Origin of the sequence: Tellurirhabdus rosea, from assembly GCF_026278345.1 — a bacterium.
In the GTDB taxonomy this organism is placed as follows: domain Bacteria; phylum Bacteroidota; class Bacteroidia; order Cytophagales; family Spirosomataceae; genus Tellurirhabdus; species Tellurirhabdus rosea.
In genome coordinates this window covers 2,098,795-2,156,069 of record NZ_CP111085.1, presented here as the reverse complement: position 1 = coordinate 2,156,069, position 57,275 = coordinate 2,098,795, and the positions used below count along the sequence as shown (strand labels likewise).

49 protein-coding genes (2 of these 49 only partly in view) are annotated in these 57,275 nt (G+C 58.3%); 29 read left to right on the top strand and 20 right to left on the bottom strand.

The window, feature by feature from the left end; all coding sequences use genetic code 11:
- The 5 genes from ORG26_RS08995 to ORG26_RS08975 all read left to right on the top strand — a co-directional run.
- On the top strand, window positions 1-317 hold the final stretch of the coding sequence (locus ORG26_RS08995) for an APC family permease (RefSeq protein ID WP_266368574.1). The gene continues 1,183 nt to the left of window position 1, outside the view; only the last 317 of its 1,500 coding nucleotides appear in the window; its start codon lies off the left edge, out of view; its stop codon occupies window positions 315-317.
- A gap of 77 nt (window positions 318-394) precedes the next feature.
- Window positions 395-997, top strand: a complete 603-nt coding sequence (locus ORG26_RS08990; RefSeq protein ID WP_266368573.1) for a Crp/Fnr family transcriptional regulator — start codon at window positions 395-397, stop codon at window positions 995-997.
- Between the two features lie 99 nt (window positions 998-1,096).
- Entirely contained in the window at window positions 1,097-1,312 is a 216-nt protein-coding gene (locus ORG26_RS08985) for a YgaP family membrane protein (protein WP_266368571.1), read from the top strand.
- A gap of 40 nt (window positions 1,313-1,352) precedes the next feature.
- Complete coding sequence (locus tag ORG26_RS08980; protein ID WP_266368569.1) at window positions 1,353-2,150, top strand: sulfite exporter TauE/SafE family protein; 798 nt, start codon at window positions 1,353-1,355, stop codon at window positions 2,148-2,150.
- Window positions 2,147-3,553 (top strand): MBL fold metallo-hydrolase, encoded by a 1,407-nt coding sequence (locus tag ORG26_RS08975; protein ID WP_266368567.1) that lies wholly within the window; start codon window positions 2,147-2,149, stop codon window positions 3,551-3,553. The genes ORG26_RS08980 and ORG26_RS08975 overlap by 4 nt, the downstream gene beginning before the upstream one ends.
- A gap of 40 nt (window positions 3,554-3,593) precedes the next feature.
- On the opposite strand, the gene ORG26_RS08970 is transcribed toward ORG26_RS08975, so the two are convergent.
- A complete protein-coding gene (locus ORG26_RS08970; protein ID WP_266368566.1) occupies window positions 3,594-3,929 on the bottom strand; it encodes a hypothetical protein in 336 nt (111 codons plus the stop codon).
- A gap of 229 nt (window positions 3,930-4,158) precedes the next feature.
- Entirely contained in the window at window positions 4,159-5,208 is a 1,050-nt protein-coding gene (locus ORG26_RS08965; RefSeq protein WP_323134395.1) for a pyruvate dehydrogenase complex E1 component subunit beta, read from the bottom strand.
- Window positions 5,209-5,347: 139 nt separating this feature from the next.
- Between ORG26_RS08965 and ORG26_RS08960 the strand changes: the two genes are divergently transcribed.
- The 3 genes from ORG26_RS08960 (at window position 5,348) to ORG26_RS08950 (ending at window position 8,458) form a co-directional block, all read left to right on the top strand.
- Entirely contained in the window at window positions 5,348-5,869 is a 522-nt protein-coding gene (locus ORG26_RS08960; protein WP_266368563.1) for a hypothetical protein, read from the top strand.
- Window positions 5,870-5,916: 47 nt separating this feature from the next.
- Window positions 5,917-7,002: a glycoside hydrolase family 18 protein gene (locus ORG26_RS08955; RefSeq protein ID WP_266368561.1), complete on the top strand. Its 1,086-nt coding sequence runs from the start codon at window positions 5,917-5,919 to the stop codon at window positions 7,000-7,002.
- A gap of 157 nt (window positions 7,003-7,159) precedes the next feature.
- Window positions 7,160-8,458, top strand: coding sequence for a hypothetical protein (locus ORG26_RS08950; RefSeq protein WP_266368560.1), 1,299 nt, complete (start codon window positions 7,160-7,162; stop codon window positions 8,456-8,458).
- A gap of 188 nt (window positions 8,459-8,646) precedes the next feature.
- Here ORG26_RS08950 and ORG26_RS08945 read toward each other — a convergent pair whose 3' ends face one another.
- Window positions 8,647-10,017: a cytochrome P450 gene (locus tag ORG26_RS08945; RefSeq protein WP_266368559.1), complete on the bottom strand. Its 1,371-nt coding sequence runs from the start codon at window positions 10,015-10,017 to the stop codon at window positions 8,647-8,649.
- A gap of 100 nt (window positions 10,018-10,117) precedes the next feature.
- Between ORG26_RS08945 and purH the strand changes: the two genes are divergently transcribed.
- From purH to ORG26_RS08920, 5 genes are all read left to right on the top strand, one after another.
- Entirely contained in the window at window positions 10,118-11,641 is a 1,524-nt protein-coding gene (gene purH / locus ORG26_RS08940; protein ID WP_266368557.1) for a bifunctional phosphoribosylaminoimidazolecarboxamide formyltransferase/IMP cyclohydrolase, read from the top strand.
- A gap of 70 nt (window positions 11,642-11,711) precedes the next feature.
- Complete coding sequence (locus tag ORG26_RS08935) at window positions 11,712-12,509, top strand: lysophospholipid acyltransferase family protein (protein ID WP_266368556.1); 798 nt, start codon at window positions 11,712-11,714, stop codon at window positions 12,507-12,509.
- Between the two features lie 114 nt (window positions 12,510-12,623).
- Window positions 12,624-12,911, top strand: a complete 288-nt coding sequence (gatC, locus tag ORG26_RS08930; protein WP_266368555.1) for an Asp-tRNA(Asn)/Glu-tRNA(Gln) amidotransferase subunit GatC — start codon at window positions 12,624-12,626, stop codon at window positions 12,909-12,911.
- 124 nt (window positions 12,912-13,035) lie between these two features.
- On the top strand, window positions 13,036-16,008 hold the full coding sequence (locus tag ORG26_RS08925) for a TonB-dependent receptor (RefSeq protein ID WP_266368554.1): 2,973 nt from the start codon (window positions 13,036-13,038) through the stop codon (window positions 16,006-16,008).
- Between the two features lie 106 nt (window positions 16,009-16,114).
- Window positions 16,115-16,672 carry an SRPBCC family protein gene (locus ORG26_RS08920; RefSeq protein ID WP_266368553.1) on the top strand — a complete coding sequence of 186 codons (558 nt, stop codon included), beginning with the start codon at window positions 16,115-16,117 and terminating at the stop codon, window positions 16,670-16,672.
- 2 nt (window positions 16,673-16,674) lie between these two features.
- Here ORG26_RS08920 and folK read toward each other — a convergent pair whose 3' ends face one another.
- The 4 genes from folK to ORG26_RS08900 all read right to left on the bottom strand — a co-directional run bounded on the left by folK (window position 16,675) and on the right by ORG26_RS08900 (window position 21,476).
- A complete protein-coding gene (gene folK / locus ORG26_RS08915; protein ID WP_266368552.1) occupies window positions 16,675-17,169 on the bottom strand; it encodes a 2-amino-4-hydroxy-6-hydroxymethyldihydropteridine diphosphokinase in 495 nt (164 codons plus the stop codon).
- Between the two features lie 93 nt (window positions 17,170-17,262).
- Window positions 17,263-18,309: an AAA family ATPase gene (locus ORG26_RS08910; RefSeq protein WP_266368551.1), complete on the bottom strand. Its 1,047-nt coding sequence runs from the start codon at window positions 18,307-18,309 to the stop codon at window positions 17,263-17,265.
- Between the two features lie 97 nt (window positions 18,310-18,406).
- On the bottom strand, window positions 18,407-19,234 hold the full coding sequence (locus tag ORG26_RS08905) for a tryptophan-rich sensory protein (RefSeq protein WP_266368549.1): 828 nt from the start codon (window positions 19,232-19,234) through the stop codon (window positions 18,407-18,409).
- A 250-nt stretch (window positions 19,235-19,484) separates the two neighbouring features.
- Window positions 19,485-21,476, bottom strand: coding sequence for a CHU_0125 family OmpA-like outer membrane integrity protein (locus ORG26_RS08900; RefSeq protein WP_266368547.1), 1,992 nt, complete (start codon window positions 21,474-21,476; stop codon window positions 19,485-19,487).
- Between the two features lie 546 nt (window positions 21,477-22,022).
- Here ORG26_RS08900 and ORG26_RS08895 point away from each other — a divergent pair.
- The 3 genes from ORG26_RS08895 to ORG26_RS08885 all read left to right on the top strand — a co-directional run bounded on the left by ORG26_RS08895 (window position 22,023) and on the right by ORG26_RS08885 (window position 25,497).
- Entirely contained in the window at window positions 22,023-22,244 is a 222-nt protein-coding gene (locus ORG26_RS08895; protein ID WP_266368546.1) for a hypothetical protein, read from the top strand.
- A gap of 595 nt (window positions 22,245-22,839) precedes the next feature.
- On the top strand, window positions 22,840-24,273 hold the full coding sequence (locus ORG26_RS08890) for a DUF1800 domain-containing protein (RefSeq protein WP_266368545.1): 1,434 nt from the start codon (window positions 22,840-22,842) through the stop codon (window positions 24,271-24,273).
- Between the two features lie 18 nt (window positions 24,274-24,291).
- Entirely contained in the window at window positions 24,292-25,497 is a 1,206-nt protein-coding gene (locus ORG26_RS08885; protein ID WP_266368544.1) for a DUF1501 domain-containing protein, read from the top strand.
- A 90-nt stretch (window positions 25,498-25,587) separates the two neighbouring features.
- On the opposite strand, the gene ORG26_RS08880 is transcribed toward ORG26_RS08885, so the two are convergent.
- Window positions 25,588-27,129, bottom strand: a complete 1,542-nt coding sequence (locus tag ORG26_RS08880; RefSeq protein WP_266368543.1) for an aldehyde dehydrogenase (NADP(+)) — start codon at window positions 27,127-27,129, stop codon at window positions 25,588-25,590.
- 40 nt (window positions 27,130-27,169) lie between these two features.
- On the bottom strand, window positions 27,170-28,009 hold the full coding sequence (locus ORG26_RS08875) for a fumarylacetoacetate hydrolase family protein (RefSeq protein ID WP_266368542.1): 840 nt from the start codon (window positions 28,007-28,009) through the stop codon (window positions 27,170-27,172).
- 149 nt (window positions 28,010-28,158) lie between these two features.
- On the opposite strand from ORG26_RS08875, the gene recO reads away from it, so the two are divergent.
- Window positions 28,159-28,851 (top strand): DNA repair protein RecO, encoded by a 693-nt coding sequence (recO, locus tag ORG26_RS08870; protein ID WP_266368540.1) that lies wholly within the window; start codon window positions 28,159-28,161, stop codon window positions 28,849-28,851.
- A 25-nt stretch (window positions 28,852-28,876) separates the two neighbouring features.
- Here recO and lptB read toward each other — a convergent pair whose 3' ends face one another.
- The 5 genes from lptB to mazG form a co-directional block, all read right to left on the bottom strand.
- A complete protein-coding gene (gene lptB / locus ORG26_RS08865; RefSeq protein ID WP_266368539.1) occupies window positions 28,877-29,608 on the bottom strand; it encodes an LPS export ABC transporter ATP-binding protein in 732 nt (243 codons plus the stop codon).
- Between the two features lie 34 nt (window positions 29,609-29,642).
- Window positions 29,643-29,981, bottom strand: coding sequence for an RpnC/YadD family protein (locus tag ORG26_RS08860; protein WP_266368538.1), 339 nt, complete (start codon window positions 29,979-29,981; stop codon window positions 29,643-29,645).
- Window positions 29,982-30,241: 260 nt separating this feature from the next.
- The gene (recJ, locus tag ORG26_RS08855) at window positions 30,242-32,017 is read right to left on the bottom strand and encodes a single-stranded-DNA-specific exonuclease RecJ (RefSeq protein ID WP_266368537.1); all 1,776 of its coding nucleotides are present in this window, start codon (window positions 32,015-32,017) and stop codon (window positions 30,242-30,244) included.
- A gap of 26 nt (window positions 32,018-32,043) precedes the next feature.
- Window positions 32,044-33,201, bottom strand: coding sequence for a fibronectin type III domain-containing protein (locus tag ORG26_RS08850; protein WP_266368536.1), 1,158 nt, complete (start codon window positions 33,199-33,201; stop codon window positions 32,044-32,046).
- Between the two features lie 120 nt (window positions 33,202-33,321).
- Complete coding sequence (gene mazG / locus ORG26_RS08845; protein ID WP_266368535.1) at window positions 33,322-34,134, bottom strand: nucleoside triphosphate pyrophosphohydrolase; 813 nt, start codon at window positions 34,132-34,134, stop codon at window positions 33,322-33,324.
- 271 nt (window positions 34,135-34,405) lie between these two features.
- On the opposite strand from mazG, the gene ORG26_RS08840 reads away from it, so the two are divergent.
- From ORG26_RS08840 to ORG26_RS08805, 8 genes are all read left to right on the top strand, one after another.
- Complete coding sequence (locus ORG26_RS08840) at window positions 34,406-35,644, top strand: MFS transporter (RefSeq protein WP_266368533.1); 1,239 nt, start codon at window positions 34,406-34,408, stop codon at window positions 35,642-35,644.
- A gap of 110 nt (window positions 35,645-35,754) precedes the next feature.
- Window positions 35,755-36,432, top strand: a complete 678-nt coding sequence (locus tag ORG26_RS08835) for a DUF1361 domain-containing protein (protein WP_266368531.1) — start codon at window positions 35,755-35,757, stop codon at window positions 36,430-36,432.
- Entirely contained in the window at window positions 36,416-36,844 is a 429-nt protein-coding gene (locus tag ORG26_RS08830) for a diacylglycerol kinase family protein (protein ID WP_266368530.1), read from the top strand. Before ORG26_RS08835 ends, ORG26_RS08830 begins: the two co-directional genes overlap by 17 nt.
- Window positions 36,834-37,487: a hypothetical protein gene (locus tag ORG26_RS08825; protein WP_266368528.1), complete on the top strand. Its 654-nt coding sequence runs from the start codon at window positions 36,834-36,836 to the stop codon at window positions 37,485-37,487. Before ORG26_RS08830 ends, ORG26_RS08825 begins: the two co-directional genes overlap by 11 nt.
- A 27-nt stretch (window positions 37,488-37,514) precedes the next feature.
- Window positions 37,515-37,811: a winged helix-turn-helix domain-containing protein gene (locus ORG26_RS08820; protein WP_266368527.1), complete on the top strand. Its 297-nt coding sequence runs from the start codon at window positions 37,515-37,517 to the stop codon at window positions 37,809-37,811.
- Window positions 37,812-37,994: 183 nt separating this feature from the next.
- Entirely contained in the window at window positions 37,995-40,526 is a 2,532-nt protein-coding gene (locus ORG26_RS08815; RefSeq protein ID WP_266368526.1) for an XrtN system VIT domain-containing protein, read from the top strand.
- Complete coding sequence (gene xrtN / locus ORG26_RS08810; RefSeq protein ID WP_266368524.1) at window positions 40,513-41,592, top strand: exosortase N; 1,080 nt, start codon at window positions 40,513-40,515, stop codon at window positions 41,590-41,592. Before ORG26_RS08815 ends, xrtN begins: the two co-directional genes overlap by 14 nt.
- Window positions 41,593-41,724: 132 nt before the next feature.
- Window positions 41,725-42,243 (top strand): hypothetical protein, encoded by a 519-nt coding sequence (locus ORG26_RS08805; RefSeq protein WP_266368522.1) that lies wholly within the window; start codon window positions 41,725-41,727, stop codon window positions 42,241-42,243.
- 2 nt (window positions 42,244-42,245) lie between these two features.
- Here ORG26_RS08805 and ORG26_RS08800 read toward each other — a convergent pair whose 3' ends face one another.
- The 4 genes from ORG26_RS08800 to ORG26_RS08785 all read right to left on the bottom strand — a co-directional run bounded on the left by ORG26_RS08800 (window position 42,246) and on the right by ORG26_RS08785 (window position 48,838).
- A complete protein-coding gene (locus tag ORG26_RS08800; RefSeq protein WP_266368520.1) occupies window positions 42,246-44,288 on the bottom strand; it encodes a hypothetical protein in 2,043 nt (680 codons plus the stop codon).
- A complete protein-coding gene (locus ORG26_RS08795) occupies window positions 44,285-45,502 on the bottom strand; it encodes a patatin-like phospholipase family protein (protein WP_266368519.1) in 1,218 nt (405 codons plus the stop codon). Before ORG26_RS08795 ends, ORG26_RS08800 begins: the two co-directional genes overlap by 4 nt.
- Window positions 45,503-45,667: 165 nt before the next feature.
- Window positions 45,668-47,017, bottom strand: coding sequence for a DEAD/DEAH box helicase (locus tag ORG26_RS08790; protein ID WP_266368518.1), 1,350 nt, complete (start codon window positions 47,015-47,017; stop codon window positions 45,668-45,670).
- A 246-nt stretch (window positions 47,018-47,263) separates the two neighbouring features.
- The gene (locus ORG26_RS08785; protein ID WP_266368516.1) at window positions 47,264-48,838 is read right to left on the bottom strand and encodes a sensor histidine kinase; all 1,575 of its coding nucleotides are present in this window, start codon (window positions 48,836-48,838) and stop codon (window positions 47,264-47,266) included.
- A gap of 219 nt (window positions 48,839-49,057) precedes the next feature.
- On the opposite strand from ORG26_RS08785, the gene ORG26_RS08780 reads away from it, so the two are divergent.
- Window positions 49,058-51,007 (top strand): T9SS type A sorting domain-containing protein, encoded by a 1,950-nt coding sequence (locus tag ORG26_RS08780; protein ID WP_266368515.1) that lies wholly within the window; start codon window positions 49,058-49,060, stop codon window positions 51,005-51,007.
- Between the two features lie 6 nt (window positions 51,008-51,013).
- Here ORG26_RS08780 and recG read toward each other — a convergent pair whose 3' ends face one another.
- On the bottom strand, window positions 51,014-53,122 hold the full coding sequence (recG, locus tag ORG26_RS08775; RefSeq protein WP_266368514.1) for an ATP-dependent DNA helicase RecG: 2,109 nt from the start codon (window positions 53,120-53,122) through the stop codon (window positions 51,014-51,016).
- 193 nt (window positions 53,123-53,315) lie between these two features.
- Between recG and ORG26_RS08770 the strand changes: the two genes are divergently transcribed.
- The 3 genes from ORG26_RS08770 (at window position 53,316) to ORG26_RS08760 (ending at window position 56,787) form a co-directional block, all read left to right on the top strand.
- Window positions 53,316-55,223, top strand: coding sequence for a T9SS type B sorting domain-containing protein (locus ORG26_RS08770; protein WP_266368513.1), 1,908 nt, complete (start codon window positions 53,316-53,318; stop codon window positions 55,221-55,223).
- A gap of 34 nt (window positions 55,224-55,257) precedes the next feature.
- The gene (locus tag ORG26_RS08765; protein WP_266368511.1) at window positions 55,258-56,217 is read left to right on the top strand and encodes a N(4)-(beta-N-acetylglucosaminyl)-L-asparaginase; all 960 of its coding nucleotides are present in this window, start codon (window positions 55,258-55,260) and stop codon (window positions 56,215-56,217) included.
- Between the two features lie 105 nt (window positions 56,218-56,322).
- The gene (locus ORG26_RS08760) at window positions 56,323-56,787 is read left to right on the top strand and encodes a response regulator (RefSeq protein ID WP_266368509.1); all 465 of its coding nucleotides are present in this window, start codon (window positions 56,323-56,325) and stop codon (window positions 56,785-56,787) included.
- Window positions 56,788-56,802: 15 nt separating this feature from the next.
- Here the strand turns inward: ORG26_RS08760 and ORG26_RS08755 are convergent, their stop codons facing one another.
- On the bottom strand, window positions 56,803-57,275 hold the 3' portion of the coding sequence (locus ORG26_RS08755) for an OmpA family protein (protein WP_266368507.1). Its footprint extends 895 nt past the window's final position; the window shows 473 of its 1,368 coding nt (coding positions 896-1,368); its start codon lies off the right edge, out of view; its stop codon occupies window positions 56,803-56,805.

Genomic DNA, 57,275 nt, shown 5'->3' with positions numbered 1-57,275 from the left:
GAATCATCGTTGCGATTGTCGCGGCGCTGACGCCGATTGACAAGGTTTCCGAACTTTGCAGCTCAGGGACCCTGCTGGCTTTTGCCATGATCTGCGGTGCCGTGTGGCTATTGCGCGTCCGCGAGCCGAACCTCGAACGGCCGTACAAAACGCCCGCCCTGCCGGTAATCGCCACGCTGGGTATCTGCGCAAACCTGTACCTGATGTACAACCTGCGGACCGACACGAAAATCTCGTTCGTGATCTGGTGTGGACTGGGATTGATCGTGTACTTCCTCTATAGCCGGAGACACAGTAACCTGAACAAGCCGGAGTAAGCAATTTAACGCTGGAGTTTATGTTTAGGGTTTATGGTTCGGCCTCGTCTGACTGTAAACCCTAAATTTTTTTACCCATGACCACCGCCCTGCCCCAAGACCTCAGTACCCTGCTGAAACAACACGGACAGCTTCGCACCTTTGCGGAAGGCGAAACGCTCGTGCGCCTCGGCGACCCAATGCCGTTTGTTCCGGTAGTCCTGAAAGGCTCAATCCGTATCCTGACCGAAGACTCCGAAGGCCGCGAAATGCTGCTGTATTACCTCCGCCCCGGCGAATCGTGCGTGGCCACACTGCTCAGCGGCGAACCCCTCAGCACCGTAAAAGCCGTGGCCGAGGAAAATACAGACGTCGTATTCATCAACCGCGAACTGGCCAGAAACTGGGTTCTGCACAACCCGACGTGGAATGCGTTTGTGCTGTCGCTCTACCAGAAACGGATGGACGAACTGTTGCAGACGGTCAACGAGATCGCCTTTCGGAAGGTGGACGAACGGCTGGTCGAAGCCCTTCGGAAACACGCCGCCCATTCGGGTTCGGCCATTCTTTACCTGACCCACCAGCAACTCGCCGACGAACTGGGCACCGCCCGGGAGGTGGTTTCCCGCCTGCTGAAAAAGCTGGAAATCGACGGCAGAATCGAACTCCAGCGGGGTAAAATCAAGCTTACCGGCCTGTAGTGGCGGCCTCGTTCTTCTCTTCGCCAGTGTGACCCCGGTCACAGACAGCCGCCCCGGGAACCGATACTTTTGTAACAGTTTCAGAACCAAACTATCGCCATGAACCTGTTGCGCAAAAACGTCGGCCTGACCGACCGCCTTCTCCGGCTGATGCTGGCCCTGCTGATCGGGGCCGCTGGCATGTATTACCAGAACTGGCTGGGCATCCTGGCCCTCGTTCCGTTGCTGACGGCGCTGGTCGGCTTCTGCCCGCTGTACACGCTCTTTGGTATCAACACCTGCCCGTTCAGGCCTAAAGCCGGTTCAAATCGGTAAAAGGCTGGTGGCTTCAGCAGGTTTTCTTTAATTTGTCGGCATGACAGCTTCTGAATGGCTTGGCTACGGAGCGGCCGTGCTGGCGGGAATGGTCATTGGGCTGGCGGGCGGCGGCGGCTCCATCATGACGGTGCCCATTTTCGTTTATCTGTTCGGGATTGCGCCGCTGCTGGCAACCACCTATTCTCTTTTTGTCGTAAGCGTGACCTCAATGGTCGGCTCCGTGAGTCACCTGCTGCACCGGCGGGTCGATCTGCGCGTAACGGCGGCGTTTGCCCTGCCTTCCTTCGTGTCCGTCTACCTGGCACGGCGGTTTCTGGTGCCGGCGCTGCCCGATCCGATCGTCAGTTACGACTCGTATTCGCTGCCGAAGGAAAAAGCGATTCTGTACTTTTTTTCAATTGTGATGCTGCTGGCCGCCCGGGCCATGATCCGGCACCAGCAGCCCGAACAGGGAGAAGCCGCCGACGGACGCCCTCGGTACGCAACCCTCTCGCTCGACGGGCTGGCCGTGGGGCTGCTGACGGGCACCATCGGGGCGGGCGGCGGCTTCCTGATCGTGCCGATGCTGGTGCTGCTGGCCGGAATGCCCATGCAGCGGGCGGTGGCTACTTCGGTGGTGATTATTGCCGTCAACTCACTGATTGGGTTTCTGGGCGATCTGCATCATACCGAAATGGCCTGGAATTTCCTGCTGCCCTTCACCGGATTGTCCATTGCCGGAATCTTTGTTGGACTGGCCATCAATCGGTTTATCCCGCCTGCGAAACTAAAAAAGGCGTTTGGCTGGTTTGTGGGAATAGTGGCGATTTACATGCTGGTTAAAGAAATATTATGAAAATCGAACAAATCTACACCGGCTGCCTGGCGCAGGGAGCCTACTATATCGAAAGCCGTGGCGAAGCGGCGGTGATCGACCCGCTGCGCGAAACCGGCCCCTACGTTCGCAAGGCCGAACAGGATGGGGCCCAAATCAAGTACGTCTTCGAAACCCACTTCCACGCCGACTTTGTGTCGGGACATATCGACCTGGCTCAGAAAACCGGCGCTACCATCGTCTACGGCCCCAACGCCCGGACCAATTTTGAAGCCCACGTCGCGGCCGACGGCGAAGAATTCACCATCGGCGACGTGCGCCTGAAGGTGCTGCATACGCCCGGCCACACGCTCGAATCGACCACGTACCTGCTCATCGACGGAACCGGACGGGACCGGGCCATCTTCACGGGAGACACGCTTTTCATCGGCGACGTCGGCCGTCCGGACCTCGCCATCAAGGCCGACCTGACCGAGCACGATCTGGCCGGGATGCTGTACGACAGCCTGCACCGCAAAATCATGCCGCTTGCCAACGACGTGATTGTCTATCCCGGTCACGGTGCGGGTTCGGCCTGCGGCAAAAACATGAGCAAGGAAACCACCGATACGCTGGGCAACCAGAAACTTTTCAACTATGCCCTTCAGGCGAAAACTAAGGAAGAGTTCATCGAGAAAGTCCTCGACGGGCTTAGCCAGCCACCGGCGTATTTTGCCAAGAATGCGATGATGAACAAGTCGGGCTATGACTCGATCGATACCGTTATGGAGCGGGGCACGCAGGCGCTGTCGCCCGAGGCGTTTGAGGCGGCTGTCAACGAAGTGGAAGCGCTCGTGCTGGACGTCCGCGAGGCCCAGGAATTTGCCGGGGGCTTAGTTCCCAATTCCATCAACATCGGGCTGAACGGGCAGTTTGCGCCCTGGGTGGGGGCTTTGATTCCGGATCTGAAGCAGCCGATAGCGCTGATAACGCCCGTTGGAAAAGAAGAAGAAACGGTGCTTCGGCTCGCCCGCGTGGGCTACGACCACTGCATCGGCTATCTGGAAGGCGGTTTTGAAAGCTGGAAAGCGGCCGGGAAAGAAGTGGATACGGTAGAATCCGTCCCGGCGGAGGAACTGGCCCGCCGCCTGGCCGAAGACCCCGCTCTGACGGTCGTCGATGTCCGCCGCCCGGCGGAGTACGAGGCCGAGCATGTCGCCTGCGCCGAAAACGTTCCGCTGGATTACCTCAACGACCACATGGCCGAAATTCCCCGTGATAAGCCGGTCTATCTCCACTGCGCCGGGGGCTACCGGTCGATGGTGGCGGCTTCTATTCTGAAAGCCCGCGGCTTTGACAACGTCATCGACGTAGCGGGCGGCTTCGGAGCCATTAAAGGTCTGGTGCCGACGACGGACTTCGTCTGTCAGTCGAAACAGAAATAACCTTCACAAAGCCAGCCTGACTGCCGTAAGGTGGTCGGGTTTATTTTTTGCGCGTCGGCTCCGAAGGCCGCTCGTCGATGCCCATCGTCGTCAGGACGGGGTTGAGGGTTCGGGGCGTAATCCGGATGCGGAAGACGCGCGCACCCGCCACGTCGAAATCGCAATGATAACTGCCCCGCTGCTTCAGCGACCGGTAAACCGCGGTATAATTGACCTTAGGCGGCCAGCCGTTCAGGGCGAGGTGATTGGTAATGTTTTCCACGGCTTTGGTAAGGTTCGAGAAATACACCACAAACGGCTCCCGCTGCCGCAGCGTATTGAGCGAACCAATGTACTGGACCGTTACTTCATAAATGGTTTGTGCCTGACTCCGCATACTTTGTAAAACCCAGAACTTTGTAATAAACGATTCTGAAAAACTATGCACTAATTTTTCAAAGTGCAAACTAAAATTAGTCTGGTGCCGTTTATATAGTGTGTTTCGCAACAAAGTAAAAGCACCGGCAAGTCAGAGGCCGGTGCTTCTTTTTTTGATAAGTGCCTGAAAAGCAAAAAAGCCGGATTTGCGTCCGGCTTTTTTGCATAATTGAAAATTCGCTCAAAAATTATTTCCGGTACATCACCGTTTCTACGGCCTGTAGCGTCCGTTTTACGTTCGGCAGGATGGCTTCGATGAGCGTCGGCGCGTACGGCAGCGGCAGGTCGAGGCTGTTCACGCGGATTACCGGTGAATCCAGGTAGTCGAACGCATTGCGCTGGATGTTGTAGGTCAGTTCTGACGAAATCGCCGCCAGGGGCCACGCTTCTTCCACGATCACGCAGCGGTTGGTTTTCTTCACCGAATTGATGACCGTCGCGTAGTCGATCGGACGAACCGAACGCAGGTCGATGACCTCGGCCGAAACGCCGTTTTTCGCCAGTTCGTCGGCGGCCTGGTGGGCCACTTTCATCATTTTACCGAACGAGATCAGGGTCACGTCGTTGCCCTCGCGGGTGATGTTGGCTTTGCCGATGGGAATTAGGTATTCTTCTTCCGGCACCTGCCCTTTGTCGCCGTACATCAGCTCCGACTCCATGAAGATAACGGGGTCGTTGTCGCGGATGGACGATTTCAGCAGCCCTTTGGCATCGTAGGGATTCGACGGAACCACCACTTTCAAACCCGGCGTGTTGGCAAACCAGTTCTCGAAGTTCTGCGAGTGCTGCGACGACAGCATCCCGGCGTTGCCCGTCGGTCCGCGGAACACGATGGGGCAGGAGTACTGTCCGCCCGACATCGACATGATTTTCGCTGCCGAGTTGATGACCTGGTCGATCGCCACCAGCGAGAAGTTGAACGTCATAAACTCAATGATCGGCCGCAGTCCGTTCATGGCCGACCCAACGCCGATCCCGGCGAAACCCAGCTCGGCAATCGGCGTATCGATGACCCGGTCCGCACCGAATTCGTCGAGCATTCCCTGACTGACCTTATAAGCCCCGTTGTACTCAGCGACTTCCTCACCCATCAGGTAAACCAGCGGGTCGCGGCGCATTTCTTCCGACATGGCCTCACGCAGCGCCTCCCGGAATTGTATTTCTCTCATCGTATGTGAGTTAGAAGTGGTCTGGTCTAAAAAACGGTCAAAATTAGGGAAAAAGCGTTTACGGTACAATTTGGAAGTCCTTTAAAGAAAGGGTCAGTGAAGGATGAGCGGGCGCAAAAGAGCCGGTTTGGGAATTTTGACAAAAAACGGAGCCGTTCGCCAAAGCCGTTTACTTGCGTTCTGCTGCTTAAGCACTAACTTTAAGGGTATGAAGTACAGCAAACTTTTTTTTCTTATGACGTTTGCCGTGGCGACCCTGTTCACACGGTCAGTCTTTGCCCAGTATTATCCCGGCGGCATGGGAGGCATGCGCCAGCCGGGCATGAACAGCCTGCCGCAGGCGGGTTCGTCGCGCCCGATGATTCCCAACATCGCCGGAGAACTGGCGACTAAGGAAACCAAGTGGCTCAAAGACAACCTCGCCCTCGACAAGGAGCAGGCGAAGGCGGTCAAGAAGCTGAACGGAGATTATGCCGACCAGCAGCAGGCCGCCATCAAAGACATCATCGGACCCAGCGGCCAGCCCGGCCCCGACGCCCGCAAGCAGATTCAGGACATGATGATGATGCTCAACGAGGAAAAGGAAGACAAGCTGAAAGGCATCCTGACGGCCGAGCAGTGGAAGCTTTACCAGACCAAGAAACCCGAAATGCAGCGCGAAGTGGGTGGCTTCCGGCCCCCCGCTCCGAAGGAATTCCAGGCCAAACCGGACTCGGCCGCCCGGCAGTAACCCGCCGTTTCCGTTCGGTCACGTCAAGCCGTAACTTGTCTAATCCCATGCACCTGCTTCTCTGTCTGTTTGCTTTTCTGCTGGCTCCCGCGGCCGTTCGCGCCGCCGACCCGTTTGTCGTGATTGCTTATTATTCCGCCGGACCCGACCGCGTGGCCGAAATCGACGCCCGTAAGCTGACCCACATCATCTATAGCTTTGGCCATCTAAAAGGCAACCGCTTCGCCATCGACAACCGGAAGGATTCGCTGACTTTGCAAAAACTGGTCGAACTGAAAAAACAGAATCCGGCCCTGAAAGTGATGGTGTCGCTCGGCGGCTGGGGCGGCTGTGCGCCCTGCTCGGAAGTGTTTTCGTCGGAAGAAAACCGGCGGGTGTTTTCCCGGTCGGTTCGGGAAAACCTGACGTACTTTGGGGCCGACGGCATTGATCTGGACTGGGAATACCCGGCCATTCCGGGCCATCCGGGCCACCGGTACGCGCCGGAGGATAAGCCGAATTTCACCGACCTCGTCCGGAAGCTGCGGCAGGAACTGGGCCGACGGGCCGAAATCAGCTTTGCGGCGGGCGGTTTTCCGCGATTCATCGACGAAGCCGTGGACTGGACCGCTGTGATGCCGCTGGTGGACCGCGTCAACATCATGACCTATGACCTCGTGCACGGCTTCTCGACCGCTACGGGGCACCACACGCCGCTGTACAGCACGCCCGAACAGCGCGAATCGACCGACGCGGCGGTGCAGGCGCTGCTTGCCAAAGGCGTTCCGGCCCGCAAGCTGGTCATTGGGGCGGCCTTCTACACGCGGATGTGGGAAGGCGTGGCCCCGACCAACAACGGCCGTTACCAGCCCGGTACGTTCAAAAGCAGCACGGCCTTCCGCGATTTTGATAAAGAATACGGCCCCGGCAGTGGCTTTACGGCTTACTGGGACGATACGGCCAGGGCTCCCTACCTGTACAATGCCGCCAAACAGCAGTACGTTACCTACGACGATCCGCGCTCGATTGCGCTCAAGACGCGGTACGCCCGCGAAAAAGGCCTGAACGGCATCATGTTCTGGGAACTGTCGCTCGACAAGCCCGGCGGCCTGCTGGACACCATCGACCGGACGAAACGGGAAGGTGCCCGCTAGCACCCGGCGGCGGTTTTGAGGATGGCCTCACGCAGTTAAGGCCGGAAAATCAGCAGTTCTGTTTCCACTTCCGGCAACTCATCTCGAAGCGAATTGGGTGGGAGAGGCCCCGTGTTCAAATTTGAACCGGATTGAACGCCTGTAAACAACGCCACTCATGAACCGCTTCTTTCTTTTTGTCCTGCTCGCCCTGATCGGGCTTTCGGGCTGTAAGCCGGGCCATTCTCCGGAACCCGAGCCCGTCGAGCCGGTTTCCTTTCCGGTGGGAAACCCGACCGCCGCCCAGACCACCTTTACCGTGACGCCCGCCGGTGGCACGTTTTCCTCGCCCGACCAGACACTGAAAATTACGATTCCGGCCGGGGCCGTTTCGACGAATACCCAAATCAGCATCCAGCCCATTGAAAATACCTGTCCGGCCGGGGCGGGGCAGGGCTTCCGGCTGCTGCCCCACGGTATTCAGTTTGCCAAACCCGTGACGCTGACGTTTTCGTACCAGCCGTTCGAGCAGCAGGTCAGCATGGCGGAGGCGCTGGGCGTGGCCTACCAGGATGACAAAGGACTGTGGCGACTGGTAGCCAGACCCGTTGTGAATGAGGCCGCTAAAACGGTCAGCGTCACGACGACGCACTTCAGCGACTGGATCGCGGCGCTGTGGTACCAGCTGATTCCTCAGTCCACGATGGTGGCGGCGGGGAATTTTGTCGAACTCCGGGTGATTACCTTCCTGCCCGACCTGCTGGGGCCGCTGGCACCGCCTACCACCGAAGATAGGGCCATGAGCAACGCCCGGGATCTGGAAGCGGAATACATCAAAAACAACGGCAAAGGCGACGCCTGGCGACTGGGCGGCGTGGGCCGACTGAGTCCGGCGGGAGCCTCGGCGATTTACACCGCACCGGCTTCCATCGACAAGCCTACGACGGTGAATGTGACGGTTGAACTGAACACGCGAGGGACAAATGTAAAAGACAAATACCTGCTGGTGTCGAGTATCACCGTGTTGCCGCAGAAAAAGGCCGGAATCACCTTCCGGATCGATGGGGGGCCGTGGCAGTTTCTCCCCTGCGTAACGGACTACATTGGCGGCCGGATTGTCAATTCGACCCATTACGGCATCGGGGCCCAGAAAGAAGGCGTCGGGGCGATTGATATATACTGGATGGGCGGGGTCGGAGAGCACCCCTGGGATACGCAGCAAAATCCGCCGCCTGAGCATCTGACGACGTTTCTGGGCGCTACTCCCGATCATCCTTTTTTCGAGAGTTCGTATAAGCCAGGTCCGAATGCGGATCTTGTGACAAGCGGCGGAACGATAACCATCGAAAAGCTGGGGAATGTGGGCGAAGAAATAAGCGGGAAGTTCTCCGTAAAGAAGGCGGGCGTTTTTGCGGCAGGCCAACAAATTCGGACAGTCAACATTGAAGGCTTTTTTTACGGACTTCGGGCCAACTAATAACAACGGTGCCTCACTCTGCTGGGTTGACTGGCGTGGAGTAAGGCATCGCTGTTTCGGTAAGGGGCCTTAGCGGGCAGGGTCTGACGACGATCCTTGCGGTCAGGCGGGGGCGCCTGGGCGCGATCATTCCACGTGGCCGAAGCGGGGCTAAATCTTGGGCGCGGAATATCTTTCGGCGCGGAATATCATTCCGCGTTACGGAGGCGGAGCCGCAACCCGCCCCGGGGCCGCAGCGTGATGCCCGGTTCGGGCGGAATCACGTCGCGACGCGTGGTCCGGAAGTCGAAAGCCCGCACCAGATGGACCAGCGCCACCTGCATTTCCATCAGGGCAAAATTATTGCCGATGCACAGCCGCGGCCCCGCTCCGAACGGCAGATAGGCGTAGGTCGGGCGGGCTTTCACTTTTTCGGGCAGGAAATTGTCGGGGTTAAACTCGTCGGGAGCTTCCCAGAACTTTGGGTCGCGGTGGAGGAGATAGGGCGACACCAGCACCCCGTTCCCCGCCGGTAGGGCGTAACCACCCGGCAGCACATCGTCCGTCAGCGGTTTGCGGCTGAAAACCCAGGCGGGTGGATACAGCCGCATCGTTTCGTGGATTACCTGCATCGTATAGGTCAACTCGCGCAGGTTTTCGGCCGTGGGCTGTCCGTCCGGCCCCAGCACCCGGTCGAACTCGTGGCGGAGCTTCTGCACCACGTCCGGATGTTTGGCCAGCAGGTACAGCGCCCACGACAGGGCGTTGGCCGTCGTTTCGTGCCCGGCCATGAAAATGGTCGTCACCTCGTCGCGGAGCTGTTGGTCGGTCATGCGTTCGCCGGTCTCTTCGTCCTGCACTTCCATCAGCATTTCGAGCAGGTCGTCGTGGCGGACGCTGCCCTGCTCGGCCCGGCGCTGGTTGATCATTTCGTAGATGACCGCCTCGATTTTATCCACCGCCCGCAGGTAGCGCCGGTTGCGGGGCGTGGGGTATTTCAACGGAATGCGCACGAAGTCGTACAGCGCCTCGTAGGCAAACTCGATGATCTGGTTGATCGGCCCCGAAAGGGTGTCGATATGCTGCTTGACGTTCGAGCTGAAGAGGGACCGCGTGACAATCGCCAGCGCCAGTTTCATCATTTCCCCGGAAATATCGACCGGCAAGTGCGGGTCGTGGGTTTGCCAGCGCCCGACCAGTTCGCGGGTTTCCTCGTTCATGGTATCGACCAGAAGCGCCAGCCGCTGCCGGTGAAAAGCCGGTTGGGCCAGCCGCCGCTGCCGCCGCCAGAACTCGCCTTCGCTGGTCAGCAGGCCGTTGCCGAGAAACAGTTGCAGGACCCGGTAAGCCTCGCTTTTGTGGTAATTTTTGTTGTTTTCCTGAAGAATGTACTTCGCGTCGTCGGGGGTGAGCGTCACCGTCAGGTTGCGGTTGGCAATGCGGAGACCCACCACGCGGCTGTATTGCTGCTGTAACTGCCGGAGAAAGCCCAGGGGATCGCGCACGAACTGGAAGGTGTTGCCCACCAGAGGCCAGCCTTTGACGCGCGGAGTCGGTTGGGTCTGAACGGTCGTTTCCATGGAAATTCAGCAAAGGGTTCCGTTAAAGTTACGCACGAAAACCGAACAATCTGTCCCGTTCCCGTCCTTTCGGTTATCTTTGCGAAATTTTGTGCTGCTCATGTCAAAGTCAATTCAATCCGCTCTTATCTCCGTTTACTACAAAGACGGCCTTGAGCCCCTCGTCCGGTTACTTCACCAGCACGGCGTGACGCTGTACTCGACCGGCGGAACCCAGACGTTCATCGAAAGCCTCGGCATCCCGGTTACGGCCGTGGAAGACCTGACGGGCTACCCGTCTATCTTCGGGGGACGCGTCAAAACGCTGCACCCGGCCGTGTTTGGCGGGATTCTGTACCGGCGTAACCTGCCCGAAGACGTGGCCCAGGCCGAGCGCCACCAGATTCCGGCCATCGATCTGGTCGTGGTCGATCTTTATCCTTTCGAAGAAACCGTGGCTTCGGGTGCCGACGAAGCGGAGGTGATTGAAAAGATTGACATCGGCGGCATTTCGCTCATCCGGGCGGCCGCCAAAAACTTTGCCGATACGCTCATCGTGTCTTCCCGCGAGCAGTACGCCGATGTGGTTGCCCTGCTGACCCAGAAAGAAGGCAAGACCGACCTCGAAGACCGTCGCCGCTACGCGAAGGAAGCGTTCGGCATGTCGTCGCACTACGACACGGCCATTCAGGCGTACTTCGCCGGTGAAACGCCCAGCATCAACCAGTTTACGCAACTGCCGTCGCAGACGCTCCGGTACGGCGAAAACCCGCACCAGCAGGCGACGTTCTACGGCGATCTGGACGCCATGTTCGACAAACTGCACGGCAAGGAACTATCGTACAACAACCTGGTGGACGTAGACGCCTGCGTGAGCCTTATCGACGAATTCAGCAGCGACGGCCCTACGTTTGCCATCATCAAGCACACCAACGCCTGCGGCGTGGCTACGGCCCCGACGGCAAAGGAGGCCTACCTGAATGCCCTCGCCTGCGACCCGGTTTCGGCCTTCGGCGGGGTTATCATCACCAACACGACGGTCGATCTGGCGACGGCGGAGGAACTGAACAAGCTGTTCATGGAAATCCTCATCGCCCCGGCTTACGAAGAGGCGGCGCTGGAGTTGCTTAAATCGAAGAAAAACCGCATTTTACTGGTGCGCAAGCCCGTTGAACTGCCCGGCAAGATGTTCAAGACCATTTTGAACGGCGTGCTGGAGCAGGACAAGGACAACCAGACCGAAACGGCCGGGCAATTCAAAACGGTGACCGAAAAAGCGCCGACGGAAGCCGAAGTGCGGGCACTGGAGTTTGCGCTGAAAGTCTGCAAGCACACCAAGTCAAATACCATCGTGCTGGCGAAGGAAAACCAGCTGCTTGCCAGCGGCGTGGGCCAGACCAGCCGGGTAGACGCCCTGCGGCAGGCCATCGAAAAGGCCGGTTCGTTTGGTTTCGATCTGAACGGTGCGGTGATGGCCTCGGACGCCTTTTTCCCCTTCCCCGACTGCGTGGAGATTGCGGGTAAAGCGGGCATCACGGCCGTGGTACAGCCCGGCGGCTCCATCCGCGACCAGGACAGCATCGACTACTGCAACCAGCACGGTCTGGCGATGGTGACGACCGGCGTGCGCCATTTTAAACACTAATCTGAACCCTGATTTTTGGGATTTATTTGATTTACTGTGATTTATTAACTGAGGGTAAAGACCGTTACTTATGCAAACCGTCTCTAATCATACATATCAAATAAATCCCAAAAATCCAGCGGGGCCGTCCGGCGGTTCAAGACTATACACCCTCTGGTGCGCCTTCTGGTTTATCCTGATTTTTCTGCTCCTGTTTCCCTTTACGTTTCTGTTTCTGCAACGGGAAAGCTGGAAGCCGTACGCACACAAAATCAACGCAATCTGGGGGCACATCTTTTTTTTCCTGGCTGGAATCAAAATAGAGGTCGACTACCAGTACCAGCCCGACCCGAAGCGGACGTACGTGTTCTGCGCCAACCATTTTTCGTACATCGACATTGCCTCGATGGGCGTGATTATCCCGAATTATTACGCTTTTGTCGGGAAGCATGGCGTAAAGAAAGTGCCCCTGTTCGGCTATATGTTCTCGAAGCTGCACATTCAGGTGAACCGCGAGAAAGCCAACAGCCGGGCGTATTCCCTGACCAAATCCATCAAAACGCTGCGGTCGGGGCGGAGCGTAGTCATTTACCCGGAAGGCGGCATCAAGTCGACAAATCCGCCGCAGATGCACCGTCCGTTCAAAGACGGCGCGTTTAAAATGGCGATTCAGGAAGGGGTGCCCATCGTGCCCGTCACGCTGCTGACCAACCACCGGATTCTGCCCGACGTGCTGCCCCTGCGCCTGCACCGCCACCCGATCAAAGCCATCGTTCACCCGCCCATCGAAACCCGGGGGCTGACGCAGAACGATCTGGAATGGCTGAAAGAAAAGACATTTACCATTATTGATGAAGCATTAAATAGTCATAAAGTCGGAAAGTCATAAGCGGTCCGCCGCTGCGGTCGTAAGCGCTCCGCCAGACCAGGAAACGGCGAAGCTACTTACGACCGCAGCGGCGGACCGCTTATGACTTTCCGACTTCCGACTTTCCGACTTTTTATGAAAATCACTCACGAAACGCTCCACAAAATCGCCCATCTGGCCCGCCTGGAAGTCCGGGCGGAGGAGGAAGGGCCGCTGGTCGAAAGCCTGAACGGCGTGCTGACCTGGATGGAACAACTGAACGAAGTCGACACAACGGGCGTAGAGCCGCTGACGCACATCTCCGCCGAAATCAACGTGCTGCGGGAAGACGAACCGAGCCCGCAACTCCCCCTCGAACGGGCGCTGCGCAATGCCCCGGCCAAAGACGAGTCCTATTTCCGGGTGCCGAAGGTGATCGAGTAACCGTTTTCATTAGAGCAGGTACAAAATATTTTTGCGGCTATGTAACCAATCGTATGACATACAGGTCTTATGATTGATTTTTGTTACTAACTTGACCGTTAAAGTAAATCCCCTGTACCTGCCTATGAAACGATCATACTTACTCTTTTTCTGTATTCTTTCCTTTTTGCAAAGCCGCGCGCAGGACAGCCCCGTCCATGCCGTACGCGGAATCATCCGGGATGCCGTGAGCCGAAAACCGCTGGCCGGGGCCAGTGTCAGTCTGGAAGGTTCTTACCGGCGGGTGATGACTGACCGGCTTGGGCGCTACGAGCTTCCGGAGGTTGATTTTTCGGTGAACGACCCGGTCACCTTTACCATTTCGGCCGATGGCTTCACGACCCTGAGTGTCGCCGTTTTTTCGACGCAGACTCAGGTGGACATCCTTCTTCGGGAAACGCCCAACCTGATGAACGAAGCCATTGAATCGGCTTCGCGGGTGGCCGAACGGGTGATGGAAACGCCCGTAACGGTGGAAAAAGTCAGCCAGGGCCAGTTGCGCACCGCGCCCGGTCTTGAATTGTACTCCTCGCTGGCCCGGTTTAAAGGCATCGACGTGGCCCGTTCGGGTCTGCTGTTCAGCAGCCTCAGCACGCGGGGCTTCAATTCCACCAAATCCGAGCGTCTGATTCAGCTGGTGGATTACTGCGACCTCATGTCGCCCTCCCTGTCGATCTACGCCGGAAACAGCCTCGGGCCTGCCGAACTGGACCTGGAAAGTGTGGACGTTGTTTATGGCGCCAACTCCGCCCTGTATGGGGCCAATGCGTTCAACGGCGTGGTGCTGCTCAATACCAAAGACCCCTTCCAGTACACCGGATTTTCGGCCTCCCTACGGGGTGGCAGCCGGGCGCTGCTCGACGGGCAGTTCCGCTACGCCCACCGGATCGGCAGCCGGGTAGCCGTCAAGCTCACGGGTGGGTACCAGGAGGCCGACGAGTTTATCGCCCGGAACGGAAACGCCGTGCGCCCCGTGACCGAAAGCGGTCTGCCGGGCGCGGACCCGTTCAACAATCCGCTGGGCTCTCCGCTGGGGTACAATGCCGTGAACCGCTACGGCGACATTGGCACCACGCTGACGACCCCTTCGCTGGTGGCCCTCAACGGCGGCACGGCTCTCCGCGTCTACATGCCCGGTTTTGCCGAAGAAGACATGCTGCTGACGGGCAAAGACGTCAGGAATTTCAACCTGCCGGGACGAAACGCCTACCGCACGGGCGTCTGGAAGTTCAACCCTTCCGTCCACGTCCTGCTGACGAACCGACTGAAGTTCTGGTACGAATTCCGGCAGTCGGCGAGCAACACGCTCTACCAGAGTTCCAACCGCTACGCCTTCCGGAATCTGCGCTCGTGGGTGCACCATCTGGAACTGAAAAGCGACCGCTGGTTTCTGCGGGCCTACCGCAATACCGACGTCAGCAGCGACAGCTACGACCTTGGTTTTCTCGGAAACGCCATGCAGCAGTTGCCGCTGGCATCCGGCGAAGTGGCTCCGGGCGTGCGTTTTCCGTCTTACGCCCAGAACTATTTCACCGCCTGGGGCAACCTGTTCGGTCTGGCCCGAACGACCGGCGCTCCGGCGGGAACGCCCGTACCGGGGGTCTTCGTCCCCAATCCCGATGGCGGCGCCCCAACGCCCTTCCGGCTGCCAGCGGCCATTGCGGGCGGGCAAAGTCCCGAGCAGGCGCAGGCACTTGCTTCGCAGCTGGCGGCTACCTTACAACTTCCGGTCGGCTCGCCCGAATACCAGCGTTTGCTGGGGCTGATTGCCGGAAGTACGGGTAATCTGGATATCAACGGTGCCCTGACGCCCCTGCGGACCTTCCCCGGTTCGGGAGCCGCTTCGCCGCTGCTGATCAAGGGCGCGGGCTTTGGTACCCAGGCGTATTTCTGGGATTACAGCGGCCAGTACAACTGGAAACTGCCGGACTGGGACATTGTGACGGGCGGCTCTTACCGGCTTTACACGCTGACTTCGGGCGGTACGCTCTTTCAGGACGGCGATTCGTCCCCGCTGCGGCCCGGCACCGTCGCCAACGAGCTGAACCGGCGGGAGGAAATCAATAACTACGAACTGGGCGTGTACGGACAGGCCCAGAAAAAACTGTTCCGCGACCGGCTGAAAGTAGCCGTGGCCGGCCGCCTCGATAACTTCAAAAATTTCGGGACCCGTTTCTCGCCCCGTCTGTCGGCCGTATGGACGCCCGATGAGCCGCGGCGGCACAATTTCCGGGTGAATGTGTCGCAGGCGTTCCGGCAACCGGCGCAGATCGACCAGTTTATTTACCTGGATATTGGTCAGATTTTGCTGCTCGGCAACGTCGGCAACGGGTTCAACGGGCTGGTTCCGGGGTCTGTCACGACCCAGAATCCCGCCGGAACGCCCGTGCGGGTGAATGCCCTGAAACCGGAGCGGATGAACTCCGGGGAGATCGGTTACAAAGGCGAACTGGCGGACAATCTGTTTCTGGACGCCAGCGTGTACCACAGCCGGTACCGCGACTTTATCGGAACCACGCGCTTTATCGGGCGGGAAGACGGACAGACGCCGGTCGCCGCCGATTTTGCCAAATCGCTGACCGACCGCACGCGCGCCCGCCTGATTCAGGTCTGGACCAATTCGGAGAAAGCCGTGACGACCACCGGACTGCTGACCGGCCTTGAATGGTACGCTTCCAAAGCGGTCAATCTGGTCGCCAACTACACCTACACCACCATTTCGGACACCAAAGACCTCATCCTCGGCTTCAATACGCCGCCGTATAAGGTGAACCTAGGCCTGAACGGCGAACTGACCTCCCGGCTGAGCTACAGCGCCAACTACCGGTACCAGTCGGCCTACACCTTCCAGATGCCGTTCGACGAAGGGAAAATCGACGCCTTCGGAACGCTGGATGCGCAGGTAGCTTACCGGCTGAAGGGCCTGGGGACCTCCGTCCGGCTGGGCGGGACAAACCTGACGAACGCCAACGCGGTCTACGCCTACGGCTCTGCGGCGATTGGCCGGATGGTTTATGCTGGTCTGGTGTTCGATAGTGCTGATTTACAGCGAAAATAAGCGGGAGCGGTGCTGGCAGAGCGTCCGGAAAATTATTTTCGGCCGCTTTGCTCCGTACAACGGGAGCTTCGTATATTACTATCGTTTCACCTAAATCCTCACTATTATGAAAGTTCTGAAAGGCATCGGTTTGTTTATTGCCGCATTAGTAGTAGTGATTTTGCTGGTCGGTCTGGTCATGCCGACCGAGTACAGCGTCTCCCGTTCCATCCTGCTGACCAAATCCCGGGCCGAAGTCTTTCCGCTGGTCAGTTCCCTGCAAAGTCAGGAAAAGTGGTCGCCCTGGGTGGATTACGATCCGAACATGAAAGTGGTTTTTACCGGGACTTCCGGTACGGTTGGCGAACAATCGGCCTGGGAGGGAAACAGCGATGTGGGCAAGGGAACGCAGGTGATCAAAGAAATCAAGGCCAACGAAATGGTGCATAACCAGCTTACCTTCGAGGAGCCGTTTACGAGCGTCAGCGACGCGTACATCCTGTTGACGGACGAGGCCGACGGCACGCGGGTGACCTGGAAAATGGAAGGCGCGCAGCCTTATCCGACCAACGTCATGGCGCTGTTTGTGGACCTGAACGACCTGATCGGCAAAGATTTTGACAAGGGGCTGAACAAGCTGAAAAAACTGAGCGAAGCGGCCCCGACGCCCATGGCCTCCCGCTGAGGTCAGACCAGTTTGACCACTTCCAGTTCATCCCGGCACTCCTCCAGCAGTTGCCGGGATGTTTTTTTGAGAACCGGGTGAAGGTAAGAAGGCGCAATTTCGGCCAGCGGCACGAGCGTAAACCGTCGTTCGTGCAGAAACGGGTGCGGAATCGTCAGGTGCTCCGACTGGAAGGTTTCCGAGTCAAAATACAGGATGTCGATGTCGATGACCCGGCTGCCCCATTTCTCCCGACGCACCCGGCCGAGGTGCTGTTCGATGCGCTGCGTCATTTTCAGCACCTCGTCGGCCCCAAACGGCGTGAGCACTTTCAGCACCTGGTTGAGAAAACTGGGCTGATGGGTCACGCCCCAGGCGGCCGTTTCGTAAAGGGCCGAATACAGCAGAATTGGCCCGACCTCATCGCTGATCGCTTCCCGGGCATGGCGGAGCGTGGAGATCCGGTCGCCGAGGTTGGAGCCGAGAAGCAGATAGACGGTATGAATGGGTTCGGACATGGGGGAGGAGTGAAGGCAGCGTGCTGCGTTTTGAAGGATGAATGTGGCCCGTTGAACGAAGGAATCCATTCAGTCTGCAACAATCAGCCTTATTTAAAAACCAATGGTTCGTTCTCTGGGTTTGGCAAACTGGACTTCTTCTTCGAGGTGATAAATGTCGGATAGCGTCATGGGCTGGTCGGTGCGGCGGTCGAGGCCCCGTTCGGCAAGCAGTACGTTGGATTTGTCGGTAGCCAGTTCCTGAAACTCGTAACGGGCGATAAGCCGTCCCTTCCGCAGCAGCGCCGGGTCGAGGCGGCCGATATCCGTGTTGAACGTGCAGACGACCTGAATAGCCAGACAGTCAGCCAGCAGTCCGTCCGTCAGGTTGAGCAGATTGGAAACGGCGGAGTTCCGGACATCGTTTTCCCGGGAAATCAGGACCTGTTCGGCTTCTTCGATGACCAGCACCGAGTTGCGCTGTTCGAGCAGGAAAGGAATGAAACCGGGCTGCGTCATGACTTCCACCAACTGCGGCGGCAGGACCAGCACCTGCTTGGTAAGCTGCGTCGTGAGGTGGCGGATCAGGTTCGTTTTGCCGGTTCCCGGTTTGCCGTGCAGAATCACCAAGCCTTTTTCGTTGACGGTATTGAGGCGGCCGATCAGCTTTTCGTATACCGGCCGCAGGTCGTCGTTATAGTGTTTGTCGAGGTCGAGCGGCAGCAGTTTGAGCTGGGTTTCTTCCACGATCAGCTCGTTGTATTGCTGGGTGATCAGCCCGACTTTGCCCAGCGAATTGTCCGCTTCCGGCACCCGGTGGTCGTTGAGCCCGTCAAGCGCCGTCAGCAGGGCCTCCTGATTCAGGTAATTGCCCTGAATAGTGAACGCTTTCATCGAAGCGAGGTAATGCAGCCGCAGCAGAACGCCGTCCGGATGCACCCAGAACGTAAAATCAGCCTGTCCGGTGGTCAGTTCCGTTCGTTCGTAGATTTTTTCAAACTGTTTTTCGACCAGAAAATCCGTCAGCGAAGTCTGAAATTCGCCCCGGCAGTGCAAATGGTTTGGAAAAACGCCGAACCGGCTCACGAAATAGTAAATATGCGGAAAATCGTCGTCGTCCGCGGAAAAATTAAACTGGGTGGCAGGTATCTTCCAGGCCATAATCGAACAACTGAAACCGGGACATTTAAGGTCCGTCTTACAAATGTGCAAAAAAAGTAACCCGGAACGGTGCCCGGGTTTAAGAATAAGAAGATTTTCAGCGAAGTTCGGGGACATCCCGTCGGGAGACGCCGGGGGCGGTGGCCCGCGGTCGCCAGATCAGCGCCATAATCAGAACGATCAGCGCGCCCACGACGGCCGCCCCTGCTACCATCGGGACCGAGTCGTTGCCCTGTTGTTCGGCGGCGATGGCGGCAAACGCCCACACAAACACCAGCAGATACGCGTAGCTCCGAATTCGGATGAAGGTGAACACCCCGATCAGCAGCCCGGCAACGATCATGACTTCGGCCCAGGTCTGGGCACTCAGGCCCCAGCCGCTCCAGCCGTCGGCCAGCAGCCATACCGACACGTTGGCGATGGTGGCGACGGTGAGCCAGCCGAAATAAATCGCAAACGGCACCCGGGCAATCCACGTTTCCGCGGCCGAAACCGGCTTCACCAGGGCCTCGTCCTGCGGCGTTTCCCGCGCCCCGAGCCGAAGCCCCAGATTGATTCCCAAGGCCGTAAAGGTCATGCCGAGAATGATGAGCACCGAAGTGATAAAAAACTCATTCTGAAAGGCGACCAGCCAGAGGCAGTTCAGCAGGGCGTTCAGCACGACCAGTAGCCCAACGCTCCGGAAGCGGGGATTCTCCCGCTGGGAAGGCAGAGCCTGGTAAACCGCAAAGGCCGCCAGCCCCAGATAGATCACTCCCCAGATGGAAAAGGCATAGCCCGCCGGGGTAAAGTCCGTATGGTATTTGTCCGACACCTGCCCGTTGGTCTGGCCGCCGAACGGCACAGCCTGCGAGAGGTAGTTCATCACAATCATGGAAACGATGGCAAAGACAACCAGAAATTGTCGAATTCGATCTGATTTCATAGCACAAGAATGCTGGTTTGTAGCTTTCTAACCGCCTGCCGGGAGGAATGTTTGAGCGCTGACGCTTTGCGTTCAAAAGGCTTCTGGCTTCCCCGACCCAAAAAGCCAGCGGCCGGCGCCCCACCCGGACCGACTTTGTCGCGATTCAACCGCTACGGCATAGGGCCGGGGCGGCAGACCGGAGAAAAACAAAACCCCTACAAACGGGCCGGGGCCGGTTCGTAGGGGTTCGTCGGTAAGCAGTAACGGATCAGTAGCCCAGAATCTTGAATTCCGTGCGGCGGTTCCGCTGGTGCTGTTCTTCGGTAATGGCGTTTTTGACGATCAGCTGTCGCTCTCCGTATCCTTTGGCAACCAGTCGTTCGGCCTCCACTCCTTTGGAAATGATGTAATCGACGGCCGCCTTCGCCCGGTTCTGCGAAAGCCGGTCGTTATAGGCATCCGAGGCGCGGGTGTCCGTATGGGAGCTAAGTTCGATCCGCAGCGTCGGGTTGTCTTTCAGCACGGTGACCAGTTTGTCAAGTTCCTCGGCCGCGTCGGGGCGGATGTTGAACTTATCGAGGTCATAATAAATGTTTTCGAGCACGAACGTTTTGTTCAGCGCAATCCGGTCGAGCAGAACCGAAACGTTGAAGGTCGTATCCGTCTCCGCCTTAGTCAGGAAGATGGGCGGAATGCTGCGTCCCTGCATGGTGAACGGCTCCCGACGCGTCAGATAACCCGGCCGTTCCACATAAATAACGTATTCCTTACCTTCCTGCAGGGCATATTTCCCGAACGTACCGGGTTTGCCCGTCACCGCTTCGCCGATGGGCTGCTCGGTGGCTACGTCCAGAATCCGGACCTTCGCCGAATCGAGCGGCGTGCGGTCCGGGGCGTTTTCTCCGACCGTACCGGCCAGGTAGTAGCGCACCGTCCGGCGGGTGTCCTGGCCCGGAGGCGTCTGGGCGATCGGCGTGTCGGTCGGCGAAGGCGTAGTGCCGTCGAAGAAATAAATATCGTCGTCGCCCTTGCCGCCTTCGCGATTGGAGGCAAAATAGCCTTTGCCTTCTTCAATCATCGTCATGCCGAAGTCGTCCATCGGCGAGTTGTACGGAAGACCGATGTTTTCGACCGTAATGATGCCCTGCGAACGGGTAGCCACGAAAATGTCGAGCTTGCCGAGGCCGGGATGCCCGTCGGAAGCAAAATAGAGCTTGTTGTCGGGACCGACGTACGGAAACATGTCATCGCCGGGCGTATTGATATCCCGACCCATGTTGACCGGGCGGCTGAAGCGGCCCGAGGCGTCCATGTTGGTGCGGTAAAGGTCGATGCCGCCGGCTCCCCCGTTGCGGTTGGAGGCGAAATAGAGCGTTTTTCCGTCGTTGGAGAAGGCCGGAGTGCCGTCCCAGGCGGTCGAGTCGCTGAGGGCAAGCCGGGCGGGTTCGGTCCAGCCGTCGTTGCCGAGGCGGCTGATGTACAGGTCAACGTCGAGGCCCCCTTTGCGTTTGCCGTTGTTGCCCCGGGCAAAGATCATGATCTTGCCGTCTTTGGAGAAGGCCGGTGTGCCTTCGTTGGCGTCTTCCGAAAAAATCCGCTGGCTGAAAAGCTGGGCTCCGTTGCCGGTTTCATCGGGCGTCTGACCGATTTTCACCTTGTACAGACCCGTCATCGGCAGGCCGTTGTTCTTGTAGATCTTCTCTTTGCGGGAACCCGTAAAGACCAGTTCCTCCCCGCGGACAACCGGCGCGTACTCCGAGCCCGGCGAATTGAGGGCCGAAATGTTTTTCAGCTGAATCGTATTCTGTTTTTTGGACAGGGCGCTGATGGCCCGCAGTGTGTTCACTTCCCGCTGGGCCTTTTCCAGATTCACCTTGCTGGTCGGATTGGTCTGGATGTATTGGGTTAGCTGGTCCAGCGCTTCGGCATAGCGACCGGCCGACTTGAGCGCATAGGCGTAATGAAAGCGTAGATCGGCTTCCGGACTAGCTGCTTCCACGGCTTTCTGGTAAAACGGAATGGCCTGGGGAAAGCGGTTGGACTGGCGGTACGATTCGGCCGTCAGGTAATTGATTCGGGCCGCTTCGCTGGCGTTTTTGCCTTCGGCGGCTTTGCCGAGGCTTTTGATGGCCAGGTCGTACTCGCCCTGGTCGTAATAGCGAACTCCCTGTTTGAACGCCTGCATGGATGAGTTACATCCCACCAGGCCCATAGCCAGAAGGGACATCGTCAACAGCAGAGATGAAGTACTGATTCTCATATAGGTTGGAGAAGGAAATGCAAACACCCCGCCCCAAGATACTAAAATCCGGAAACGGTCTATATTTTAACGATAATAAGTTGATTTTATTGGCGATTGTTCAGATGCATTTAGGCCACTTTTCAAAAGAGAGAATCTGCGTTATTTCGGCATTTTATGGGACGTATAGGGCTTGGCATATGCTTTGCAACTATAGTAATCAGTTAAGTACAAGTTACGGTGGGTACGAAAATGGCTGGCATGTTGACCAGCTTTTTTTCTGTCCATACTTTTTGGTTTTTATTATAAGTGTCTGATTAATAAATAATTGCAAAAGGTGCATTATGTTACCACCCCGAAGGTAACCCACAGGTAAGCGGAAGTAGGAGGAAACGGGGTGTGGAATCCTTTCCACAGTGTGGAATCCCACTGTGGAATTATACACACAATAGCGTGGAATTAAGTCTGTCGGTTGACTATATAGAAAAGTATCTTAATTTTTTTGTGACGGCATAAAGCCGGGTGGGTCTAAAGCTAACAGAGAAAGCCATGCAAAAAGTCAGGTTTATGAAAAAGGCCATCAACGCCCTGGTAATTACCGTATTTGCCATCACTACGTTTGTGGTGTTGAACTGGCTTCTGGACCGAAGCTGGGATTTCAAGCTGATCGGCTACTGGATGGTGAACATTTTCTCGGTGGTGGCGGCTCTGGCAATCGGAGCCTGTACCGGCCACGCGCTGCTTTCTCTGCTGCGCCGCCAGTCGCAATACGACGGCACCATCGAATAAAGCCAGTCCGCTTCCTGCTGGTTTGATTGCGCAAGTGAGAATCGGTTAACTCAGGATAAAGTATGTTAACTTATAGTTTACCGTAATTCGCTTTCCGGTTACATATATATGACTGATGGGACAAATCCAAGAAGCCTCCGCTCTGCCCCATCGATAGAAATTAGAACATATTTCGCCGTTTCGAACTATTGAAAAGTCAGTGTTGCTACGTGCAATACCCCTCTCAGCCAATCCAATCCCACAAATTAACGGGAGTTCATCTGTAAAATTTCGGCATGTTTTTGTATTTTATTTATAATTGCGACCGCTAGATAAAAATCAAAAACAGGTTTAAAAAAAATATGAAAAAAGGATGGACTGACGTTGGGAAATATATGACGGATATGCTTACATTTGTGAAAGTTTTTCATAACGTTGAGTAAATCAGACAGCCCTGGCCCATGGTCGGGGTTTTGTTTTTGTACCTATCCCAATAGGTATATTTTTCTGCCGCCCGCCTCTATGGCCATATTGGCCCCTCTTCAGTAGTATAATTTTTTGGTTCAGGGGTTTAAACGTTTTTACCCGCAAAGTGTCCAAACGGAAACATCCTGCCATGAACGAAAAAAATACGAAAAGACAGCAGGTACAGCACCTTTTCTGGCGTGCTGGGTTCGGCGCCTCGCCGCAGCAGGTACAGGAAGCGCTCCGCCGACCACTCCGCCGCCTGGTCCGGGACCTGTTCGACGACAGCCGGACGTTCACGCCCCTCACGCCTGTTACCTCCCCCGGCGAACCCGCCAGAAAGGAACTGAAGGAAGCCTTCCGAAACGGCCAGCTCGACCGGGACAAACTGAAAGAGCGCCTGCGGATGAACCGCGAGTCCATCCGTGACCTCAATCTGAACTGGGCAGACCGCATGGCCTCCGGCAAAGGAGCCCTGCGCGAAAAACTGGCCCTCTTCTGGCACGGCCACTTCGCCTGCCGCGTTCAGAACGCCCGCGCCATGGAGCAGTATGCCGGTGTCATCCGCGAAAAAGCCTTGGCTCCCTTCGGCGAACTGCTGACGGCCGTTTCCAAATCGCCCGCCATGCTGCAATTCCTCAACAACCAGCAGAACCGGAAAAATGCGCCCAACGAGAACTTCGCCCGCGAAGTAATGGAGTTGTTTACGCTCGGGCGGGGCAATTACACCGAGAAAGACATCAAAGAAGCCGCCCGCGCCTTCACGGGCTGGGGGTATAACCTGGAAGGCGATTTTGTTTTTCGCCGGGCCGTGCACGACGAAGGCGAAAAAACGGTACTTGGTCAGACGGGCCGTTTTGAAGGAGAAGACATTCTTAAAATTTTACTGGAGAAAGAAGCGACCGCTACCTTTATTGTCCGCAAACTGTACCGGTATTTCGTAAACGAAGAAGCGGACGAGTCGCTGGTCCGGGAGCTGGCCACCCGCTATTTCCGGACGGGTTACGATACGGCCGCTCTGCTGGAGACGATTTTTACCAGCGACTGGTTTTACGAACCCCGCAACATCGGGTGCCGGATCAAATCACCGGTGGAACTGATGGCCGGTATGCAGCACAGTCTCGCTATGTCGGTGGAGCCGCGCCAGCCGGTTCTGTTCGTTCAGAAAACGCTTGGTCAGGTGCTTTTTTACCCGCCCAATGTGGCAGGCTGGCCCGGTGGCCGAACCTGGATCGACAGTTCAAGTCTGTTGTTCCGGATGAAATTGCCCGATTACCTGCTGCGGTCGGCGGAAGTGAATATCCGGCCGAAAGACGACGGAGATGCCGCGACGGAGAACCTTTTCAAGCGAAAAAATCGGCTGTTTGAGACGACCATCGACTGGGCCGGGTTCGAGCGGGCCTTCGCGGAGGTGAAGGATACCGACCTGCCGGACGAACTGGCGGCTTACCTGTTGCAGCAGCCGCTGGGCGCCAAGCAGCGCGAACTGGTTCTGAAACAGGTGAAAAAAGAGGGTTCCAGACCGGAAAAAATCCAGTCGCTTACCGCAGCCATCATGGCCTTGCCTGAATACCAACTTTGTTAAACCAAGCCGTCAGCTACGATGAAACGTCGGGATTTCTTTAAACAATCAGCGCTGGCTACGGCCGGAACCATGCTGATTCCGAACTTCTTAAAAGCATACGAAGCCCAGGCACTGGGCCGAAAGGCGTTCAATGGCCGGGTGCTGGTAATCGTCCAGTTATCGGGCGGTAACGACGGCCTCAACACCGTGGTCCCCTTTCGGAATGACATCTATTACCGGGAACGCCCGGCCATTGCGGTAGCACCGGGGAACGTCCTGAAACTGAACGACGAAATCGGCTTCAATCCTGCCCTGCAGGCGCTTCGGGAACTGTACGACGATGGCGTGGTCACGGTGCTTAACAACGTTGGTTACCCCAACCCGGACCGGTCGCATTTTCGTTCTATGGACATCTGGCAGACGGCAAGCGATTCGGACCAGTACCTGACGACGGGCTGGCTGGGTCGTTATCTGGATGCGGCCTGCGCCGGTACGGCCGTCCGGACCCCGCACCGCCTCATCGAAGTCGACGATACGCTCAGTCTGGCCCTGAAGGGCGAACACCTGAACGGACTGGCGATGCTGGACCCGAAAAAACTGCATAACCAGACCAACAGCCGTTTTGTGAGGGAACTGGCGGCCATCAAGGCCGCGGATGACGAGCATAACGTAAGTTATCTTTACAAAACGCTGGCCGAAACGGCCTCTTCGGCTGATTATGTGTACAGCAAGGCCAACGTCTCCGCCACGCACACCAGCTACCCGGCCAGCGAAATGGGCCGAAGCCTGAAGACCGTTGCAGAACTCATTACCTCCGGCGTAGAAACGAGCGTTTATTACCTCTCCATTTCGGGCTTCGATACACACATCAACCAGCCCGGCCAGCAGGAGCGCCTGCTGCGGCAGTACGCCGAGGCGGTGCAGGCGTTTACAAAAGACATGAAAGCCAACAACCGGCTGAACGATGTGATGCTGATGACCTTTTCGGAATTCGGGCGGCGGCTGAAACAAAACGCCAGCAACGGCACCGACCACGGCACGGCCAACAACCTGTTCCTCATCGGCGGCGGTCTTACGCCCGGAAAAGTTTTCAACGAGGCCCCTAATCTGACGGACCTGGATGAAGGCGACCTGAAGTACAGCATCGACTTCCGGCGCATTTACGCTACCCTGTTGCGCGACTGGCTCAAAGCCGACGACGTGGCGATTCTGGGTAAGAAGTTTGATACCCTGAATTTTGTGTAAAAGAACTGGAATCGTGCCGTAAAGCGGAAGGCCGCCGAGTTTAGCAGCGTTATCTGCCAAACTCGGCGGCCTTCCGCTTTACGGCTACGTTTATTTTGTAAACGCTCCGTTTACCAGTCGCCAGATGGTCAGCGGATTCGCCTCTTTCAGTTCGTCAGGCAGCAGCGCATCGGGGAAGTTCTGGTAGCACACGGGCCGGGCAAAGCGCCGGATGGCGTTCGTCCCGACCGAGGTAGTCCGGACGTCGGTGGTGGCCGGATACGGGCCGCCATGAGTCATGGCGTGGCTCACTTCCACGCCGGTCGGGAAGCCGTTCAGCAGCAGGCGTCCGACCTTTTGTTCCAGAATTTCGAGCAAATCCCGGTACTCCTCCAGCTCTTCCGGCGTCCCGTGAACGGTGGCCGTCAGGTGGCCTTCCAGATTGCGGGCAATCTCCAGCAACTGGTCTTTTGTATCCGCTTCGATCAGTACACTGCCGGGGCCAAACACTTCTTCGGCCAGCTCGGGATGGGTCAGCAGCGTATCGGCTTTGGCCGAAAGCAGCGTCGGCGTGCCGGGCGCCGGAGCGCCAGCGGACGGACCGTTGGCGGCGGCTGTTGCCTGCCCGGCGAGAGTCACCTCCGGCAAACCCGTTAATTTGGCAATCCCCGCCACAAACGCTTCGCGGATGGCCGGAGTCAGCATGTGGGCCGGGCTGGCGGCCGAGATGGCCGTTCGGGCGGCCTCGGCGAACGCCTGGGCCTCCGGACTTCCGGGCAGAATGGCCAGTCCCGGATTGGTACAGAATTGTCCAACGCCCAGCGTCACCGAATCCACGTACGCCTGGGCCAGTGCCGCGCCTTTCTGCTGGATGATGCCCGGCAGGAAGAAGACCGGATTGGTGCTGCCCATTTCCGCATAAACCGGAATCGGCTCGGGGCGGCGGGCGGCGGCATCAAACAGCGCCTTGCCGCCGCGGAAAGAACCGGTGAAACCAATGGCTTTGATGGCCGGATGCTGCACCAGCGCTATGCCGGATTCGTTGCCGCGCCCGCCAATCAGCTGGAACACCCCATCCGGCAGGTTGTAGGCTTCGGCGGCCCGCTGGATAGCCTGCCCGACCATCTCCGACGTGCCCGGATGCGCCGGATGGGCTTTCACCACCACCGGACAACCCGCCGCCAGGGCAGAGGCCGTATCGCCACCCGCCACCGAAAAGGCCAGAGGGAAGTTGCTGGCGCCAAAAATTCCCACCGGACCGAGCGGAATCAGCATCTGCCGCAAATCGGGGCGGGGAAGCGGCTGTCGGTCGGGGAGGGCGGTATCGATGCGGGCATCCACCCAGGAGCCTTCACGCAGGTATTCGGCAAAGAGCCGGAGCTGGCCTGCGGTACGGCCCCGCTCGCCGGTCAGGCGGGGGAGGGGAAGCGCTGTTTCCTGATGGGCCCGTTCGAGCAGCGCGTCGCCCAGGGCCATGATTTCGTCGGCAATGCGGTCCAGAAAAGCCGCCTTGTCCTGACCGGAAAGTTTGCGGTACGATTGAAAGGCTTCGGCGGCCCGCTCGCAGGCGGCCGCCACATCCTGCGGCGACGATTCGCGGAAATCACCGGGCAGCGTTTCGCCGGTGGCAGGGTTGATGGCTTGGAATGTCATAGGATGCTAACCGCGCCGGCGGCCCGGCCTGCGGAAAAGTTTATTGTTCTACAGTATTGCGCAGCGTTCCGATTCCGTCGATCGTGATCGCTACTTCATCACCGATTCGCAGCGTGAAGTCATCGGGCGGGACAATGCCCGTGCCCGTCATCAGGTAACAGCCAAACGGAAAGGAACATTCGCGAAACAGAAACGAGACGAGTTCCGTATGCTGCCGCTTCATGCGGTTGATGGCGATGTTCTGGTCAAAAACCGGTTTGCCGTCCCGCCGGATCTCCAGCCGGATTTCTGTTTCGGGCGAAATGGGTTTTTCGGGAACCAGGAGACAGGGACCGATGGCGGCCGAACCGTCGTAGGTTTTGGCCTGGGGCAGATAGAGCGGGTTTTCGCCTTCAATGTCGCGCGAGCTCATGTCGTTGCCGCAGGTATAACCCGCAATTTTTCCCCCAGAAGTAATAAACAGCGTCAGTTCCGGCTCGGGAACGTTCCAGGCTGAATCTTTCCGGATGCGGACCGCAGCCCCCGGCCCAACGGCCCGGTTTGCCGTGGATTTGAAGAAGAGTTCGGGGCGCTCGGCGTCGTAGACACGGGCGTAGAAATCGCCGCCACCGGCGTCTTTGGCTTCTTCCATGCGGGCTTCCCGGCTGCGGAGGTAGGTCACGCCCGAAGCCCAGATTTCCTGCCGGCTGATCGGGGCGAGCAGGTCGGTCTCTACCCACGAGCGGTATTCGTCCGAAGCCGCCGTCGACGGAACTTCCTGCTGCAAAAAAGCGTAGAGGTCATCCTGATTGACGAGGTAATCCCAGTCATCGGAAGGCGCACGGTGGAATTGGCCATCGTGTTCGGCAACAATGCCGTGGCGGGTACGGTAGAGTTTCATGGTGAATAGTCAGCTATACGCATAAGAGACACAAGCAGGCGGATTCTACACACTGTTGGCGTAATTTTCGTCAAAATCTTCTTTCGTGCGGCAAGGGATTGGCGGGTTCGCTTTGTTACTTTGTTACTTTCTTACCTTGTCACTGCCCAATGTTGCAAAAAACCAGAGGCATTGTCCTGAGCTATATCCGTTATCGCGAAACGTCCATCATCGTGCGCGTTTACACCGAGGAATATGGTTTACAGAGTTATATTGTCAACAGCGTCCGCTCGTCGAAGAGCAAGGGCAGCCGGATTGCGCTGTACCAGCCGCTGACGATGCTCGAAATGGTGGTCTATTACAAACCGGACCGCGACCTGCACCGGCTCTCGGAGGCGAAAACGACTTATCCGCTTCAGCACATTCCGTTTGAGGTCGCCAAGTCGAGCATGGCGCTGTTTATGAGCGAAATGCTGAGTAAAACGCTGAAGGAGGAAGCCGGCAACCCGGAATTGTACCGGTTTCTGGAAGCGTCCATTCTTCACCTGGAGGAGGCGAGTTCCGGCTTTGAAAACTTCCACATCGCGTTTCTGCTCAAACTGGCGGCCTTTCTGGGCTTTGTTCCGTCCAGCGCGTCGGAGTTTGAGAGCCAGTTGCGGGAGCATAACTACCCGTTTCTGCCCGATGAGTCGGCCGAAGCGGCGCTGGCCGTGTTTCTTCGCCAGCCGCTGGGGACACCCGTGAAAATCAATCGTTCGGTCCGGGGCGAACTGCTGGATGCGGTGGTGGCCTTTTACCGGATTCACATCGATGGCCTGGGCGAAATCAAATCGCTGCCCGTGTTGCGCGAAGTGCTTTCGTAATGTATCCACGGACGGCCCGTGGATACTAGATCTTCCGTTTCAGCTCGAAATTCTGGCCGAGGTAGACGCGCCGCACCTGTTCGTCGTTGGCCAGGTCTTCGGCCGTGCCCTGCTTCAGAATTTTTCCTTCGAAGAGCAGATACGCCCGGTCGGTGATCGACAGGGTTTCGTTTACGTTATGGTCCGTAATGAGGATGCCGATGTTTTTGTGCTTCAGCTTCGCGACAATGCTCTGAATGTCTTCAACGGCAATGGGGTCCACGCCCGCAAACGGTTCGTCAAGCAGAATGAAGCGGGGGTCCACGGCGAGTGCCCGGGCAATTTCGGTCCGTCGCCGCTCACCGCCCGACAGCACCTTACCGAGGTTTTTCCGGACGTGGGTCAGGTGAAATTCTTCCAGCAGGGCTTCCATCTTCTCCTTCTGTTCCGCTTTGGACAGGTCGGTCATTTCCAGAACGGCCATGATGTTCTCTTCCACGGACAAGTCCCGGAATACGGAAGCTTCCTGCGCCAGATACCCGACGCCGAGGCGGGCGCGCTTGTACATGGGCATGTCCGTCACGTCCGTCTGGTCGATGTACACCTTGCCGCTGTTGGGCTTGATGAGGCCCACGGCCATGTAAAAAGAAGTCGTTTTGCCCGCGCCGTTGGGGCCGAGGAGTCCGACGATTTCGCCCTGTTCGACCTGGTACGAAACATTGTCGTTGACCAGGCGGGAGCCGTATTTCTTAACTAAATTTTCGGTACGAAGAAGCATACTCAGGGCCGCGTGACGGCCGGAAAATGGTCGTTCAGACGTTTGGTTGTCGCCTGATTTGTTCAATAAAGTCGAGCGAAACACCGGCCGCCGCTGCAATCTGTTCGCTGCTGAGTGTTCCCAGCCGGAGGAGGTTCGCGACGATTTCTTTTCGGGCTTTCTCTTCACCCTCCTGGAGACCTTCTTTCAGCCCCTCCAGCTGCCCTTTACGAATACCCTGGAGAAAGCGAATATCGGTTTCGAGGTCATAGACAAACGGCATGGCTTCGATTTGTTTAATGGTTTCGTCCTGTAAATTACGCAATTTTGACAGAACTTCGAGCTGGTGCAGCGACCGGCTCAGACCCGTTGTGTCCGGATGCGTTTCTTTCAATTTCCGGATGATAGCCTGAATGACGCTTTCCGGTCTGGCATCGACCAGTCGTCCCAGTACTGCCAGTACAACTTCTTCCGGCCGCCCGGAGTTCAGAAACTCCGCGGTTGAGGCCCTGCTCGTCGCTGGCCAGCTTCAGGTAATCGGGCTTTCGCTCGATAGTCCGCTGTAGGTCGTCCGCAATCTCCGTTAGCTCCGCCGGTCGGGGGAGTTTCAATACTTTCTGTAGAAGAGGCAGCACCAGCGGCTCGATGTTTTCCTTAAAAATCTTGTCGTAATCCTGTCCCACTAAGAATCTGCTGATTAGGAACGGTACGGGAGGCAATTTTAATATCTTTCAGGTAAAGCTGTAACGAGGTTTGCCCGTTGTAGTGGTTGAGTTCAATCTGATAACAAATGGAAAAAGGCTCGCCGCGCCGCAGTTCAAGGGCGTAGTGGGCCATGTTGAAGCCAATGCAGGTGAAGATCTGCGGCGACGAATGGTGCTGAATCTGGAATTTCAGGTGCTTCTCCTTCATCGTAAACGGCCCGCTGTAGAGATACACCTCGTCGGTGCAGAAGACCGGCGACATATTTTCCGGCCCGAACGGAGCCATCTGCTTCAGGATCTTGTGGAACTTCATGTCCACCGCGCTCAGGTCGATCGGCAGGTCGATTTCAACCTGCGGAATGAGCTGTTCTTCCCGGATGCGGCGCTGCACCACCTCTTCAAACCGTTGCCGGAACAGCGGAACGTTTTCAATCTTCAGCGTCAGACCGGCCGCAAAGGTGTGGCCGCCGAACTGCTCCAGCAGGTCCGCGCATTCTTCAATGGCTTCGTAGACGTCGAAGCCCGGCACTGACCGGGCCGACCCGGCCGCCTTGTTGTGCGACTCGGTGAGGATGATGGTCGGGCGGTGAAACTTCTCGATGCAGCGGGAGGCCACAATGCCGATGACACCCTTATGCCAGCCGTTGTTGAACAGCACGGTGCTTTTGGCGTTGCGCAGCCACTCATCGGCCTGGATCATCGCCAGGGCCTCTTCGGTGATGCTGCTGTCGTACTGCCGCCGACTGTTGTTGTGCTCGTTGATTTCGAAAGCATGCCCGGTGGCTTCTTCCTCCGTTTCGGACAGGAGAAGTTGCACCGCGGCTTTGGCGTGCTTGATCCGCCCGGCGGCGTTGATGCGCGGCCCGATGCCGAACACCACGTTCATGATATCGAGTTCATCCCGCAGGCTCGCGATCTGGATGAGGGCTTTGAGGCCCGGCCGGGGAGAAGCGTTCAGGCGCTTGAGGCCGTAGTACGCCAGCACGCGGTTTTCGCCGGTAATGGGGACAATGTCGGAGGCGATGCTGACCACCACCAGATCCAGAAAATCAAACAGCCGTTCGAGCGGAATATCGCGCAGCAGGCAGAGCGCCTGAAGCAGCTTGAAGCCTACGCCGCAGCCCGTCAGTTCCTTGTAGGGATAGGAACAATCCTCGCGTTTGGGGTCCAGCACGGCGCAGCAGGTCGGAAGGTAGCTGCCGGGCCGGTGGTGGTCGCAGATGATGAAATCAATGCCGTAGTCGGCAGCTTCCTGCACCTTGTCCACGGATTTGATCCCGCAGTCGAGGCTGACAATCAGGGAAAAGCCGTTTTCGGCCGCCCATTCGATCCCGGCAGAGGATACGCCGTAGCCTTCTTTGTACCGGTCGGGAATATAAAAATCGAGGTTCGAATGAATCGTTTTCAGAAATCCGTAGAACAGCGCCACTGAAGTAGTACCATCCACGTCGTAATCGCCGTACACCAGGATTTTTTCGTTCCGGAGAAGGGCCATTTGCAGCCGCAGGACGGCCTGGTCCATGTCCTTCATCAGAAAGGGATCGTGCAGATGAGCCAGTTCCGGCCGAAAGAACGTCCTGGCCTGTTCAAACGAGTAGACACCCCGTTGCACCAGCAGCATCGCCAGAAACGGGGTGATGTTCAGCTGGCGTGTAAGGTCTTCAACGGCCTTCAGCTCCTCGGTCGTGCTCGGTTGTGGTCGGTGAATCCAGCGCTTTTCGGTCATATCTGCAAGATAACAGAAAAATGTCTTTACTGCACAACCACTTTTCGGACCAGAGAGTGCCTGCCGACCAGCGCCCGAAGGAGATAAACGCCCGGCTGAAGCAACTCGGTGGGCGTAATCGTCGCCTCTTCGCCGGTCGTCATCGGCAAGGTGAAGGCAATCGCGCGGCCGTCGAGCCGGCTGAGCGTCAGCGACTCCGGAAGCAGATTGCGTAGGCGCAGCCGGATGCGGCCGTCCAAAATCGGGTTGCCAACCACTTCCAGCAGAGGGGCGTCGGGGTCGCGGATGACCGACACGATTTCGGAATACGAAGAAGACCCGTCCCGGTCAACCTGACGCAGCCGGTAATAGCTGGTGCCCCGGAGGGGAGACGCGTCGAAGAAAACATACGCCTGTCGCTGGTCGATGGTGCCCCTGGCGGGTTGTTCGGCGAGAGGAATGAATTCGGCCGCCGTCAGGCTGCGCTCCACCACAAAACGGTCGGCGGCCTTTTCCCAGGCGGTTTCCCAGTCGAGCCGCACGCCCCCGGCTTCGGAAGTGGCCCGGAACGAAACGAGTTCGACCGGCAGCGCCGACCAGGCCATGTCGCCAATCGTGAAACCGTTCGCATCCGGGTTGCTGCCCGCCGCGGGGCCGTTGCCGAAAACAATGGTCAGCACCTGGACGCCGTCGCCGAAGCTTACCCCGACCGGGGAGGAGGCCGAAGACGAATTGGCCGTGATGGTGTTGCCGCTGACGATCGCCTCGGCGGGATTGGCCGAAAAAGAAACGGCAACGGGCTGGCCAAGACCGTTGGTGGCCGTCACGGTGACCTGGTCCTGATAATTGCGGTTGGGATTGGTAAAACTGAGATTCTGGTTGATCGCTCGCAGGTCGAACAGCAGCCCCAGAACCGGTGCGCTGAAAGTAAAGGTGTAGGTTTTCTTTTCGGTATTGTTGGAAAAATTGACGGAGGTCGTGGTCAGTCCCGGACCGGTGGCTGAAGGCGAGGAATTACTGAAAACGCCGGGACCGGAAATGGCGATATCCACGTTGACGGGCGGATTGCCGACGCCGGAATAGGTGTGAGCCGTGGCTCCCGGCGGGTAGCCGACGCTCAGAAAATCGAGGTCCTGGGCCGTGGCGGCGGCGCCGAGCAGGAGGAGAAAAGCGAGAATCAGCAGAAAGGAAGCGGGACGATTCATGGCGGTCGCAGTAGGAAAGAGTCTTCCGGTAGGACGCTAAACCACGAAAAAAGTCAGCCTTCAGAGGCTGACTTTTTTTATACGGCTCTCTAAGTTAACTATTTAGGCCAATGGGTAGCATCAGGTAAACTGCTTCGCTTCCTGCCAGTACACTTCCATTTCTTCCAGCGTCATGTCTTTCAGCTGGCGGCCGGCGGCGCGGGCCTGTTCTTCCAGGTACTGGAACCGTTTGATGAACTTCTTGTTGGTCCGTTCCAGCGCCGTTTCGGGATTAAGGTCGATAAAACGGGCGTAGTTGACCAGCGAGAACAGCACGTCGCCGAATTCTTTCTCGGCCTTCTCGCGGTCGATGGCTTCGCCCGTGTCGGCGTTGAATTCCTGTTTGAATTCCTGCATTTCTTCCTCAACCTTCTCCCAAACCTGCTGGCGTTCTTCCCAGTCGAAGCCGGCACCCCGGGCTTTTTCCTGAATACGCATCGCCTTCACCAGCGCGGGCAGCGACGACGGAACGCCGCCCAGCACCGAGCGGTTGCCCTCTTTCAGTTTGAGCTGTTCCCAGTTCTGCTTCACCTGCTCCTCGGTCTCCGCCTTCACGTCGCCATAGATGTGCGGATGACGGCTGATGAGCTTTTCGCAGATGCCGTTCAGGACGTCGGCCATGTCAAAGGCCCCCGTTTCCGAGGCGATTTTGGCGTAAAAAATTAGGTGGAGCTGAATGTCGCCCAGTTCTTTCCGAATCTCGGGCAGGTCGCCTTCCAGAATGGCGTCTGAGAGTTCGTAGGTTTCTTCAATGGTCAGGTGGCGGAGGCTGTCCAGGGTCTGTTTACGGTCCCAGGGGCACTGCTCGCGGAGTTCGTCCATGATGGTCAGCAGGCGGTTGAATGCCATTAGCTGCTCTTGCCGACGGGGCGGCAGGGATTGAAATTCAGTCATGAATAGGGAAAGCCCGCAGGCGATTCTTCATTTTTCAGTAAAACTAGCGATAGTGGACAGAAAGAGACAAGAGAAAAGAGACAGAAGACAAGTGACAAGAGCCGATAGCCCTTGGGTCGTTTCTCTTTTCTCTCATCTCTTTTCTCTTTATGCCCTCTGCGTCCGTAGAACACCAAACCGGCGCCAAAGAGTCGGGGTTGGGCGGAAAAAGTAAATTTCAAAAGACCATACGGTCGTTTTCGGGTTATTCTACCGGAATACCTGACTCGAAATGACGCCATCCCCTGCTCCCGAGGACAAACGACTTTCCCTCGGAACCATCTTTTTTACCGTCTTCCTCGACCTGGTTGGGGTGGGAATCGCTAATCCGATCATTGCGCCGCTGCTGCTCCGGCCGGAGTCGCATTTTCTGCCGGAAAGCTATAGCGAATACAGCCGGACGGTGCTGCTGGGCCTGCTGATCGCCGTTTTTTCCATTGCCGGATTTTTCAGCGGGCCGTTGCTGGGGGCGCTCTCCGACCGCTACGGCCGCAAACGCCTGCTGCTTTTTTCGCTCGTCCTGACGTTTGTCGGCTACCTGATTTTCGCCCTGGGAATTCACCAGAGAAACGTACCGCTGCTGTTTGTGAGCCGCCTGATTTACGGCATCGGCGGGGGCAACCTGTCCATCATCCAATCGGCCATCGCCGACGTCAGCGACGAAACGTCCCGTACCAAGAACTTTGGTCTCATCGGCGTAGCGTTCGGGCTGGGCTTCATCATCGGTCCGGCGCTGGGCGGAGAGCTGGCCAACCCCCATTTCATTTCGTGGTTCAATTTTACCACGCCCTTTCTGGCGGCGGCGCTGCTGTCGCTCCTCAACATCGGCCTCGTCATTCTGAACTTCCGCGAAACGCTGAAAACGCCCATCCATCGCCCCGTGACCATTTTTACAGGCTTCCGGAACCTGGGCGAAGCCTTCACGATTCCGGCTTTGCGGATTCTGTTTCTGGGCGTGTTCTTTTACGCGCTGGGCTTCAACTTTTACACCCAGTTCTTTCAGGTGCTGCTCATCAAGCGGTTCGATTACAACCAGACGCAGATCGGGCGGTATTTCGCCTACGTGGGCGTCTGGATCGCCTTCATGCAGGGAACGGTCGTGCGCCGGGTAGCCAACCGGTATTCGCCGCGGCAGATTCTGCGAATCAGCGTGCTGGGGCTGGCGCTGGCCCTCTGGCTTTTTCTGCTGCCGACCGAAAGCTGGCAGCTGTTTCTGGTGGTGCCCGTCATGTCGCTCTTTCAGGGCCTGACTTCGCCCAACTCCACTTCGCTCGTTTCCGAAAGTGCATCGCCGCAGGAGCAGGGTAAAATTCTGGGAATCAACCAGTCGGTGCTGTCGGCGGCGTTTGCCATACCGCCGCTGGTGGCTCCGTACATGGACGCTATCAGCATCTATCTGCCCATTATGATGGCCGGGGCGATGGTGCTGGTCGGGTGGGGATTCTTCCGGCGGTTTATCGCCAATCACTGAGAGAACGGGCTTGCGAGCGGGTCAGCCGTTAACCATTGGCTCAATTGTCCGCATTTTTTATTGACAGAAAACCAAAGAATTTCCTTACTTTGCAAGACAAAGTACTTTATATGAATACATCCTACTCTTCCTTTGTTCATCGTTCCGGCGAAGGGCTCCGCCTGCTGACCCTGCTTTCGGTCATGAGCCTGCTGATGCTGGCGGCGCGCTGCCTGCTCACGCGGGACGCTTTCTTCCTGCTGCTTTCCTGGAATCTGTTTCTGGCCTGGATTCCGCTCTGGACGGCCAACGGCATCCGCAAAGGGCTAATACGGGGCACCCTGCCCGAATGGTCCCTGCTGCCCGGTCTGGCGCTCTGGCTGCTGTTTCTGCCCAACGCGCCCTACATCATCACGGATCTGTTTCACGTGCGGCACGTATCCGAGCATACGCTGTTTTTTGACACGATGATGATCTTTCTGTTTGCCCTGACGGGGCTGCTGACCGGCCTGTACTCGCAGTTGCAGGTTCACCGGCTGCTGCGCGAGCGGCTGGGACGCGGACCGGCCTGGGGCGTCATGCTGGCCGTCATTGTGCTGACGAGTTTCGGCATCTACCTGGGCCGCTATGGACGCTGGAACAGCTGGGACCTCGTGACCAACCCCGTCGAACTCCTCAAGGCCGTTGGCACAAGTTTGCAAAATTCCGTTGCCTGGAAGCTAACACTTTCGTATACATTTGCATTAATTGTACTTTACGTGGGCTTCACGGAGTACGTGCAGCGTCAAACGCATGAATCTTTGGATTGATTTCCGGAAAAGTCTTCGCAGTTTCCGCTTTGCCCTGGCGGGCATCCGCGACTTGTTTCTGCTTGAAAATAATGCCAAAGTACACCTGCTGGTGGCCGGGCTGGTGATTGCGGCGGGCTTCTGGCTGGAGCTGTCCACCACCGAGTGGGCGCTCATTCTGACCCAGATCGGTCTGGTCTGGATGGCCGAAGCCTTCAACACGGCGCTGGAAAAGATGGCCGATCTGGTGTCGCCGGGCTACCATCCGGTGATCAAGGCCGTCAAGGACCTGTCGGCCGGGGCTGTCCTGATGGTCGTTCTGATTGCCGTAGTGGTCGGACTCCTGATTTTTGGGCCGAAATTGATTACTTTACTGGAAACGATTGCAACAAACCACTCAATCACTCTTTCGCCGTTTTTTCATGTCGCGTGAACATCTAGATACCCTGACCGAAATCCGCAGCCTGATGGAGCGCTCGTCGAAGTTTTTGTCGCTGAGCGGTTTGTCGGGTATTTCTGCGGGTCTGGTCGCGCTGGCCGGGGCCGGAGCGGCGTACTTCCGGCTGAATAACGACTGGCTGACCCTGGCTGGCTACGACCATCTGGCCGAACTGAGTGCCGACGAGCGCTCCGATGTGGTAAGCTTTCTGATGCTCGATGCGGCGGCCGTGCTGATCGGTGCGCTCGTGCTGGGCGTGTTTTTTACGGTGCGCAAAGCCCGGCAGCAGGGCCTTAGTGTCTGGAACGCCACTTCCCGGCGGTTACTGTGGGCGCTGGCGGTGCCGCTGGTGACGGGCGGGGTGTTTTGTCTGGCCCTGATTCACCACAATCTGCTGTGGCTGGCTTTCCCGTCCACGCTGATTTTCTACGGGCTGGCGCTGCTCAATGGGAGCAAGTTTACCATCCGGTACGTCGAATATCTTGGCCTGTCGGAAGTGGCGCTGGGACTGCTGGCCCTGTTCGCCACGGGGTACACGCTGCTGACCTGGACCATTGGTTTTGGCCTTCTGCACATTGTTTACGGGATCTTTATGTATTATAAATACGATAAATCGCCTGCCGAATCTGTCCGATAATCGGTGCAGAAAGAGAATTTAGAGACCATGCGTGAGTATCTGATCGGATTTAACAAAGCTTTTGAAAGCAAGGCGCGGCTGGGGATCATGTCGGTGCTGATGGTCAACGACTTCCTGAGCTTCAATGCGTTGAAGGAGTTGCTGAACCTGACCGACGGTAACCTGGCTACCCACCTGCGTGCGCTGGAGGAGCAAGGCTACCTCAGTGTCCAGAAGCAGTTTGTCGGTCGGAAACCGAACACCACGTATGCCGCCACCGAGCCCGGACGGAAGGCGTTTGCCGAACACCTGAACGCGCTGGAAGAGTTTCTGAAAAACGTCTAGTTTCCCAAATCGCCGGCCATACCGCCGGGCGTACGGCAGGAGGTCCGTCTCCTGCCCGCTTTCGCCGCTGCGGTAATTTTTTGCCCTTTTTACTTTGTAATTAAAAGTACTTTCAAAATGGATGCAAAAACCAGATTCCAGCCCGCTCCGGCGCAGACATCCCCGCCGGAGGCTCTTTTTGAGATGAAATCTACAGAACCGGGCTGGCTACAGCCGTTCCAGTCGAAGTCGTTTGTTTTTGGATTGTTTCTGGTGCTGCTCAGTGGCCTCCTCTTCGGCCTGCACGAAAGCTGGGAGGGGTACACCGGGCCGGGGAATACCAGTCCGGGCCTGTTTGTCTTTCATTACCTGCTGGCGGGCGGGTATGGCCTGTATCTGCTGATCGCCGGTTACCTCGTCGGCCGACGACGCAAGGCCGGGCGGCCGCTGCGCATGCTGCTCTGGATTCAGTTTCTGATAAGCTGTTTTGCGCTGAACCGCGAAATGGCCGTCTTTCAGGAGTCTGTGCCCTGGGTAAGCGCGGCGGTGGTCGGGGCGGCGGCCCTGCTGATCGTTTCGTTCTGGCTCGACTGGCTGACGGTGCGGGCGCAGCAGCTCGTGCTGATTGGGCTGGGAGCGGCCTGGTGGCTGTTTTTTTACCAGACCCTCTACCTGCTGCCGCTCTTTCCCATCAGCATGATCGGGCTTCTGGCGCTGGGGCTTTCCGTGCACACCTACATTCCGCTTCTGCTCACGCTGGAACTGACGGCGCTGTTGCACCGGTGCTGGAACGCCCACGAACACCGGCGTCCGGCCATCCTGCTCGGCTGGGTGCTGCCTTTGTTTGTCATGTTTTACTTTGTCTACCAGTGGAACCGGGCCAATGCCACCATCCGGAAAACCCTGGACGAAATTCAGGTCCGGCGCGATGCGGAACTGCCGGACTGGGCACTTATGGCCCAGCGACTCCGGCCCGACTGGGCTACCAGCCGCCTGCTGCAAACCGGCACGACCTACGACCAACTGCGCTTTGCCGACCGGATCGTCCCGCTGGAAACCCGGCGCGATCAGGTCCGTCGCCACGACCCGCTGGTGGTCATTGCCGCTTCGCTGGTGCCGCCCGTGGCCTTTTCGGAGCCCGAACAGGTGAAACTGCTCAATACGCTGTACGATGAGCGGCACAGTCTGGAAGAAAAACTGTGGTCGGGCCGGAACCTCAAAACCGGCCATGTCCTGACCCAGGTAAAGCTTTTTCCCGAGTACCGGCTGGCTTATACCGAGAAGCTTATTCAGGTGCAGAGTACGCAGCCAAACGGGTTGCCGCAGGAGGCGCTATACACCTTCCACCTGCCGGAAGGGTCTGTGGCAACGTCGCTTTCGCTGTGGATAAACGGGGTGGAGGAAAAAGCGGCGCTCACCACGCAGGCCAAAGCGGATACCGCTTACCGGACGGTGGTGGGCTTCGAACGGCGCGACCCCTCGCTGCTGAAGTGGCAGGAAGGCAACCGGCTGACGGTGCGGGTCTTTCCGGTGCAGTCGGGCGAAATGCGGCAGGTCAGGGTCGGCATCACGACGCCGCTCCGGCCCTGCGGCGACCGGCTGGTGTACGAAAATCCCTGGTTTGAAGGTCCCAACGGGAAATCGGCCACGGAAACCGTCCGGATTGAGTTTAGCCAGCCGCCCGCAGACCTGCAATTGCCCACTTTCTTACAGCCCGGTCTGGTGTCGGAGGCCGGTTCGCGGAATCTGGTGACCAGTCATGCCAACTACCGCCCGCTCTGGAAAATCAGTCTGAAAGCGCCTGCGGTGGCGGCCTCTTCTTTCCACGTTGCCGGAAAATCGTACCGGATGGAACCGCTGCAGCCGGTTGCCGAAGCGTTTTCGCCCGGGGCCATCTACCTCGACGTGAATGAAACCTGGTCGGAGGAAGAGGTGTCGGCCATCCGGAAAGCGGCCGGTCCGTGCCCGGTCTGGGTCTACGACGACCAGTTGGAACGGCTGACGGACGACAACCAGCAGGCACTTCTCGAAAAACTGCGCCGCCTGCGGTTCAGCCTTTTTCCGGTTTACAGAATTCCGGACCCGGCGACGGCGCTGCTGGTGACCAAAGCGGACGATTCCGGCCCGTTTCTGGATGAACTGGCCGAAAGCGCCTTTGCCCAAAAGTTGAAATCGAGCGCCGACCGAACGCCGCTGAGGACCTTTTCACTGTCGGACGAACCCTCGGCCGTTGTCCGGACCCTGACCGAGCTGCGGCTGCTGAAAACGAGCTACGGAACGGCGGAGGCGCTGGCCGAAAACCTCCGGCGCCATCAGTTTACAACCTTTCCGGAAGTGGCCGGTGCGGTCAATCTGCCGACCGCCGGGGTTCGGATTCGGGAAGCGGCGGAGCAACCTTCCGGCCCGGCGGCTCCCGACCACCTGTACCGGCTTTACGCCTACAATCACCTCATGCAGCAGATTGGAGCGAAGTATTTTGACCGGACCTATCTGGCTGATTCCCTGATTCAGGAGGCGCAGCGGGCCAATGTGGTGTCGCCGCTTTCCAGTCTGATTGTGCTGGAAAAAGCATCCGATTACGAGCGGTTTGGCATCAAGCGACGGACCGGCGGACTGGGTAACGCCACGCACAAAAACGAAGGCGCGGTCCCCGAGCCGCACGAATGGGCGCTGCTGGCGCTGGCGCTGGTCTGGGTTTGGTACACCATCCGGCAGCGTCGGTATGCCCGCTCCTGACCTGACGCAGCTCCTGGCGCTGGGGCTGGCCGGGTATGTCCTGCTCACGTCTGCCCGCCGCCGGTGGGCGTGGGTGCTGGGCGGGCTGGCCCTGACCTCCCCCGGACTCCGCTGGCTGGCGGCCCTCTTCAGCTTCCCCCTCCGGCTCGAACAAAGCCGATGGGTGGGAGCGGTGCTGCGGCTGGCCGGAGCCGATGCGGAAGTCCGCGGAAACGTGATTCGGCTGAACGGCACCGACTTCGCCGTCGATCCAGCCTGCATGGGCCTGCAATTGATGGGTCTTTCGCTGCTGGCGGGCCTCTTTCTGCTCATTCATACCGAAAATGAAAGCGGGAAGAAACTGCCGTTTCCGGCTTTGCTGTTGGCAGGTTTTTGTCTGACAATATGGGCGGTTTCAGCCAACTTCTTCCGAATGCTGGTGCTGGTGTGGTTTGCGGTGCTGCCCGACAATCCGTTCCACGATGTTTTCGGACTGGTGTGCTGGCTGGCGTACGTAGCCCTGCCGCTGGGTTGGCTCATCCCGAAGCTGTACCACCGGTTTGGGCGGCCGGCGGCGGTGGCGGCGGGCGGTCGCTGGTGGCTGCTGCCCGCCTTGCTGAGTCTGATGCTGGTGGCCGGATTCGTGTGGCTGCCCCGACAGGAAGGGGAGCGGACCGAGCCGGTGGCGATGCCCGGTTATGTCGTTAGAAAACTGGAAAACGGCTTTGTTCAGTACAGCAAAACCGGCGTTCTGGTATACGTAAAGCCCGTTCGGACGGTCTGGGCCACAGAACACAATCCCTATGTCTGCTGGCGCGGAAGCGGGTACGAGTTCGGACGGGTGGAGGAAGGCCGGCTGAACGGACAGCCGCTGTACCGGGGGCAGTTAAGCCGCGGCGGCCATACGCTCCACACGGCCTGGTGGTTCAGCAACGGGCGGGAAATCACGACCAGCCAGCTACGGTTTCGCCACCGGATGCTGCAGGGCGAGCGGGCTTTCTGGCTCATCAACGTAACGGTAGACCAGGCCCGGGATGAAGCAGCGGTCTACCAGGAATGGCAGCATTTTAGAAATGGATTGCCATGACCGACAGGAAAGATACGTCGTCAACCGTTCAGTATAATGTCTGATAAATAAGATGAAAATATTTTTATATTAACCGTCGTAAAGGTAAATTTGGTCTGTTCAACGAATCCATCAATATAGTCTAATCAGGCCATGAAAAATCTATTCTGGATGCTGTTACTCGGGTGCGTGGTCACGACCTGGAGTTGCAAGAAAGAAGACGCCATTACGACCGGTCCGACCCGGACGAAGGCCGAGATCGCCGCCCGTACCTGGCAACTGCAAACCCTTTCGATTCTCATCAACGGGGCGGCGGTGCAGGCTTACACCAAAGGAGGAACGCAGAATCTGGCGGAGCTGTCGAAATACAGCCTTAAACTGATGGCCGACGGCAAAATGGAGCAGACGCATTTCGACGCTACCAAACGGACCGGCACCTGGAAACTAACCGAAAACAACACCCAACTGGAAATCACCGACACCGGCACTGGCGTCGTTAGCCGCTGGAAGCTGGTGGACCTGACCGATACTTCCTTTGATTTTACGCAGCAGATCGCGGCGGGCACGACCGATGCCGCCGAGAAAATGATCCTCGACGGCATGAAACAGGTCGGGCTGGATACGTCGAAGGGCGCTTCTCTGACCGTGCGCCTGACGCCTTCCGGTGTGTAACGTCAGGAGGTGACCGGGAGGCCCAGGGCCGTCCGGGAGTCGATAATCACCGGCCGGGCACCGCGGCGGCGGGCTTCGGCGACCAGGTGCGTGGTGCCGCCGGAACCGTCGCCGTTCTGGCCGTCCCAGAGTGCGAGCAGCGTCAGGTTCTGCCCGCCTTCCGACAGGGCCGTGTACAGCATCCAGAGGTTTCCGCGCGTCCAGACGTTGTAGGCTGGTTTTTTGACCAGCCAGCGGGGTAGTTCTTTCTGATTCAGCAGAAACTGTTTCGGAGCCCGGTTGTAGAGGTCATAGAACCGCCTGATCCAGGATTCACCCGCGAAGCCCACCGACGATTCGACGAAGGCCTCCGCCGGAACGGGCAGAAACAATTCCGTCGGAATGCCGAGTTCGGCGCATACTTCGTGAAACAGAAGATCGCCGCCGCAGGCTCCGGCCGCTATGCCCGTCAGTTCGTGACCGGGATAGCGGCTTTTTTCTTCTTCCAGCCGCTGGCGAATCGCCTGCCGGGCCATCGGCTCCGCGCTGGCCGGAAAACGCGGCTCCGGTCGGTCGTCCCGGTCGATCATATGCCCGGTAAACAGGATAAACCGCCGTTTGGGTGCTTCCGGGGTTAGCGGAGGCAAGGTGTCGAGGGCGGCCTGGACATTCTCCGGAACAATGCTGAGCAACTGGTAAAACTGCAATTGCCGCCGCACCGAATCGGCGTAAAACGCTTCGGCATTTCGCAGCGCGTTCGCGTACAGCCGCTCCACGCGCCGCGGATTGGTTTCGGTCAGGCAGGCCAGGTCCGCTGCCGTCAGGTCCAGCCAGCGGTCGGTTGCCTGCCTGCGTTCCAGACGGGTCTTCTGCGCCTGAATGGCCATCCGGATGCTGGCGGCCAGGTCCTGGCGGAATCGTTTGTGGGCGCTCAGGGTGCTGGCGGCGGCCTCGGGCGTATCAAAGCGGTCTTCCCACTCGTCGGGGTATCGTTCCGCCAGCGTAATCAGCGCCGTCAGCAATCCCAGCGCATTGATGCCCGAATAAAAATGGTTGAGGTCTTCCAGATAGCCCAGTTCGTACTCTTTGTACGCTTTCGTCAGCGTGTCGGACCGGAAAACCTGCAGCGCCTGCTCGGTGGCGGAGTTTCGGCTTTCGAGCTGGAGTTTTGTTTTGGCGTTGCGGCCTTTCAGGGCGTATGCTTCCGCAATGATTCGGGCAGGCAGCCGTCCCGCCTGCGCCAGCAGCCGGTCAATGGCCTGGTCGGACTGGGTCAGCAGGACACCGGCCTCGTCGCGGTCGGGAGCCTGTTCGCTTAGCCGCTGGTAAACGGTCGCCAGTAGTTCGTTGGCCTGCAAGTCGTCCGGAATGCGCTCCCGAATGCGTTCGTAGGTTCGGCGGGCATCTTCGTAATCCTTGAATTTGAACAGCACTTCGCCCACCGACCGCAGGGCCGGGACTTCCCACGAAAAGCCGGTAGCCTCGTGGGCGAGCAGCGCGACCCGCCCGATTTTGTGATGCCTTTGCTGCCGAACCATCGCCTGGGCGAGTTCTTCGCCGAATTCCCGGGGTACCGCCAGCAGGTCTTCGGGGTCCTGCGGCTTCAGGTTGGGCAGGAGGTTGAAAATCGGGCTGTCTGTCCGTTCGTTGGCGATCGTGTGCCGGAGACCTTCGATGAGTTTCTCCAGAATCGCAGCGGGCTGAGCGAGCGGGTAGGAGAGGTACCGGTCCGTTTTCAGGTCAAAAGGCACGTCCTTGAGCACCATCGACGCGTCGGCACCGGCGCTTCCGCGAATCAGAAAGGTGCGTTTGTTGCGCAGGGCGTGGCGGGCACCCAGTTCGTAGAAGACGTTCGGGTTATGAACCGTGATGTCGGCAATGACGAGGTCCGCCGTCATCAGTTCAAAAAACATGTCCTCCCGGATGTTGCCCGCTTCGATGATCGGCTCGGTCGTGTCGCCCTCCAGATTCAGGGCTTTCAGGGCGGGACGGATCAGGTCCCGGTGAACGGCTTCAAAATCGACGCCTTCCTTCACCCCAAAAGGCCGGACGATAAACGCTCTCATAGCGCGGGAACGGCTACCGGCGGAACAAACGAACCGAAATGAGCCAGGGAAATTTGCCGGGCACCGGCCTTCCCCACTTCCTGCAGGGCGTCGAGCTGGTCAACCGCGTCCATCTCCCGGACTTTCTCGGATTCGATATGCGGCAGACCCAGCTTCGTGAGGGATTCCTGACTCAGATCGACGTTGTAGCGGACGTACAGGAACTGCTTGCCCAGATTTTCGCTCAGCGGAATTTCCTCCCGTTCGCGGGTCTGGTGGCCGAGCCGGACCCGGTACGGAATCAGGTCTTCCATTTCCCGGTCGATGGGCGCGCCGTACGAACACCGCCCGACGGTCCGGCAGTTGATGTCCTGATCGACCTGCATGGCGTACAGCAGGTTGTTGGGCAATTCCTTGAGCGTGTTGATCAGGTTGCCGTACGCCCCCGCCGAAGGCGACGACCCGGTGCCGACCGACACCAGCAGCAGTTTATCCTCGCCCGTCGGCCAGTTCAGCCGGTAGGCGGGCTGAGTTGCCATGCGGTAAAGCAGAAAAGCGGGGTTGTTGTAGGGCGTCATGCCGCCATCGACGAACACGAACGTTTTTTCGGGATTGTTTGGGTCCCACTGGAGCGTTTCGGGCTGGAAATAAGCCGGAGCGGCCGTGCTGGCCCGGACGAGCTGGTACAGCCGGATGTTGAGATTGCAGTCGCGGCGGTCGGCGTGGTTGTAGATCGCCAGCGGGTTGTTGCTAATGGGCCAGGGCGAATCCGTCGAGCGGTTCATGGTGACCACCAGCAGCATCGTTTTGAATTTGCCCGAACGCAGGTCGATGCTGGTTCCCTGCCCGAAAACCTCCTGTAGCTTTCTGGCCAGCGGCCGGTCGTTGTAGAGGTTTTTTCCAAAATTGGCCAGAAAAGCCTTGTCGAACATGTTTTTTCCCTCGGCCCGGTAAAAGTCGATCAGTTCCTGAACGGACATGCCAACGCTCAGCCCGGCGGCGATGATGGCCCCCGTGCTGGTGCCGGCGATGTAGTCGAAGTAGTCGGCGAGGCGGAAGGTGTCGTCTTTCCCGAGGCGGGCGCGAAGCTGGGCTTCCATTTCGCTCAGCAGTTCGAGCGTGAGCATGCCCCGGATTCCGCCGCCGTCCAGCGCCAGCAGGCGGCGTTGGGGCTGCGGATTTTCGTAACGGTCGGCCAGAGGGCCCCAGTGTGATGCGGCTGAAGCGGGTGTCATGAGGGTGCAGGGTTTGTCAGAAGGTGTAGAGTTAGCCTTTGGTTATCAGCTAACTAAAGGTAGTAAATGCACCGAACGCCGCCTAATCACCGGCCGCTATTTAGTAAACGGCAAAAGCACCGCAAACAAAAAGGGTTCTGGTGGTGAACCAGAACCCGTAGAATGTTAATCCCGCCGTTTGTCCCGCGTGGCAGAGGCGGTGGGGCGGCGATTGTCGCCCTGACGCCGGTCGTTGCCCGGTGAACGGGACTCGTTGCGCCGGTCGGTGGCGTGCGGGTTGCCGCGGCGGTCACCGGCCGGGCGATTGCCCTGGGGTCGTCCGCCGGATCGTCCGCCGCCCTGACGCCGCTCGGGTTCGGGGCTGGGCGTGCCGTTGCCGATGAGCGGGTACGGATGGTTTTCCACCACCGGCACTTTCAGGCCGATCAGCTTGTTGATATCGCGCAGAAATTCTTTTTCTTCCGCATCGCAGAACGAAAGCGCCTTGCCGCTGGCCCCGGCGCGGCCCGTCCGGCCAATTCGGTGAACGTAGGTTTCGGGAATGTTCGGCAGTTCGTAGTTGATCACGTGCGACAGTTCGTCGATGTCGATGCCGCGGGCCGCGATGTCGGTAGCCACCAGCACCCGGGTTTCGCCGGACTTGAAGTTGGTCAGGGCCCGCTGCCGGGCGTTCTGGGACTTGTTGCCGTGAATGGCTTCCGCCTTGATCCCGACCTTCACCAGGTCTTTGACCACCTTGTCGGCTCCGTGTTTGGTACGGGTGAACACCAGCGCGCTGGCGATGCTTTCGTCTTCTAAAACGTGCTGCAGCAGGGCTTTTTTGTCCGGTTTATCGACAAAATAAACGGCCTGTTCGACCTTTTCGGCGGTCGAGGAAACGGGCGTTACTTCCACTTTGGCCGGAGTGCGCAGGATGGTATCGGCCAGTTTGGCCACGTCGGGCGGCATGGTTGCCGAGAAAAACAGCGACTGCCGTTTGGCGGGCAGCACGGCGATAACCTTTTTGACGTCGTGAATAAAGCCCATATCGAGCATCCGGTCGGCCTCGTCGAGCACGAAGAGCGAGAGGTGACGGAGGTCTATATACCGCTGGTTCATCAGGTCGAGCAGGCGGCCGGGGGTGGCGATCAGAACATCGACGCCTGCCTTCAGGGCCTGCACCTGGCTGTGCTGGTTGACACCGCCGAAAATGACCGTATGGCGCAGCGACGTGTTGCGGCCGTAGGCCGAAAAGCTTTCACCGATCTGGATCGCCAGCTCGCGCGTGGGCGTCAGAATCAGGCATTTAATGGGCCGGGGCGCTTTCGGGTTGCGGTGTTCCTCGTGCAGCAGCTGGATGATGGGTATGGCGAAGGCGGCCGTTTTGCCGGTGCCTGTCTGGGCGCAGCCGAGCAGGTCGCGGCCGTCGAGGACGAGCGGGATGGACTGTGCCTGAATCGGTGTGGGATGGGTGTAACCTTCGGTTTGCAGAGCCTTCAGAATCGGCTCAATGAGGTTGAGTTTCTCGAATGACATTCGGTTGATTGTTCGGAAACGACCTCAGGATGTTTACAATCAGTCGTTTCGGGTAAATAAAGCCCGTTACATTTCGGGCTGGCTGGTGGTACAACACGCTTCGGCGCGCTTCCGTTCGGGTAAGGTGCAAAGATAGAGCCAAAGCCTGTCGGAATTTCGCCGGTTTGCCGGACTACCGCCGATTAGGACCGAACGCCGGGGTCGGTATAGGCACCGTTCTTTTGGACGGTTTTGCCTTTAAATGAGTCACAATCGGGGCAGAATTACGGTAAACGTCGCGCCTTCGCCGGGCTGGCTGCTGGCGGTCAGATAGCCTTCGTGGTTTTCGACTATTTTTTTGCAGATGGCCAGCCCGATGCCCGTTCCGGCGTACTGCTGCTTGCCGTGCAGGCGCTGAAACATCACAAAAATCTGTTCCAGGTACTTTTCATCAAAGCCGATGCCGTTGTCCTGAATGTCGATCCGAACGTAGTTTTTGCTGTAGGAAAGCGGGGTGCCGGCGGGGAGCTCCGACCCGGGCAGCGCCTGGGACCGGACCTGCACACGGGGCGTACGGTCGGGCGGGTGGAACTTGACGGCATTGCTGATCAGGTTCTGAAACAACTGCCGGAGCTGGTTGGTGTCGCCCTCGATGACGGGCAGCGGTTCGATGCTGATCTGGGCGCCTTCTTTCAGAATGGCCAGTTCGAGGTCGTTCTGCACCGAAACCAGCAGCTGGTTGAGGTCGATGGTCGTAAAGGTGCCCTGGTCGGTGGAGAGGCGCGAGAAGGCAAGCAGGTCCTGAACCAGCGACTGCATCCGCTGGGCCGCGCTCTGCATCCGGTTAATGAGGTCCATGCCCCGCTGGCCCAGCTGGTCGCCAAACTGCCCCTGCAGGATGTCGCCGAACGACTGAATCTTGCGCAGCGGCTCCTGCAGGTCGTGGGAAGCGATGTAGGCAAACTGCTGGAGGTTCTCGTTCGACCGGCGCAGTTCCTCGTTCAGGTTTTCCATTTCCTGTTTCGACAGCTGCGCTTCGGTCACGTCCAGAAACAGCATCAGCACTCCGTCGCCCTGTTTCACAAACTGGATGTTGAACCAGCCCTGAATCGCGTCGATTTCGACGGGCATCAGCAGGCGGCGGGCCTCGCCGGTTTCGGTGACGTCGTGCAGAATCTGCTCCATCTCCGTCCCCCGGAAGGCCGGAAACAGCGTCAGCCACCGCTCACCTTCCAGTTCTTCCACGGATTTATGGACAACCGCCGCGTTGGACGGATTGGTCAGCAGGTAGCGAAAGTCTTCGATCCGGCCCTGGTCGTCGCGGATGGCTTCGAACAGGATAAGTCCACTCGGCGAATTGTCAATAACGGACCGGAGCAGATGGTACTGCTCCTCCAGTTTCCGGTTCTTTTGCTCTAACTCTTCGAAATGCGTTTTGGCCTCCGTAATGTCTTCAAACGTATTGAGGTACCCGTCAGGCATGGGCGTGAAGGTGAGCCGGAGCCAGCGGTTGGTCACTTCGTACAGGCGTTCTTCCGAAAAACTTACCTGCTCCAGAACCACCCGCCGCAGTTTATCGAGGTATTCCCGCTGAACGGGATAAAGCTCAAAAAGCCGGGCTCCGTGGCCGAAAGCCGGTTCCGGAACGCCCACCACTTCCAGCGCTTTCCGGTTGTAGGCAACCACTTCGAAGTCGCAGATTTCGCCTGAATCGTCCCGTACCGCCCGGTGGGCAATAACGCCCAGCGGCGACTGGTCAAGGATGCTTTGCAGCAACTCGGCCCGCTGCCCGAAGTCGGCAGGAGTAAGGGCGCTGGCAGATTCCCGGTCGGATGTGGACATAGTGGCAACGATTCTTTCTGGTAAATTAAAGACTTATTTACTTACTAAAAGGTTTGAATGACAAAGTTCGCCGAAAAATAGCAAACGGAGTCCTTTACTTCCGCTGCCCCGATTAACGGACATAAATCGATGCGACAGTTTGTTGTTTTAAACTACAAATGATGGAGTATTGGTTTAAATTTGGGCCACTCTTTTTTTGGTTGGTGCTGTATGGTTCGTATGTCCGTAGCTTTCACTTCGTTTTTTGTCTTTCTGTGTTCCCTGACTTTCGCTCAGGAACTAAAGCCCAGCGTTGATTTTGTATCGAATAGCCCGGTTTGCCAGGGGCAGACCATCCGGCTGAAGGCCTCCACCACGTCGCTCCCCGCCGGCACGACCGTCACTTACGAATGGAGTGACCAATGGGGGGGTAAATGGGTTGGCGAGGAGGTCAGCATTCCTGATGCGCAATACAGTAAAATGTATACTGTCCAGGCGGTCTTCAGCGGAACCTATACCGGGAAGATTACGGTGGTCAAACGGGTTGATGTACACTACCTGAGTGTTTATGCCATAACGAATGAGTTAGAAGAGTTCTGTCCTAAACAGCGGCGTACGCTCTACAGCAGTGTCTATTCAAGCGACCCCACCGCCAGCGTGAGCTACCGCTGGACCGGCCCCAATGGGTTCACCAGCACGCTTAAAGAACCGGTAATTGACGAAATGCCCGACCTGCCGACGGCCACCTACCGCCTCACGGCTACCCTTAACGGACGGTGCGCTCTTGAAGCGAGTGAAGAAGTCGTTTTCGTTCAGAGAAGCCCCCGGATAGAAATCGGGAGTGGATTGCCGAACGGGTACGGGTCCACCTGGGCGCACAACTATTGTCCGGGGGCCTCGTTCTGGCTGGCCGCGGTTACAGATTACCGGTGGACTGACCCGCCGCAGGCCGTGCTGTGGACCGGCCCAAACGGATTCCGGTCGACGGAACTGCACCCAGTCGCTTCCGGAGTAGGCACGTATGAGGTTAAAGCCCGGTTTGCGGGTTGCCGCGACACGGTCACGGCTTCCGCCGAGGTTCGGGAGCTAGCCCCCGACCCTGTCATACGGCCGTTTGCAAAACGGCAGTTACCCGGTGATTATGAGATCGACACGCTGTTTTGCCCCGGTGAGTTGCTGCAACTGGAACTCACCGATACAACGCATGTACATGGTGTCGAATGGGACTTCCGCTGGTCCGGGCCGAACGGGTTCAGCGCCGCCGGTCAGCGGGTAACGGTCGGTGAGCTGACGCCCGCGATGGACGGTGTGTACAAGTTGACCGCTACCTATTCGGGCGCGTGCTCAGGAACGGTCGTCAGGACCCAGTACATTGGCGTAACAAAGCCTTCGGTGCAGATTCTGGGGGAAACAAGCTTTTGTGAAGGCGATACGCTGTTGCTGATTCCGAACGAAACGCATGACGGAATCGTCGGGCATACCTGGCGCTCCCCGTTAAAGTACAACTGGACCGGCCCCAACGGCTTTGCCAGTCGCGAACGGGAGCTGCTGATTCCGAAAGGCGGCAGCAAAAGCGCGGGCGACTACCGCCTGACCGTCAGTTATCCGGCCTACTGCGCCAATGCCGCGATCAGCCAGACCGCAACGGTACGACTAAACCCTGCTGCTGCCGCCATTCTCCCGCCCGACACCACCATCCAGCGGGGCGACAGCCTGAAGCTGGCCGTGCGCCTGACGGGCGGCGGGCCCTGGCGGGTCGTGGACTGGAGCGGCCGCGCCTTCGAAACGGCCGGGTCGCCGCTCTGGCTGACCGTCCGCCCCGACTCGACCACCCAGTATACGTTGCGGTCAGTTTCCGGGCAGTGCGGCCCCGGCACGGTGTCCGGCCCCGTCAAAGTGACCGTGCTCCAGCCGCTCGGACTGACGGCCCCGGTCTTGTCGCTAAAAGCGTATCCGAACCCCACCGCCGACCGGCTGATTATCGAGTGGAAAATAGCCACCGGAGCGGTCGCGGACCTGACGCTGTACGACGCGCTCGGCCGACCGGTCTTCTTCAGCGGAGCCCGAACGGGCCGCGGGGAAACCGAGACGCTGGAGTGGTCGCTGACGGACTTGCCGCCGGGCCGGTATTACCTTCGCCTGCACTCGGGCGGACGGGCGGTAAGCTCCTGGGCGGTGCTGAAGCAATGAGCGGGGTTAGCTGATCCGGCTCCAGTTCGTTTCGCCCTGCCGCTGGGCTTCCACCTGATGGCGGATGGGTGCGTTCTGCGGTAAAATCAGGTCCGGGTCTTCCTCCAGAATCGCCTGGGCCGACTCGCGGGCGGCCGTCAGGATGGCTCCGTCTTTGGCGAGGTCAGCGATGTGCAGGTCGGCGATGCCGCTCTGCTGCGTACCGGAGAGGTCGCCGGGGCCGCGCAGCTGCAAATCCACGTCCGCAATCTCGAAGCCGTTGTTGGTTTTGACCATCGTTTCGATCCGGATGCGGGTTTCCTTGCTGAGTTTATAGCCCGTCATCAGGACGCAGTACGACTGTTCGGCTCCCCGGCCCACGCGCCCGCGCAACTGGTGCAACTGCGCCAGTCCGAACCGCTCGGCACTTTCGATGACCATCACGCTGGCATTCGGTACGTTCACGCCGACCTCGATCACGGTCGTAGCGACCATAATCTGGGTTTCTCCCTTTTTGAAGCGCGTCATCTCGTCGTCTTTTTCGTAGGGCAGCATCCGGCCGTGCAGAATGCCCAGCTTGTATTTCGGCAGCGGAAAGGCCCGGCTCATGCTTTCGTAGCCGTCCATTAAATCCTTAAAATCCAGCTTTTCGGATTCTTCAATGAGCGGATACACGACGTAAATCTGCCGGCCAAGTTCGATCTGCTGCCGCATGAAGCCAAACACCTCCGAGCGGTGCGTATCGTAGCGGTGCACGGTTTTGATCGGTTTGCGGCCCGCCGGAAGCTCGTCGATGATGGAGAGGTCCAGGTTGCCGTAGAGCGTCATGGCCAGCGTACGCGGGATAGGTGTGGCCGTCATGACCAGAATGTGCGGCGGAATGTCGGTGTTCTTGGCCCACATCTTGGCCCGCTGGGCCACGCCGAACCGGTGCTGTTCGTCGATGATGCAAAGCCCGAGGTTCTGGAACTGAACTTTGTCTTCCAGCAGGGCGTGGGTTCCGACGATGATGTTCAGCTTGCCGTTTTCCAGTTCCTCATGAATCACTTTCCGGCGCTTATTGTTGGTCGAACCGGTCAGGATGTCGATGTGAATGCCCAGGGCGTCGGCGAAGACCTTGAGGCCCTGGTAGTGCTGTTCGGCCAGAATTTCGGTGGGGGCCATGATGCAGGCCTGCGCCCCGTTGTCGATGGCCATCAGCATGGTGATAAACGCCACAATCGTCTTTCCGCTGCCCACGTCGCCCTGCAGCAGGCGGTTCATGTGCTTGCCGGTGGTGACGTCGGCGTAAATTTCCTTCACGACCCGCTTCTGGGCGCCGGTCAGGTCAAAGGGCAGGTGGTCCTGGTAAAAACGGTTGAGCAGCGTCGTGCTTCTGAACACCTGCCCCGGGTATTCGACCTTGTGCAGAAGCTTGTTCTTGATGAGCCGTAACTGGTTGTAAAACAGCTCTTCGAACTTCAGCCGGCGCTGGGCCTGATGCAGCCAGGCGGGGCTGGGCGGCAGGTGAATGTATTCCAGGGCCGCCGCTTTCGGAATAAGCCGAAACTTCTGGATGAGGGCGTCGGGCAGGGTTTCGTGGATGTACGGCCGGGCAATGTCGAGCAGCTGGCGCATGACTTTGGCGATGGCCTTGCTCTCGAAATGCGTCCGGCGCATTTTTTCGGTCAGATTGTAAACCGGCACCAGCATGCCGCCCTGCTCGTTTTCGGGAGTCAGAACGTCCAGTTCCGGGTGGGTAATGCTGTACGTGCCGCTGAAATACAGGGGTTTGCCGTAGGCGATGTATTCTCCCCCCGGCCGCAGACTTTTTTCGTAGTACGAAATACCGTGAAACCAGACCAGGTCCATCGTGCCCGTGTGGTCGGTGAAGGTAGCCACCAGCCGCCGTTTGGGGCCTTCGCCCAGGATACTCCAGTCGCGAAGCCGCCCCCGTACCTGCGCGGCGGGAAGCAGTTCGGACAATTCGGCGATGGTATGAAACTTCGTGCGGTCTTCGTGCCGGAAAGGGTAGTACTGAATCAGATCGCCGTAGGTGAAAATGTTCAGTTCCTTGTTGAGCGTAGCGGCACGCTGCGGCCCAACACCTTTCAGAAATTCTATTTTGGTATCAAAAAACGTTGCGCGTTCAGTCATGCCCTCGGATGGGTGTATCTGGTCAAAACTACTAAAATTTCGGCATTTGATTTTAACGGCAAAGACGCAAAGAATTCGCAGAGGACCTCCGTAAAAAAGAGGCGTCCGGCCCGCTTCCGGGTCTTTTCGGAGGAATGATGACCGTGGCCTTATTTTTGTACATACAGAAGGGTACGTCTTTGTCTCTACCTGCATGCGTACACTTTCTGGCTTCATCCTGTGGCTTCTGGCCTGTCAACTGGCTGTGGCTTCGCACATTGTCGGCGGAAATGCCCGCCTGACGGCAACCAACCGCTCCAATCAGTATTTTTTCGGCATTGATCTGTACATCGACCGCGAAAGCAGCCTGGCCGGCGACGTGAGGGACAACATTACGGTCGCCGTCTATTCCCGCCGCAACAACCTCAAAATCGGGCAGTACGACCTGCCGCTGCTCGGCCAGACGCCGCTTTCGGCCGGGGGTAATCCCTGTGCCAGCCTGCGGCCGCTCCAACTGGGAGAAGTCCGTTATGGTAAAGAAATCGCGCTGACAATGAGCCGGTTCGACGACGCCCAGGGGTATTACCTCGTCTACGGCGTCTGCTGCCGGAATCCCAACCTGGACAACCTGGTAAAGCCCGGCGATACGGGAATGGTCTTTTACCTGGAGTTTCCGGCTTTGCAGACCACGGCCAACTCGTCGCCGGTGTTTGTCCGGCCCACCTCGCTATACGGCTGCTTAGGCAAGCCGCTGACGGCCTCGTTTGCCGCGACGGACGCCGACGGGGACGAACTGCGCTACTCGCTCGTAACCCCGTACAAAGGGTTCACCAGCCAGAGCAGCGGCACGTCCATCGAGCCGAGTTCGAACTATCCGGTAGTGCAGTGGCAGACCGGCTTCAGCCAGACCGCGATGGTGCCCGGCAATCCGGCCCTCGCCATCGACCCCGCCACGGGCCAGCTTTCCGTAACCCCCAGCCGCATCGGGCTTTTTGTGCTGGCGGTTCTCTGCGAAGAATACCGGGCCGGTCAGCGCATCGGCTCCGTTCGCCGGGACTTTCAGCTGGTGGTGGTTGACTGTCCCAAAACCGCCCCGCCCGCGCCCGTTATTTCGCTGGCCTCAACGCTGCCTCCCGCCGCCGTGAAGATGGACAACGGCCAGCTGCTCAGCCTGACGATCTGCCAGGGTCTGTCGCCCGTCCTGCGAACCGGCGAGTCGCCCGACTATGTCCACCAGTGGCAGCGCGACGGCAAGGACCTGAAAAGCGATACTCTGGCGAGCCTGAGCGTAAAATCGCCCGGCGCTTATACCGTCGTGCGGAAATTTACCAACACCTGCGGCGAGCCCGTCACCTCACCCGGCAGCGTAACCGTGACGGTGACCCTGCCGACACCCATCAAGCTGACGGCGGACGGCCCGCTCGTCTTCTGCCCCGGCGGCTCGGTCACGCTGACGGCTCCCGGCGGCGATTACACCTATCGCTGGCGGCGAAACAACGGGCTTATTGCGGGCGCTACGGAGGCCAGCGTGAAAGCGGCGGAGGCGGGCCGGTACGTGGTGGAAGCCACTGAACCCGCCAGCGGCTGCGTGGCCACGGACACGGTGCCGGTGCGGCATTGGGCGGCCCCGGCGCTGGTGTCCGGGCAGTTGACGATGGCCCGGGGCGGCTCCGTAACGCTGGATGCCAAAGGGGCAGACACGCTGCTGTTCCGGTGGTCGCCAGCCGCGACACTCAGTAGTGCGGCGGCGGCCCGTCCGGTGGCTTCTCCGGGCGAAACGACCACGTATTCGGTCACGGCCACCTCGCCGCAGGGCTGTACGGCTACGGCGCAGATGCTGGTTTCGGTTTTCACCCGGCTACTCATTCCGGACGCGTTTTCGCCCAACAACGACGGCATCAACGACACCTGGGTAATCCGCGGGCTGGAAGAATATCCCGACTGCCGCCTCGAAATCTACAACCGCTGGGGCGGACTGATTTTCGCGGCAAACGCCCAGGCTGGCCCCTGGGACGGCCGCTCCACCAGCGGCGTGCTCGTCCCTCCGGACCTGTATGTGTTCGTCATGCGGTCGGAGCGGTTGCCGGGCCGGAAGCAGGGGACCGTGTTGGTAGTTCACTAAAAATGCGTTAATTACCGAAAAAACCAACTTTCCTATGATTTCCCGTCGTGATTGGCTGTCCCGTTCGCTGGCCGGTGCGCTGGTAACCCGTTTGGGTCTTTCCGAAACGGTGGCTCAGCCCAAGCCCTCTTTTCCGCTTATTATTTCCACCTGGAACAACCGCCGGGCCAACGAAGCCGGCTGGGCCATTCTGAGTAAAAAAGGACGTTCGCTCGACGCCGTAGAAGCCGCCGCCCGCGTTCCGGAAGCCGACCCCAAAGACACCTCCGTCGGCTATGGCGGCCTGCCCGACCGCGACGGCAACGTCACCCTCGACGCCTGCATCATGGACGAGCAGGGCCGGGCGGGGTCCGTTTCGTTCCTGCAGCACATCATGCACCCAATTTCGGTGGCCCGTCAGGTGATGGAAAAAACGCCGCACGTCATGCTGAGCGGGGAAGGAGCCCTTCAATTCGCGCTGGCCAACGGATTCAAAAAAGAAAATCTGCTCACGGACTCTTCGCGCAAAGCGTGGGAGGACTGGAAAAAAGAATCGAAATACAAGCCCGTCGTCAACATCGAGCGCCATGATACCATCGGCGTGCTGGCGGTGGATGCCAACAGCAATTTTTCCGGAGCCTGTACCACCAGCGGACTGGCTTACAAAATGCACGGGCGCGTCGGCGATTCGCCGATCATCGGAGCCGGCCTGTTTGTGGACAACGAAATCGGCGGCGCCTGCGCTACCGGCCTGGGTGAGGTCGTGATGCGGGCGCTGGGCGCTTTTCTGGTGGTAGAGCTGATGCGCCAGGGCAAAACACCGCAGCAGGCCTGCGAGGAGGCAATCCGGCGCATGGTCAAAAAAACGCCCGAGTACCGCGATTTGCAGGTGGGCATTCTGGCCGTCAACCGGGCCGGGCAATACGGCGCGTACAGCATTCAGAAAGGCTTCAATTACACCCTGACAACGGGCGGTGAAACCCTGGTGCGGGAAGCCGACTTTTTTATGAAGTAAGCGGAATTAAGTCTATCCAACGGCCTACATTTTTGTCAGTAACGCCGGAACTTTGCCCGCTAAATGCGGTCCCCGCAGTCATTGGGGACCGCACGATTATCGATTATGGAAGAAAAACCCATTCCCGCATCGCCGACAATACTGCTGGTGGATGACGATGAGGAGGATAGATTGCTGATGCGGATGGCGCTGGAGTCGCTTGACCTGCCTACAACGGTAAAGGAACTGGAAAGCGGCGACCATTTACTTAAGTTTCTGGAAGAGGATGTGCGGCAGCAGGGTTCGGCTTCGGCGGCCCGCTGGATTGTGATGCTGGACAAGTACATGCCGGGTCTGAACGGTTTTGAAACGCTTCGGCTGCTGAAAGAGCACGAAATTTTTCGGGAAATCCCGGTCGTCCTGTTCATCAATACCCAAAATGAAAACGAGCTGAAGCTTTGTATCGATCTGGGCGCCATGACCTGCATCAACAAGCCGCTGCACTTCAGCGAAATGAAAGAGCTAATGCACTCGGTTTATCAGTACTGGGTCAGTAAATACCAGCAGCCCGGAGCGACGCATACAGCCTGAGGCGCCTTCGTCCGGTCAGTTGCCGATCACCCGAACTTCTACCCGGCGGTTGCGCTGGCGATTCTCTTCCGTATCGCTGGTAGCGACCGGTTTGCTAAATCCGTAGCCCGTGTGGCGAATTCGGTTGCGGGGAATGCCCTTTTTGATGAGGTAGTTGTAGACGGATTTGGCCCGGTTTTCGGACAGGAAAAGGTTCATCTTGGGGTCGCCGAGCCGGTCCGTATGTCCGCCGATCTCGACCCGCAGCGTCGGGCGGTTCTTGAGCGATTCGGCCAGTTGGTCCAGTTCCGGAAACGATTCCGGCAGCACTTCGTAACTGCCCTGGCGGAAGTACACGTTGTTCAGCGTGATGACTTTGCCCGTCAGGTCCGTGTCTTCCGAGCGTCCCAGCTTATCCGCCAGCCGACTAAAAAAATCCTGCTTTTCGGCCGGTTTGGCCTTTTCTTCGGTCGGGACAGTCACCACCTCCATACCCGGTTTCTTCACTT

What these genes read in the sequence shown, in the direction of transcription:
- ORG26_RS08835 (WP_266368531.1), top strand. Translation starts at nt 35,755, where the DNA reads ATGAATACATCCTACTCTTCCTTTGTTCATCGTTCCGGCGAAGGGCTC.
- folK (WP_266368552.1), bottom strand. Translation starts at nt 17,169, where the DNA reads ATGTCCGAACCCATTCATACCGTCTATCTGCTTCTCGGCTCCAACCTC.
- recG (WP_266368514.1), bottom strand. Translation starts at nt 53,122, where the DNA reads ATGACTGAACGCGCAACGTTTTTTGATACCAAAATAGAATTTCTGAAA.
- mazG (WP_266368535.1), bottom strand. Translation starts at nt 34,134, where the DNA reads ATGACTGAATTTCAATCCCTGCCGCCCCGTCGGCAAGAGCAGCTAATG.
- xrtN (WP_266368524.1), top strand. Translation starts at nt 40,513, where the DNA reads ATGCCCGCTCCTGACCTGACGCAGCTCCTGGCGCTGGGGCTGGCCGGG.
- ORG26_RS08800 (WP_266368520.1), bottom strand. Translation starts at nt 44,288, where the DNA reads ATGAGAGCGTTTATCGTCCGGCCTTTTGGGGTGAAGGAAGGCGTCGAT.
- ORG26_RS08890 (WP_266368545.1), top strand. Translation starts at nt 22,840, where the DNA reads ATGAACGAAAAAAATACGAAAAGACAGCAGGTACAGCACCTTTTCTGG.
- ORG26_RS08895 (WP_266368546.1), top strand. Translation starts at nt 22,023, where the DNA reads ATGAAAAAGGCCATCAACGCCCTGGTAATTACCGTATTTGCCATCACT.
- ORG26_RS08975 (WP_266368567.1), top strand. Translation starts at nt 2,147, where the DNA reads ATGAAAATCGAACAAATCTACACCGGCTGCCTGGCGCAGGGAGCCTAC.
- ORG26_RS08825 (WP_266368528.1), top strand. Translation starts at nt 36,834, where the DNA reads ATGTCGCGTGAACATCTAGATACCCTGACCGAAATCCGCAGCCTGATG.
- ORG26_RS08880 (WP_266368543.1), bottom strand. Translation starts at nt 27,129, where the DNA reads ATGACATTCCAAGCCATCAACCCTGCCACCGGCGAAACGCTGCCCGGT.
- ORG26_RS08815 (WP_266368526.1), top strand. Translation starts at nt 37,995, where the DNA reads ATGAAATCTACAGAACCGGGCTGGCTACAGCCGTTCCAGTCGAAGTCG.
- ORG26_RS08780 (WP_266368515.1), top strand. Translation starts at nt 49,058, where the DNA reads ATGTCCGTAGCTTTCACTTCGTTTTTTGTCTTTCTGTGTTCCCTGACT.
- ORG26_RS08985 (WP_266368571.1), top strand. Translation starts at nt 1,097, where the DNA reads ATGAACCTGTTGCGCAAAAACGTCGGCCTGACCGACCGCCTTCTCCGG.
- ORG26_RS08900 (WP_266368547.1), bottom strand. Translation starts at nt 21,476, where the DNA reads ATGAGAATCAGTACTTCATCTCTGCTGTTGACGATGTCCCTTCTGGCT.
- recO (WP_266368540.1), top strand. Translation starts at nt 28,159, where the DNA reads ATGTTGCAAAAAACCAGAGGCATTGTCCTGAGCTATATCCGTTATCGC.
- ORG26_RS08950 (WP_266368560.1), top strand. Translation starts at nt 7,160, where the DNA reads ATGAACCGCTTCTTTCTTTTTGTCCTGCTCGCCCTGATCGGGCTTTCG.
- gatC (WP_266368555.1), top strand. Translation starts at nt 12,624, where the DNA reads ATGAAAATCACTCACGAAACGCTCCACAAAATCGCCCATCTGGCCCGC.
- ORG26_RS08820 (WP_266368527.1), top strand. Translation starts at nt 37,515, where the DNA reads ATGCGTGAGTATCTGATCGGATTTAACAAAGCTTTTGAAAGCAAGGCG.
- ORG26_RS08955 (WP_266368561.1), top strand. Translation starts at nt 5,917, where the DNA reads ATGCACCTGCTTCTCTGTCTGTTTGCTTTTCTGCTGGCTCCCGCGGCC.
- ORG26_RS08770 (WP_266368513.1), top strand. Translation starts at nt 53,316, where the DNA reads ATGCGTACACTTTCTGGCTTCATCCTGTGGCTTCTGGCCTGTCAACTG.
- ORG26_RS08885 (WP_266368544.1), top strand. Translation starts at nt 24,292, where the DNA reads ATGAAACGTCGGGATTTCTTTAAACAATCAGCGCTGGCTACGGCCGGA.
- ORG26_RS08920 (WP_266368553.1), top strand. Translation starts at nt 16,115, where the DNA reads ATGAAAGTTCTGAAAGGCATCGGTTTGTTTATTGCCGCATTAGTAGTA.
- ORG26_RS08905 (WP_266368549.1), bottom strand. Translation starts at nt 19,234, where the DNA reads ATGAAATCAGATCGAATTCGACAATTTCTGGTTGTCTTTGCCATCGTT.
- ORG26_RS08765 (WP_266368511.1), top strand. Translation starts at nt 55,258, where the DNA reads ATGATTTCCCGTCGTGATTGGCTGTCCCGTTCGCTGGCCGGTGCGCTG.
- ORG26_RS08805 (WP_266368522.1), top strand. Translation starts at nt 41,725, where the DNA reads ATGAAAAATCTATTCTGGATGCTGTTACTCGGGTGCGTGGTCACGACC.
- ORG26_RS08990 (WP_266368573.1), top strand. Translation starts at nt 395, where the DNA reads ATGACCACCGCCCTGCCCCAAGACCTCAGTACCCTGCTGAAACAACAC.
- recJ (WP_266368537.1), bottom strand. Translation starts at nt 32,017, where the DNA reads ATGACCGAAAAGCGCTGGATTCACCGACCACAACCGAGCACGACCGAG.
- ORG26_RS08875 (WP_266368542.1), bottom strand. Translation starts at nt 28,009, where the DNA reads ATGAAACTCTACCGTACCCGCCACGGCATTGTTGCCGAACACGATGGC.
- ORG26_RS08760 (WP_266368509.1), top strand. Translation starts at nt 56,323, where the DNA reads ATGGAAGAAAAACCCATTCCCGCATCGCCGACAATACTGCTGGTGGAT.
- ORG26_RS08910 (WP_266368551.1), bottom strand. Translation starts at nt 18,309, where the DNA reads ATGGCCTGGAAGATACCTGCCACCCAGTTTAATTTTTCCGCGGACGAC.
- ORG26_RS08840 (WP_266368533.1), top strand. Translation starts at nt 34,406, where the DNA reads ATGACGCCATCCCCTGCTCCCGAGGACAAACGACTTTCCCTCGGAACC.
- ORG26_RS08795 (WP_266368519.1), bottom strand. Translation starts at nt 45,502, where the DNA reads ATGACACCCGCTTCAGCCGCATCACACTGGGGCCCTCTGGCCGACCGT.
- ORG26_RS08785 (WP_266368516.1), bottom strand. Translation starts at nt 48,838, where the DNA reads ATGTCCACATCCGACCGGGAATCTGCCAGCGCCCTTACTCCTGCCGAC.
- lptB (WP_266368539.1), bottom strand. Translation starts at nt 29,608, where the DNA reads ATGCTTCTTCGTACCGAAAATTTAGTTAAGAAATACGGCTCCCGCCTG.
- ORG26_RS08980 (WP_266368569.1), top strand. Translation starts at nt 1,353, where the DNA reads ATGACAGCTTCTGAATGGCTTGGCTACGGAGCGGCCGTGCTGGCGGGA.
- ORG26_RS08960 (WP_266368563.1), top strand. Translation starts at nt 5,348, where the DNA reads ATGAAGTACAGCAAACTTTTTTTTCTTATGACGTTTGCCGTGGCGACC.
- purH (WP_266368557.1), top strand. Translation starts at nt 10,118, where the DNA reads ATGTCAAAGTCAATTCAATCCGCTCTTATCTCCGTTTACTACAAAGAC.
- ORG26_RS08945 (WP_266368559.1), bottom strand. Translation starts at nt 10,017, where the DNA reads ATGGAAACGACCGTTCAGACCCAACCGACTCCGCGCGTCAAAGGCTGG.
- ORG26_RS08850 (WP_266368536.1), bottom strand. Translation starts at nt 33,201, where the DNA reads ATGAATCGTCCCGCTTCCTTTCTGCTGATTCTCGCTTTTCTCCTCCTG.
- ORG26_RS08925 (WP_266368554.1), top strand. Translation starts at nt 13,036, where the DNA reads ATGAAACGATCATACTTACTCTTTTTCTGTATTCTTTCCTTTTTGCAA.
- ORG26_RS08970 (WP_266368566.1), bottom strand. Translation starts at nt 3,929, where the DNA reads ATGCGGAGTCAGGCACAAACCATTTATGAAGTAACGGTCCAGTACATT.
- ORG26_RS08790 (WP_266368518.1), bottom strand. Translation starts at nt 47,017, where the DNA reads ATGTCATTCGAGAAACTCAACCTCATTGAGCCGATTCTGAAGGCTCTG.
- ORG26_RS08830 (WP_266368530.1), top strand. Translation starts at nt 36,416, where the DNA reads ATGAATCTTTGGATTGATTTCCGGAAAAGTCTTCGCAGTTTCCGCTTT.
- ORG26_RS08935 (WP_266368556.1), top strand. Translation starts at nt 11,712, where the DNA reads ATGCAAACCGTCTCTAATCATACATATCAAATAAATCCCAAAAATCCA.